This window comes from Streptomyces sp. YJ-C3, from assembly GCF_053891275.1.
Window position 1 is genome coordinate 6527100 of record NZ_CM132685.1, and the last position, 54013, is coordinate 6581112.

Below are 54013 nucleotides of genomic sequence, written 5' to 3' on the forward strand. Positions count from 1 at the left end.
GCGTGCACCGTCGCCCCGTCCGCCCGCAGCGCCTCGGCCGCGCTCTCCAGGGCGCCCTTCTCCACGTCCGCGAGCACGACCTTCAGGCCGTCCGCCGCGAACCGCCGGGCCAGGGCGAGCCCGATGCCGCTCGCCGCGCCGGTGACGACGGCGACCTGCCCCGCCTCCAGCCGCATCAGGCGCTCCCCTCGGGCGGCCCGTCGAGGATCTGCTGCGGGTCGTCGTAGCGCTGATGGATGTACGGCAGCAGGGCCTGGCCGCTGACCCGCTCGACGACCCGGCCCTTCTGGTCGGTGGTCTTCTCGCCGATGGTGATCTCCACGAGCGTGCGTACGGGAAGGTCGGCGATCGGGTCGTACATGGACTCGCGGAGCACGATGTCCCCGGTGATCCGCTCCAGCTTCCTGACCTTCTCGTTGCGTACGCAGTGCACGAGGACCGGGTCCGCGTCGAACCCCGAACCGTCCACCGCGGGCAGGAACTTGAAGTAGAAGTCCGTCTTCTGCGTCGGCTCCGGCAGCGGCAGGCTCTCGCTGACCGCGCCGCGCACCTCCACGAACTCGATGCCGTGCCGGGCCAGGGCCGCCCGCACCACGAGCCCGTCGCGCTCCACCGTGACGTCGCCGAGCTTCTTCGGTTCGCCGAAGACCTCACGGCCGCCGATCAGGGCGCGCTCGTGCGTCATCGGCATGACGAGCGGATACCAGCCCTCCACTCCCCCGTGCTCGGCGGCGACGGCGACCGAGCCCGCGCCCAGCGGATAGCCCGGCAGGTCGACCTTGCTGATGTTGACCCGCACCAGCGGCCGCGCGGTGGGCTTCAGCGGCGGCGGGAGCACCGCCGCCACCGTGTCCGGGTCGGACTCCCACACGGCGACCACGCCGGTGGACCAGATGTCGGGAAGCTTGCTGCTCGCGGTGCGCGCGGCGGCGATCTCCGCCTCGGTGCGCGCTCCGTACCGTACGCGTGCCATGTCGTACCGCCCTTCCTGAAGCCAGAGGTGACTTTCCGGGGGTCGTTCGCGAGGCGCCTGTAACACAGTTACACCGACGCCGATGAAGGGTAAAGACACGTGCACCGGCCGGAACGGGAACACCGGAAGAGGGGGGCGATCCATGACGCGCGCGCCGCTCACCCGCGACGAGGTGCTCGCCGCCGCCGCGGCCCTGGTCAAGCAGGACGGCCCGCAGGCGCTGACCATGCGCAAGCTCGCGGCCGAGCTGGGCACGGCGGTCACCTCGATCTACTGGCACGTCGGCAACCGCGAGTCGCTGCTGGACGCCCTCGTGGAGCGCACGGTCGCCGACCTCGGCGAGATCCGGCCGCGCGGCGGCACCCCGCAGGAGCGGGTCGTCTCGGTCGCGCGGACGCTCCGCCGCCAGCTGCGCGCGCATCCGCATCTGGTGGCGATGGTCCACGAGCGCGGCCTCACCGAGCGGATGTTCCTGCCCGCGCAGCAGGCCCTGGTGCACGAGGTGCACGCGGCGGGGCTGCGCGGGGCCCGCGCCGCCGAGGCCGTGCGTGTGGTGCAGTTCCAGGTCGTCGGGCACGTCCTGGTCGAGCGGAACCGCGAGCGGGCGCCCGTGCAGCGCCCCGGCGAGGAGGATCTGTGGGCGGGCACGGCCGCCGCCGAGGACGACCGGGCCCTCGTCCGGGCGCTCGCCGCGCCGGTGGATCCGGAGCGGCTGTTCATCACCTCCGTCCGGGCGCTGGTGAAGTCCCTCCTGGAGACGGGCACTTGACGCCGGCGGCCGGTTTCGGGGCGGGCGGCGACCGGAGTGTCAGTGACGGCCCGTATCCTCAGGGACCATGCTCGAAGACCGCCCGACCGCTGCGTCCGCAGCCCCTTGGCCGACCGCGTACCCGAAGGGATACGCGGTCGTCGACGTGGAGACCACCGGCCTCTCCAGGGACGACCGGATAATCTCGGCCGCCGTCTACCGCCTCGACGCGCAGGGCGAGGTCGAGGACCACTGGTACACGCTGGTCAACCCGGAGCGCGATCCGGGTCCGGTGTGGATCCACGGTCTGACGACCGACGTCCTGGACGGCGCGCCGCTGTTCCCGGAGATCGCCGAGGAGTTCGCCGCCCGCCTGGACGGCCGTGTCCTGGTCGCGCACAACGCGGTGTTCGACTGGTCGATGATCGCCCGTGAGTACGCGCGCGCCCGGCGGACCGCCCCGGTGCGCCAGCGGCTGTGCACCATCGCGCTGTCCAAGGAGCTGGGCCTGCCGCTGCCCAACCACAAGCTGGAGTCGCTGGCCGCGCACTTCGGTGTCGTGCAGGAGCGCGCGCACCACGCGCTCGACGACGCGCGCGTGCTCGCGGAGGCGTTCCGGCCGAGCCTGCGGGCGGCCGCCGAGGGGAACGTGCGGCTGCCGCTCCTGGAGTGCCGCCCGCTCACGGAGTGGTCGGACTCGTCGTCGGTGCCGCGTCAGTCGGCGTCCTCCTACCGCGGCGGCGGTGGCGGCAGCTGGCGCCCCGCGCGCAAGCGGCCGGCCTGCCCGTACCCGAACCCCGGCCGGTACGAGCCGGGCAAACCGCTCAAGCAGGGCATGCGGGTCGCGTTCTCCGGGGACACCTCGACCGACCGGGAGCTGCTGGAGGACCGGGCGGTCGACGCGGGGCTGCATGTGGCGACGAGCCTGTCCCGGCTGACCAGCCTCCTGGTGACCAATGACCCGGACTCGTACACGTCGAAGGTCGTGAAGGCGAAGCAGTTCGGGACGCCCGTCGTGGACGAGGCCGCGTTCGGACAGCTGCTGCAGGACGTGGCGGACGCGGCGCCGGCGGGCGGGGCCCGAGCGACAGACGGGTGATTGCGGGGCGACTCGCCCCGCGCCCGCTCGCCTGGCGGAGCCCCGGCGCCCACCCTGTGGCGCATGGCACGTTGTGAGGTTTGCGGAAACGACTACGGCATGTCCTTCGAGGTGCACGCGCAGGGCGCGGTGCACGTCTTCGACTGCTTCTCCTGCGCCATCCACCGCATGGCACCGATCTGCGAGCACTGCCGGTGCCGCATCATCGGGCAGGGCGTCGAGGTCGACGGGCACTGGTTCTGCGGGGCGCACTGCTCCCGCGCGGAGGGGAAGGTGGGCATCGTCGACAAGGTCTGACGCCCCGGCGCAGCCGCCCTCCCCAACCGGGCGCACCCCGCTGAAATCACCCCATGGCCTAGCGGTACGGTCATGGGGTGTACCGCTTCCTGTTGACCCGGCAGTGGGTGATCCTCACCCTGCTCGCCCTCGTCCTCATCCCCACGATGATCCGGCTGGGCATCTGGCAGATGCACCGCTACGAGGAGCGCGCCGCCCGGAACCAGCTGGTCACGGACGCGCTGTCGGCGAAGCCGGTGCCCGTGGAGGGGCTGACGTCGCCGGGGCACACCGTCACCACCGGCCAGCGGTACCACGCCGTGACGGCGACGGGCCGTTTCGACACCGATGACGAGGTCGTCGTGCGGCGCCGCGTGAACTCCAACGACGAGGTCGGCTACCACGTGCTGACCCCGTTCGTGCTGAACGACGGCAAGGTGGTCCTGGTCAACCGGGGCTGGATCCCGGACGACGACACCGACCAGAGCACCTTCCCGAAGATCCCCGCGCCGCCCCGCGGCGAGGTCACCGTCACCGGGCGGCTGATGCCCGACGAGACGACCGCGGCGAGCGGCATCAAGAACCTCAAGGGGCTGCCCGACCGGCAGATCATGCTGGTCAACAGCGAGCAGGAGGCCAAGCGCCTCGACGCCCGGGTGCTCGGCGGCTACGTGGCGCAGACGGCCCCCGAACCCAAGGGCGACACCCCGGAGCTGATCGGCAAGCCCGGCAAGGAGGACTCCGCGCTGAACTACGCGTACGCGTACCAGTGGTGGCTGTTCTCCGCGGCCGTACCGGTCGGCTGGGTGGTCCTGGTCCGGCGCGAGCTGCGCGACCGACGCCGCAGGGCGGAGTCCGAGCAGGCCGCGCAGGAGTCCGCACCGGCCGCCGTGTAGCGCCCGGCCTGCCGCGCTGATCACCCGGCCGGTCCCGTCCTGGATTGCCGCGCACGGACGCCGGGAACCCGGACCGCGTGCACCCACATATCGAGGACTACGCCCTCATCGGCGACGAACAGACCGCGGCCCTGGTCGGCCGGGACGGCTCTGTCGACTGGCTCTGTCTGCCCCGCTTCGACTCACCGGCCTGTTTCACCGCGCTGCTCGGCGACGAGGAGAACGGCCACTGGCGCCTGGCCCCCAAGGGCGCCGGCGCCTGTACGCGCCGTGCCTACCGGCCGGGTTCGCTGGTCCTGGACACGGAGTGGGAGACCGACGAGGGCCACGTCCGGATCACCGACTTCATGCCGCAGCGCGACAAGGCACCCGATCTCGTCCGGATCGTCGAGGGGATCAGCGGCCGCGTCACCGTGCGCGGCACCCTGCGGCTGCGGTTCGACTACGGCAACGTCGTGCCGTGGGTGCGCCGCAGCGACGGGCACCGGGTGGCCGTGGCGGGCCCCGACTCGGCGTGGCTGCGCAGCGAACCCGAGGTGCACACCTGGGGCGAGTCCTTCGGCACCCACTCCGAGTTCACCGTCGAGGCGGGCGAGACGGTCGCCTTCGTCCTGACCTGGCACCCCTCGCACGAGCCGCGCCCGGACCTCGTCGACCCGCACGAGTCGCTGCGGCACAGCCTGGCGGACTGGCAGGCGTGGTCCGAGCGGTGCCACTACGAGGGCCCGCACCGCGACGCCGTGCTCCGCTCCCTGCTGACTCTCAAGGCGCTCACGTACGCGCCGACGGGCGGCATGGTCGCCGCGCCCACCACCTCGCTGCCGGAGGAGATCGGCGGTGTACGGAACTGGGACTACCGCTACTGCTGGCTGCGCGACTCCACGCTCACCCTGAACGCGCTGGTCTCGGCCGGATATCTGGACGAGGCCGAGGCCTGGCGCGACTGGCTGCTGCGGGCGGCCGCCGGCGACCCGGCGAAGCTGCAGATCATGTACGGCCTGTCGGGCGAGCGGCGGCTGCCCGAGCAGGAGCTGTCCTGGCTGGACGGGTTCCGTGACTCGCGTCCCGTACGCAGCGGGAACGACGCCGTGCACCAGTTGCAGCTCGATGTGTACGGCGAGGTCGTCGACTCGCTGGCGCTGGCCCGCCGCGCGGGACTGCCCGACCAGCCCCACGCCTGGCGGCTGCAACTGGCGCTCCTGGACTTCCTGCACGACGCGTGGCGCGAGCCCGACGAGGGGTTGTGGGAGGTGCGCGGGCCGCGCCGTCACTTCGTGCACTCGAAGGTCATGGCGTGGGTCGCCGCCGACCGCACCGTGCGCGCCCTGGAGGACGACCCGCGACTGCCCGGCGATCCCGACCGGCTGCGCAAGCTGCGCGACGCCATCCACCAGGACGTGTGCGAGCACGGCTACGACACCGAACGGGGCACCTTCACCCAGTACTACGGCTCCACGGAGCTGGACGCGGCGACGCTGCTCATCCCCCGCGTGGGCTTTCTGCCGGCGGACGACCCGCGCGTGATCGGCACCGTCGACGCGGTGCGCGACGAACTGGGGGCGGACGGCTTCGTCCGCCGCTACACCCTCGACCACCACACCGTCGACGGCCTGCCGGGGCAGGAGGGCACCTTCCTCGTCTGCTCGTTCTGGCTGGCGGACGCGCTGCACATGACGGGGCGCACGAAGGAGGCGCGCGAGCTGTTCGAGCGGCTGGTGGCGCTCCGCAACGACGTGGGGCTGCTCGCCGAGGAGTACGACCCCGAGGCGGGTCACCTGCTCGGCAACTTCCCGCAGGCGTTCAGCCACATCGGCCTGGTGACCACCGCGCTGACCCTGTTCGGCGGCGCCGGGAGCGGAGAGGCAGGATAGGAGCCATGGATCTTGGACTGAAGGACCGTGTCTACGTAGTCACCGGCGCCACCCGTGGCCTCGGCAACGCCGCCGCGCGTGAGCTCGTCGCCGACGGCGCGAAGGTCGTCATCACCGGACGGGACGAGCAGAAGGTCAAGGACGCGGCGGCGGCGCTCGGCCCGAACGCGCTGGGGGTCGCCGCCGACAACGCCGATCCGCAGGTCGCGGAGCGGCTGATCGGCGCCGCGCGCGAGCAGTTCGGCGGGTTCGACGGGATTCTGGTCAGCGTGGGCGGGCCCGCGCCCGGGTTCGTCGCGGACAACACGGACGAGCAGTGGCAGACCGCGTTCGAGTCGGTGTTCCTCGGCGCGGTGCGGCTCGCGCGGGCGGCGGCGGCCGAGCTCGGCGAGGGCGGTGTCATCGGGTTCGTGCTCTCCGGCTCCGTGCACGAGCCGATCCCGGGGCTGACCATCTCGAACGGGCTGCGGCCCGGTCTCGCCGGGTTCGCCAAGTCCCTCGCGGACGAGCTGGGGCCGCGCGGGATCCGGGTCGTGGGGCTGCTTCCGGCGCGCATCGACACGGATCGCGTCCGCGAGCTGGACGGGATGTCGGCGGATCCGGAGGCGACCCGGAAGGCCAACGAGTCGCGGATTCCGCTGCGGCGGTACGGGACCCCGGACGAGTTCGGCAAGGCCGCCGCGTTCTTCCTGTCCCCCGCGGCCTCGTATCTGACCGGGGTCATGCTGCCCGTCGACGGTGGGTACCGGCACGGGTTCTGACCGGTCTCGTTCCTGGGCACGGGGCTGTGCCCCGTCGATCGCCCTTCGGGCTCGTCCTCGAACGCCGGACGGGCTGATGGCCACGAGCCCGAAGGGAGCGGTCAGCTCACCCGCTCGGCGCGGTGCTTGACCGCCTTCAGACGGACCTCCGCCGGCAGCGCCGCCAGGCCCGCCGAGTCCCTCGCCTGCGCCAGCGACTCCTCGCCGAGCAGGTGCAGGGCCCGGCCGGGGGCGGCGTGCGGTTCCAGGGTGAGGCCGACGCGGGCCTGCGGTGTCGAGCGGCGGCCGGTCAGGACGACGCCCGCCCGGTCCACTCCGTCCAGCGACTCGGCGCCGCTGACCAGCACGCTCTCCAGGGCCCGGCCGCGCAGCAGCGCGCCCTCGCCGTCCCCGGTGTCGACGAGCACCTCGGTGAGCCGGCGGCGCCGGAACTGCGCCACCAGCCACCACAGCGCGAGCAGCACGACGACGCCGAGCACGGCGATCACCGTCGGCCACCACCAGCCCTCGTCGCGCCAGCGGTCCCGGTCGGCGACGCTGAGCAGGACGTCCTTGCGGCCGTCGTGGATCCACCAGGACGGCGGCTTCGCGCCGAGGCCGACGGCGAGCACCGAGCCGCCGCCGAGCAGCAGGACGAGGCCGAGCAGACCGAGCAGGATCCGGTTCACGGTTCTGAGCACGCCACTCATCCCTTCCTGCCGGGGCGCGCCACGTGCACCGAGAGCCCGGGCGCGCTGCCGAGCCCCAGCTCTCTGATGCCGTCGCCCAGCGAGGCGTCGAGGTCGGCCCGTACGTCGTCGAGTTCACGGAAGTGCGAGACCGCCCGGACATCCACTTTGGACCGCTTCATCCGGACGCGTACGGACTGCACGCCCGATACCTCCATGGCCCGGTCGCGCAGCACCATGGCGGCGGCGTCCCGGTGCAGTCCGGCCCGTACGTCGGGATGGGTGCGGCGCATCGGCAGGACTCCGCGCAGCCCGGGGGTCACCGCGAGGACGAGGAGCCAGAGGCCGAGCGCGGCGGCGACGCCCGCGCCGACCAGGACGGCGGTGTCGTCCAGCGGCCGCTCGGCGAGCTCGCGGGCCAGGGTGCGCCGCCACTGCATGGCGGGACGGCCGGCCCGTACCGCCGCGATGTCGTAGAGCAGGACGCCGAGGCCGCCGAGGAGCACGAGCGCGGCCAGCGCCGACGGGACGCGGCGGGCCGACCAGAACCGGCCGGGTTTCTCGTCGCCCTCCAGGGTCGGGTGCGGTGCGTAGGCCGCCGCGGACGCCGACTGGTCGCCGAGGTCCGCGCCGGCCCGCTCGACGACGGGCAGTTGCTGGGTGGGGTCGCTCACCGGATCCTCCCCCGGTCCGTTCCGCGCGTCTGTGCCGAGTGCAGCCGTTCCACCTGGACGGCCACCTCCGGCACCTCCATTCCCGCCAACGCCCTTACCCGTTCGGTGACTTGTCGACGCACGGCACCGCACTGCGCGCCGATGTCGGACGGGTAGTCCAGTTCCAGGCTGATGCGGACGCGGGCCGTCTCGTGGTGCACGCTCACGGTGGCGTGCGGCGGCGCCCCGTCGTCCGGGACGGCGTCCAGTGCCTCACGTGCCGCGTACGCGGCGATCTTCGCGACGACCCGGTCGGCGATCCGGGTCGCGCCGCGCTCCGCGGGCGCGACCTGTGTCGCCACGGGTCACCGCCGCCGGTCGCCGCGCGTACGGAAGAACTCGCCGGGTTCCAGGTCCCCTTCGAGGAACCGGCCGGCGACGAAGCCGATGGCGCCGAGCGCCGCCACCAGCAGAAAGGCCCCGAAGCCGCCGAAATATCCGGCGAAACCGAGAGCCATGCCGGCGATCATGCCGATCACGGCCAGATTCATCGTGCGTTCCTCCTACGTGACCTGGTTGCGGACCCGGATGTCATTGGAGCCGTGACTCCGGCTCTTCGTCCTCCTCGTCCGGCAGCTTCACGTCGCTGACGGCGATGTTCACCTCGACGACCTCGAGGCCGGTCATGCGCTCGACGGCTGCGATGACGTTCTCCCGCACGTCGCGCGCGGTGTCCGCGATCGACACGCCGTACTCGACGACGATCTCCAGGTCGAGGGCGGTCTGCACCTCGCCGACCTCGGCCTTCACGCCGCGCGACACGGACTTGGTGCCGCCGGGGACCCGGTCGCGCACCGCGCCGAAGGTCCGCGACAGGCCGCTGCCCATCGCGTGGACGCCGACGACGTCGCGCGCCGCGAGTCCGGCGATCTTCTCCACGACGCCGTCGGCGATGGTGGTCCGTCCCCTGCTCGCGGGGTCGCCACCGCCCCGCTTGGTCACGCTGGTCTTGCCTGCGGGGGCCGCGGGCGTCTCGCCCGGCTTCTGCGCGGTGTCGCTCATCGGGCCATCCCCTCTGTGAGGTGATCTAGGTCAAGTGCTGCCTTCTTTTGCCCACATTAAGTGCGGTTACCCGGACCCGCGCCCGGGATGGGGCAGCCTGGGGCGATGACGGTAGACCGATGGGCACAGGCGGTACGGCAACAGCTAGGCATCGGCAGGTTGCTGCCGTTGGGCGGACCGGGTGACGGGGCGTGGATCGCGGAGCCGGCGGCGCAGGGAGTGCTGCGGCGGGCTGCGGTCGAGGTGCGGGGCGTGCGGCTCGGTTCCGTACGCCTGTCGCCGGCCGATCCCGACGGGACGTACGAGGCGGCGGTGCCTGCCCCGCCGAGCGCGCTGCCGCCGGGGCCGCTGCGGATCGTGGCCCAGTGCGCGGCGACGTCCGACGAGCCGCTGCCGCTGGCCGCCGGCCGGCTGCGCGAGGCGCTCTCGCAGGCGGCGAAGGGACGTCTGGGCCTGCTGGTGACGGAGGTGGATCTCCAGGTCACGGCGTTGCTGGACGCCGATCCGGAGACGGAAGCGGCCCCGGCGGAGCCGGAGGCCGCGGCGAAGCCGACGTCGCTGTCCGGCGACGAGGGGCGCGTGGCGCAGGCGGCGCTCGACGTGCCCGGGGTGCTCCGGCTGACGGGCGTGCTGGGCGGCATGGGCCGTGCGGTCCACATCGAGGAGCAGGCGGGAGCCGCGTCGCTGCCGCGGCGTCATGTACGGGTGGAGCTGGCGGTGTCCGCCGGGGCCCGCGCCCTCGATGTGGCGCGGGCCGTCCGGCAGGCCGTGTCGGCGGCGCTGCCGGACGCGCCGACCGTCGCGGCGCTGGTCACGCACATCGCGCCGGCCGAGCGGCAGGAGTAGGTCAGTCGCCGAGGCCGGCCAGGTCCCGCAGCCGCCGGCCCTGCGCGGCACGCTCGGCCGTGCGCTGCTCGTCCAGCGTGCGGCCGCTCACGCCCTGCAGCAGCGCCTTGGTCTCGATCACGGCGTCCCGCGGGGCGGCGAGCAGCGCGCCGACCAGATCCTGTACGGCGGCGTCCACCTGGTCCGCGGGCACGGCGACATTGGCCAGGCCGCTGGCCACGGCCTCGTCGGCGTGGACGTAGCGTCCGGTGACACAGATCTCCAGAGCCCGCGCGTACCCGACCAGCGAGACGAGCGGGTGCGTGCCCGTGAGATCCGGTACGAGACCGAGGCTGGTCTCGCGCATGGAGAACTGCACGTCGTCGGCGACGACGCGCAGGTCGCAGGAGAGGGCGAGCTGGAATCCGGCTCCGATCGCATGGCCCTGGACAGCGGCGACGGACAGGATGTCGCTGCGCCGCAGCCAGGTGAAAGCGTCCTGGTACTCGGCGATCGTGGCGTCGAGGAACTCCTCGCCGCCGCGTGCCATGTCGATGAAGGACGGCTCGCCGTCGAAACCCTCGGGCGTGAACGCCTGACGGTCCAGGCCGGCGGAGAAGGACTTGCCCTCACCGCGCACCACGACGACCCGCACGGACCCCGGCAGGGCACGCCCGGCTGCGGTCAACGCCCGCCACAGAGCGGGAGATTGGGCGTTGCGCTTGTCCGGGTTGGCCAGGGTCACCGTGGCGATCGCGTCGTCGACGGTGAGCCGCACCCCGTCCTGGTCGAGCAGCGGTGCGAGCTTGGTCATCTGGGCCTCCGAGTCTGCGCGGTCATAAGTGACTGCACAGTAACCACCCGGCCGATCAGCCGACCGACCGGGTGGTCACCAAAGGAACCAGTGAGCCGAACGAGTCCTTGCTGACCCGCGAGAGCAGGCCGGTCGCGTCAGTTCGCCGCGGCCTTCTTGCCTCGCGTGGCCCCGCCGCGACCTCGCAGCGTGACCCCGGATTCGCTCAGCATCCGGTGCACGAAGCCATACGAGCGGCCGGTCTCCTCGGCCAGTGCTCGGATGCTCGCACCGGAGTCGTACTTCTTCTTCAGGTCTGCCGCGAGCTTGTCGCGCGCGGCGCCGGTTACCCGGCTGCCCTTCTTCAGAGTCTCGGCCACCCGTGCCTCCTCATGGGAAGTGCGCTCTGGAATTCCCATGATCACCCCTTGCGGCGTTCCTGGCCACCCATTCGGCAAGGTCCGTAGCCGCCCAATTCCGGAACGGAAGGCGATCCACACGAGTGGAATTCATGGTTCCGGACCCCTTCCACGGTGTCCGGAACCACCCGTACCGAAGAACCGGCAGGTCAGCGACATCCCAAGCGCCGCAAGGGCTCCGAGTCCCAGACGGCGGGAAAATCCGTGTAGGACGCACCGCAGTACGAGGCGATCTCACTCAGATGAAGGATCACGGATCGGCCGAATGATCCATATGGAGTGGATCAGTCATTCGATCACGCCGCGCCGACGGGTGCGAAGCGCGTCAGGCGAGGGCGACGAGGTCCGCGTAGCCCTGGCCCCAGAGGTCCTCGACACCGTCCGGGAGCAGGATGATGCGCTCCGGCTGGAGCGCCTCGACGGCGCCCTCGTCGTGCGTGACGAGGACGACCGCGCCCTTGTAGGTGCGCAGCGCGCCGAGGATCTCCTCGCGGCTGGCGGGGTCGAGGTTGTTCGTGGGCTCGTCGAGGAGCAGCACGTTGGCCGCCGAGACCACGAGGGTCGCCAGGGCCAGACGGGTCTTCTCGCCGCCGGAGAGGACCCCGGCCGGCTTGTCGACGTCGTCGCCGGAGAACAGGAACGAGCCGAGCACCTTGCGGACCTCGACGAGATCGAGGTCGGGGGCCGAGGAGCGCATGTTCTCCAGGACCGAGCGCTCGGGGTCGAGGGTCTCGTGCTCCTGCGCGTAGTAGCCGAGCTTGAGGCCGTGGCCCTCGACGACCTGGCCGGTGTCGGGCTTCTCGGTGCCGGCGAGGAGACGGAGCAGGGTGGTCTTGCCCGCGCCGTTGAGGCCGAGGATGACGACGCGGGAGCCCTTGTCGATGGCCAGGTCGACGTCGGTGAAGATCTCCAGGGAGCCGTACGACTTCGACAGGCCCTCGGCCATCAGCGGCGTCTTGCCGCAGGGCGCGGGCTCGGGGAAGCGGAGCTTGGCGACCTTGTCGGACTGGCGGACGGCCTCCAGGCCGGCGAGCAGCTTGTCGGCGCGCTTGGCCATGTTCTGCGCGGCGACCGTCTTGGTGGCCTTGGCGCGCATCTTGTCGGCCTGCGCGTTCAGGGAGGCGGCCTTCTTCTCGGCGTTCTGCCGCTCGCGCTTGCGGCGCTTCTCGTCGGCCTCGCGCTGCTGCTGGTAGAGCTTCCAGCCCATGTTGTAGACGTCGATCTGGGAGCGGTTGGCGTCCAGGTAGAAGACCTTGTTGACGACCGTCTCGACCAGGTCGACGTCGTGGGAGATCACGATGAAGCCGCCGCTGTACGTCTTGAGGTAGTCGCGCAGCCAGACGATCGAGTCCGCGTCCAGGTGGTTGGTGGGCTCGTCGAGGAGCAGCGTGTCCGCGTCCGAGAAGAGGATGCGGGCCAGCTCGATACGGCGCCGCTGACCACCGGAGAGCGTGTGCAGGGGCTGGCCGAGCACGCGGTCCGGGAGGTTGAGCGCGGCGGCGATGGTGGCGGCCTCGGCCTCGGCGGCGTACCCGCCCTTGGTGAGGAACTCCGTCTCCTGGCGCTCGTACTGCTTGAGGGCCTTGGCCTGGGTGGCGCCGGAGCCGGTCGCGATCCGCTGCTCGTTCTCGCGCATCTTGCGCATCAGGACGTCGAGGCCGCGGGCGGACAGGATGCGGTCGCGGGCCAGGACGTCGAGGTCGCCGGTGCGCGGGTCCTGCGGGAGATAGCCGACCTCGCCGGAGCGGGAGATGGTCCCGCCGGCCGGGATGCCCTCACCGGCGAGGCACTTGGTGAGGGTGGTCTTGCCCGCGCCGTTGCGGCCGACGAGGCCGATGCGGTCGCCCTTGGCGACACGGAAGGTGGCGTTCTCGATGAGGATGCGGGCGCCGGCGCGCAGTTCGATACCGGATGCGGTGATCACGGGAGTGCTCCAGGACAGGGTTAACGGCTGGTTGACAAGGCGAGGGCCGGTCGGCGCCGCTAAACCACCCAGAGAAGAAACGTCATGCGAGCCAGTTTAACGGTGGGATGCAAGCGGATTTCCCGGGGCTTCGGACCGGCTCCGGCCGGGCAGCTCGTTGCCCAGGGGCGTGCGGCGGGGAACGATCCTGCCGAGGCTGTCGACGGCCACGATCCGCTCGCTCCAGGCGACCTTGTCGTCCGCGCAGGGCTGGGCGATCAGCAGGGCGGTCCGGCGCCGCAGGTGGGCGGCCGGCGCGAAGACGCAGCCCGCGCGCGCGGGCAGCACCCAGCGCAGGTCGCCGTCCGCGGTGCGGTACGCGGCGATGCGCCGCGGCGTGACGACGGCGAGCATCCGGACCTCGGGGTCGAGCGGCTGCAGGACCCCGGCGCCGCCGCGCGCTCCCGGCGTGCGCAGCCAGGCCGCGGCGTCCGGGATCGCCCGGTGCCAGCGCACGGACCGGCCCCCGGCGCTCTCGGTGTCGGTGACCATGCCGTCGCTCCACAGCGCGAACGCCTGGCCGGGCGCGGCCAGCACGGCGAGCGGGCGGCGCCCTTCGCGGGTGTGCCGCCAGCGCACGGCGGTGTCGTACGCCTCGACCGCCGCGCCTCGCGTCCGCAGCCGGGGAGCGCTCTCACCGGGATCCGCGGCCACGCGCGCGTAGCGGGTGAGGTGGTCCCCGTAGGGGGCGGGGCGGGCCTGGTGGGCGGCGGTGATCAGGGGCAGCGCGAGGAGGGCGGCGGCGAGCGCCAGGAGGAGGCCCGGGCGCGGGCGGCGGGGCGTGGGCTCCGGGGGCGGCAGCGGCGGCCGGACGGTCTGCCGCGCGGGGCCTGCCTCTGTCGTCACGTCGAGCGGTACGACCGCCATCACACGCCCCCCTACCTCACCATCAGCCACGGAACAGGCGCAGAGCGTAGTCGTGGGGTGAGGCGGCGGGGTCCGCGGGCGGAGGCGACACGGCGGCCGCGAGGGCGCCTGTCCCCCGTTCGGACGCCGGATCAGGGCCCGGCGACGGGGTGTGTCACAGGATGAAGTGGTCGATTCCTCCTCCGGACTTCGGCTCTCGGCGACTAGGCGGTGCGGGCATGCAGTTCGACGACGACGCCAATCTGGACACGTCTGAGGTCCAGGACGTGCGCGGCAGCCGGGTCCCCGGCGGGAAGGCGACGATCGGCGGCGGTCTCGCCGGGCTGATCGCGCTGTTCTTCGGACTCTTCTTCGGCACGAACGAGTTCGGGCTCTCGTCGGACGACACCGGCACCCCGGCCACGACGGTCTCCAGCGCCGCGCAGGTGCAGCAGCACTGCCGTACGGGACAGGACGCGAACGCCAAGGACGACTGCCGCATCGTGGCGGTGGTCAACAGCGTGCAGGACTACTGGCGCCCGGAGTTCCAGCGCCGGCAGGGCCGCTACACCGACGCGTCCACCGTGTTCTTCACCAACCGGGTGCCCACCGCCTGCGGCCAGGCGACCTCGGCGGTCGGGCCGTTCTACTGCCCCGGCGACCGGAAGGTCTATCTGGACCTGGGGTTCTTCGACGAGCTGCGCACCAAGTTCGGTTCGAGCGGCGGTCCCTTCGCGCAGGCGTACGTCGTGGCCCACGAGTACGGGCACCACGTGCAGAACCTGATGGGCACCCTGAAGCGGTCGCAGGACGGGCGCACGGGCGAGAACAGCAACGCGGTCAAGGTCGAGCTGCAGGCGGACTGCTACGCGGGCGTGTGGGCCCGCCACGCGACGACGACGCCCGACGACAAGACCGGCAAGCCGCTCATCACGAGCCTGACCGACGCCGACATCCGGGACGGTCTGGACGCGGCCGCCGCGGTCGGCGACGACCGGATCCAGGAGAAGTTCCAGGGCCGGGTGACGCCCGAGTCGTGGACGCACGGCTCGGCCCAGCAGCGCCAGCAGTGGTTCTACCAGGGCTTCAAGAGCGGCGACATGGCGCAGTGCAACACCTTCCGGTGAGCCCCGCGGGGCGTCACGCCCCGCCCGTGTGGACCTGGAACGCGGCCCGGCGCACCGCCTTCGCGAGCGCCGGGTCGGGGTGCGCGGCGGCCAGGGCGACCAGGACCTGGACGGTGCGCGGGTGGCCGACGGCGCGGACCTCCTCGATCAGCGCGGGCACGGTCGGCTGCACCGCGGCCTCCAAGTGCCGTACGAGCAGGGGGGCTTCGCCGTGGTCGGCGACCGCCGCGGCCGTGTCGACCCACAGCCAGGTGGCCTCTTCGCGGGTGAGCACGGTGTGCACGTCCTCGGGGTCGGCGCCCTCGTACTCGGCGAGCCACAGCAGGGCGTAGGCGCGCAGCCCCGGCTCGTCGGCGGCGCGGCGCACCTCGGGCTCGGCCGGCGCCCCGACGACGCGCAGCGCCTCGAAGGCGAGGCCGCGCAGCAGGGCGTCCTCGCCCCGGGCGGCGTCGAGGAGTTCGACGACGGCGCTGCCGGTGTCGCGGGCGGCGAGCCAGGCGCGGTACTCGGAGCGGGCCGCGTTCGGGCGCAGGCGGGCGCAGCCGCGCAGCATGTCCTCGGCGGACACCTCGATGTTCCCGGCCGGGGACTGGGCGGCGACGCAGATCTGCTCCAGCTTGACCCAGACCGCCCAACTGCCCAGCGGGGTGAGGACGGCGTGCCCGTCGGCGTACGTCAGCGCGCCGACGGAGGCGAGTCCCGCGAGGGCCCAGTCGAGCAGGGGCAGCAGCGGGGTGTCCTCCGGCGGGACCGGCTCGGGCTGCGGCCCGTAGGGGATCTCGCAGCGCTCGGTGCGCAGTTCGACGACGCGCTGGTCGAGCAGGTCGAGGAGCTGGGCGGCCGGGACAGGGCCCGCCATCAGCTGGCAGAAGGAGAGCAACTGCGGTACGGCCTCGACGACTTCGGCCACCGCGGCGGGCTCCAGGGAGTCCGGCGCCGGGTGGACCAGCGACCAGGCGTCGAACAGGGCGACCCAGCCGCGCAGCACGGCGGTGTCGTCGCGGTCCCAGGCCCGCAGCCGCCAGCCGGGCCGGGCGATGTCGCCGTGCACCTCGACGAGGCCGGCGAGGCGTGCGGTGTCCCAGTCGGCGCGGACCTGGCCGACGGTGAGGCCGAGGTCGTCGGCGGCGCGGCGCGCGGTGGCGTCCGAGAGGGTGCCCTTGCCGTCGCGCGCGCCGGTGCCGTTCCCGGGGCTCAGCGTGGCGTCCGCCCAGCGCGCCACGCGTACGGCGGCGGCCAGGCCCTGCCGGGCGGTGCGGGCGAGTTCGGCGGGGGGCGGGGTGCCCTCCGGGGGGCGCGGCGCGGGCCGCCGGACCGCTGCGCGTGGGGCGGCGGCGGCCAGGGGCTGGCGGCGCGGGCTGACGAGTCGGAGCCTGGAGTCGCGCGGGGTACGGGACGTCACTGGAGCAGTCTCCAGGGTGACCCCACGAATTCCCAAACGGGAGCTGTTGTTCGGGGTTCGGCTCGTGGTTCGTCAGGAGCCTTCCGCCGTCCGCCGCGTGCCGGGCGGGCGCCGGCGGGCGGTCACGTCGGCGGGGTCACATCAGTGGGGTCAGGAAGCGCCGCAGCGCCTCCTCGTAGCCCTTGCGGTCCGCGTTCCACATCGCGTTGTGCGGGGCGTCGTCGACCGTGTGCAGGGTGACCAGGTCGGGCCGGCGGTCGGCCAGCCGACGGGAGAGGGCCCAGGGGGCCACCTCGTCGGCGGGGCCGTGCAGGACGAGCGTGGGGACCTTGAGGGCGGCCGGGTCGGCGGTCTCGGCGAGGCGGTCGCCGCTCAGGCCCGTGCGGCCCTGCGCGGCCCGGACCGCGAGCGGGAGCAGCGGGCCCGGCGTGCGCCGGGCGCCGGCCAGGGCGCGCAGCGTCGCCTCCCAGCTGAGCACCGGGGAGTCGAGGACCAGGCCTCTGACGCGGTCGCGCAGCGCCGAGTGGGCGGCGGCGTGCAGGGCCATGGTGGCGCCGGTGGACCAGCCGTGCAGGATGACGTGCCGGGCTCCGTAGCGCACGGCGTAGCGGATCGCGGCGTCCAGGTCGCGCCACTCCGTCTCGCCGAGGTGGCCGAGCCCGTCCGGCGAGCGGGGCGCGCCGAGGTCGCCGCGGTAGGCGAGGTCGAGCACCGGGAAGCGGTGGTGGTGCAGGAACTCCATGAGGTTCATGGGGTGTTCGCGGGTGGTGCCGAGGCCGTGCACCGTGATGACCCAGGTGTCGCGGACGCCGGGCACGAACCAGGCGGGCAGTGCGCCGAGTTCGCCGGGAATGTCGATGTCGGCGTGGTCGAGGCCGAGCGCGGACTTGGGGTCGCCGATGTGCACCTGCGGGGTGAGCCAGACCTTCGCGCCGGGTCCGAGGGTGCCGTGGGTGACGCGCTCCAGGCGGCGTACGACGGTGTCCGCGGCGTGCGGCGCCGACTCGATGACGGGCCCGACGACCGCGTGGCAGCCGTCGCCCGCGAGTCCGTACGTGCCCGGGCGCAGTGAGGCCAGGTCGCGGGTGAGGGTGATCTGGCCCGCCGCGGTGGCGTGGACGGTGAGCCGGGGCTCGGTGGGCAGGGGGCGTCCCGCGGGCGCCTTGAGCGCGGCGTCGCTGGCCAGACGGCCGGCGGCGATCGCGGCGGCGGAGGCCCCGAGCACGGCGGTGACGGCAGCGGCCGTCGCTTTGGCGGTACGCACCCGTCCAGTGTCGGCTGGCGGGCCCGCCCCGGCCAGTGGGACGGCGGGCGGGGGTGACGTCCGTCGGCCTCCGTGCCGGGTGGGGCCGGGTTTTCCCGCGCGAGGGCGGACTATCCCTGGGCGGGCCGCTGCCCGTACCCGCTGAGCCGCTCCCCCGCCTCGCGCAGCTGTTCGTCGCTGAGGAGGGACGGGGTGCGGCCGGGGACGGAGTGGGCGGTGAGCCAGAGGCGGCACATCCACTCCAGTTGCGCGGTGCGGTCGTAGGCGCGGTCGAGACTGTCTCCGTATGTGAGGGTGCCGTGGTTCTGCAGGAGGCACCCGGTGCGGCCGGTCAGGGCGGCGAGCATGTTCTCGGCCAACTCTTCGGTGCCGTACGTCGCGTAGGGGGCGACACGCACGGGACCGCCGAGGGCCGCCGTCATGTAGTGGACGGACGGGAGTTCGGGCACGAGCGTGGAGACGGCGGTCGCGTGCACGGCATGGGTGTGCACGACGGCCCGTGCGTCGGTGTGCCGGTAGACCGCGAGGTGCATCGGAAGTTCGCTGGTGGGGACGAGCGTGCCGGTGTGCTGCGTGCCGTCGAGGCCGACGGCGACGAGGTCGTGCGGCGTGAGGCGGTCGTAGGGGACGCCGCTCGGGGTGACCAGAACGCGGCTGTCGCCGCCCTCGCCGACGCGTACCGAGACGTTGCCCGACGTCCCGACGACCAGCCCGTCGGCCACCGTCCTGCGGGCCGTCGCCACCAGCTCTTCCCACGCCTGCTCGAGTTCCGCCATGGCGCGCATCCTGCCAGCCGCGCCGCCGCGGCGGGGTCCGCGCAGATTAGCCCGGAGGTGGGGCGTCCGTAAGGCCGCGTTTGGGCAGGGATGCCCCGCAGATGACGATTGGCTGGGGTTCGACGGGCAAGACGGGATCATCCGGTAATCTCTGGGAGATTTGTCATGCACGTCGCCATCCGGGGGGAAATATGGCTCGTGACCACAAACCGTCCCGTCACCGTGTCCGCATCGTCGCGGCGACTTCGGTGGCGGCTCTGACACTGGGGGGAACCGCACTCGCCGAGCTGCCCGCACACGCCGCCGCCGGGCCGAGGGGGCACGACGTCTCGTCGCACCAGAAGCACGTCAACTGGCGGAAGGCGAAGAACGAAGGGGCCCGGTTCGCCTACGTCAAGGCGACCGAGTCGACCACCTACAAGAATCCCTACTTCACACAGCAGTACAACGGCGCCCGCAACGCCGGCATCGTCCGGGGCGCCTACCACTTCGCCCTGCCCGACGAGTCGTCGGGCCGGACGCAGGCCGCGTACTTCGTGCGCAACGGCGGGGCCTGGTCGCGGGACGGATGGACGCTGCCGCCCGCGCTCGACATCGAGTACAACCCGTACAGCAAGAAGAAGTGCTACGGCATGAGCAAGGCGCGACTGGTCGCCTGGGTCGCGTCCTTCAGCGACGAGATCAAGCGCAGCACCGGGCGCCGCCCGGTGATCTACACCAACTACCACTGGTGGAAGAGGTGCACCGGCAACAGCGGTGCCTTCGCCGCCAACCACGCCCTGTGGCTCGCGCGCTACGACGCGAGCTGGGGCACGCTGCCCGCCGGGTGGTCCTACTGGACGTTCTGGCAGTACGACAACCACGGCAGCCTGCCGGGTGACCAGAATCTCTTCAACGGCTCGATGGCCCAGTTGAAGAGGTTCGCCCAGGGGTAGTCGGGGCAGGGTCGAAAGTCCCGCGGAACCCTTGATTCCGGGGCTGCGACGAGGTCGATACGGAATCCGCGCCGCCGTCCCGTGCCAAGCGGAGCGGCGGCGCTCCGGATCGGGTCACCACAAAGCCCGACCCAGTTCATCTTCCGTTCACCCGGCTTGCCTACGTTCACCGTGCCACTGACGTCCGAACGAAGCCTGGGTAAATGGAACACATCACGCTGCTCCTTGCGATCGTGATCGTTACCGCGCTGGTCTTTGATTTCACCAACGGTTTCCACGACACCGCCAACGCGATGGCGACGACCATCTCGACAGGCGCCCTCAAGCCGAAGACGGCGGTGGCCATGTCCGCCGTGCTGAACCTGGTCGGAGCGTTTCTCTCCGTCGAGGTCGCGAAGACCATCTCCGGCGGCATCATCAACGAGGACGGCCTCAAGACCGAGGTCATATTCGCGGCGCTCGTCGGCGCCATCCTCTGGAACCTGCTGACCTGGCTGGTCGGCCTGCCGTCCAGCTCCTCGCACGCACTGTTCGGCGGCCTCATCGGCGCCGCGGTCATGTCGATGGGCTGGTCGTCGGTGAACGGCGGCACCGTCGTCACCAAGGTGCTGCTGCCCGCGGTCGCCGCGCCGATCGTCGCCGGCCTCGCCGCGATGCTCGCCACGCGCCTGACCTACCGCATCAGCAAGCACACCGACGAGAAGGCCACCTCCAAGGGCTACCGCGCCGGGCAGATCGCCTCGGCCGGCCTCGTCTCCCTCGCGCACGGCACGAACGACGCCCAGAAGACGATGGGCATCATCACCCTCGCCCTGATCACCGGCGGCGTGCTCGCGCCGGACGCCGACCCGCCGCTGTGGGTCATCGTGTCGGCCGGTCTGGCCATCGCGATGGGCACGTACCTGGGCGGCTGGCGGATCATCCGCACCATGGGCAAGGGCCTGACCGATCTGGCGCCGCAGCAGGGCTTCGCCGCGCAGACGTCCGCCGCGACGGCGATCCTCGCCTCCTCGCACATCGGCTTCTCGCTCTCCACCACCCAGGTCTGCTCCGGCGCCGTCATGGGCTCCGGTCTCGGCCGCAAGGGCGGTGTCGTCCGCTGGTCGACCGCCACCCGGATGTTCGTCGCGTGGGGTCTGACCCTGCCGGCCGCGGGTCTGGTCGGCGCGGGCGCCGAGTTCCTCACCAAGCAGGGCCCGTGGGGCATCGGCCTCACCGCCGCTCTCCTGGTCGGCGGCTCCGCGGTCATCTGGAAGCTGTCCCGCCGCGACTCCGTCGACCACACGAACGTCACCGACGACGCGATCGACTCCACCGAGGAGCCCGCGGGCGTCGTGACCACGGCCATCGCCGCGGTCACCCCGCCGCCGATCGGCGCGGTCGCGGAGGCCGGGGCGTCGGCCGACATCAAGTCCACGATCCCCGCTCCGGCTCCCGCCGTGGCCGACCCCGCGCGCCCCGCCGGCGCCACGCTGTAAGGAAGCAGGACCAGCTATGAAGATCGACTGGGCGGCTCTCGGCTCCGTCTTCGGGGTCAGCCTCGTGGTCACCGTGGCCCTGGTGGGCCTGTTCACCCTCGGCATCGTCGGCCTCTCCAAGCGGGAGTCGGCGGCGCGGCAGGGCGGTTCGGCGACGGTTGCCACGTCCGGCGCGTACCTGTGCTTCGCGCTGTGCGCGGCGGCCGTGGCGTACGGGATCTTTCTGATCGTGGCCTGACGACACGCCTGTGCCGCGTTCACCTTCTGAACGCGACAGAGGCCCAGCAGCACCCGAGCGGGGTGCGGGACGTACGGCGTCCCGCACCCCGCTTTCACGTTCGACTTGTCACCGGAACGGGTGTGACGCTGCCAAATGTCGCGACCCTGCGAGGACGGCCCATCGAGCCCTGTTCTCCAGGCCACAGCGGACATGCCATATGGCAGACTGACATGAGCCACCCCGCCAGCACTCCATCCGCCACCAGCCATTCGCCACCAGCTGTCTGCTAGCTTCCGTTCACTATTTGGCTAGCTCTCACCTGGTGCATCGAGACCTGGCACACGGTCGGCAAGGAGACAGAGATGATGGCCCGCGACATCGACCCCAGCCTCAATCGGCGCAGGCTGCGCATCGAACTGCGCAAGGCCCGTGAAGCAACCGGGCAGACGCAGACCGACGCGGCACAGGCGCTCGACTGGTCGTTGTCCAAGATCATGCGCATCGAGGCCGGGACGGTGAGCGTCTCGGTGACCGACCTCCGGGCCCTGCTCCAGCACTACGAGGTCAGGGACGAGCACCTGCGGAACGAACTGGAGGAGGCCGCGCGCGGGTCGCGCGGGCTGAGCTGGTGGACGCAGTACAACGACGTGCTCAACCCCGGCTTCCGCCAGTACCTGGGCTACGAGAGCGCCGCCGCGTCGATCCGCACGTACCACCCGATCGTGGTGCCCGGTCTGCTGCAGACCGAGGACTACGCGATGGCCATGCTGGCGCCGCACGTGGAGGAGGCCCGGGCGCGGCGGATCGTCGAGCTGCGGACCGAGCGGCAGGAGCGCGCCCTGGAGGGCGAGACCCCGCCCTGGACGTTCTTCATCCTGGACGAGGCGGCCCTGCACCGGCAGATCGGCGGTACGCGTGTGCTGCGCGGGCAGCTGCAGCACCTGCTCGACGTCGCGCAGCAGCCCCGGGTGTCGCTCCAGGTGCTGCCCTTCACGGCGGGCGCGCACTTCGCCACGCTCAACAGCTTCATCCTGCTCGGCTTCACGGACGACGACGACCTGCTGTACCGGGAGTCCGAGGGCAACCAGACGATCCGTGACGACCACGAACTGATCGTGCGACACCAGGAGTGCTTCGAATCGCTCCGCGAGATCGCGTACAGCGGCGACCTGGCCATCGATCTCATCAGCAAGACCAGGGACGGGCTCGACACCTCGTGAGGTGACAAGCGGGCCGAGCCCTGGAGAGCCCGTGTAGGAGGCGCACATGCCGGCCGCAGGCGACGAGTGGTGGTGGCGGCTCCTCGCGGCCGCCGGTCCCCGGCTCGACGGCACCGATGGTGGCGGTGATGCGCGTGGTGCGGCCGGTACGAACGCCCCGGCGGCCACGGGCACTCCGGACAGCGGGGAGCCGCCCGCCGGCCCGGACACCGCCTCCGACACCGTCGTCGGTGTCGTGGCACAGCTTCCCGGCGAGCGGCCGTCGTTCGGTGCCGTGGTCATCCACGTCGTGTCCAGCGACGACCTGACCCGGCGGGCCGGCTGGATGTACGCCCAGATCATGCTGGACAACCGTCGCCACACGAGACTTCTGCTGCTGGCCTCGTTGTCCGGCGGGCTGGTCCTGCTGGGCGGGCTGGCGGGGCTCGTGGTGCTGATCCAGGCGTGTGGCCTGACCTCGCCCTGGGCGGTGGGTTCGGTCGTCGCCGCGGCGTCGTCCCCGGTGACCGCGATCGCCTACGGTTTCGCCCGGCTCCTCCTGCGCTGTGCGGAGGCCATCCGGTCGCCGCTCAGCGCCGACGCCCCGCCGTCCGACCCCGATCCGTCACCGGATCCCGGTGCTGCGAGCCGCCCCTGACGCTCCGTAGTCCCGCGCGGAAGCCGGTCGCGGCGGCGAACAGCGCGGCGACCAACACCCAGACCACGACGCGGGCCTGGCCGGACGGGACCAGTGCGGCGGCCAGCGCCCCGACGACGCTCGCCGCAACGCCACAGGCCAGACAGAACACCACGAGGCCACGTGGGGAGACGACTCCGCGCGCGGTGCGGCTCACCGCCCCGTGCGCCCGCTGCCGCGCCTCGGTCATGTGGTGACCGGTCATCGCGCCCTCCTCCCCCCGCGGTGGACTCAGCGGTCGGTCCTGCCCGGACCGGACCCGCCCAGAGCCCTCAGGAACGCCTGCCACCGGATGCGCCGGAAGACCAGATCCGCCGTATCCCGGTTCCCGGAGTCACGGACTCGGACCTCGGTCTCACCGAGCGCCACTTCCACGCAGTCCCCGCTCAGACCCGAGTAACTGCTCTTGCGCCACGGCCCGGTGACCTGTTCCTGCCATGACCGAGCGTGCTCTCTCCCATGGGACACACCGGCCTCCTCCTGCTCGAGAGCCGGCGTCCCCCGTCATTGCACGCCCGCGTGCAGGCACCATAGCGCCGCCGGGGCGACCCGCCCAGGTGTCCCGGACGGATCCGCCTCACCACGTCGCCAAGGCGCCCTCAACCACTCGTGGACCGCTCTCCGTCTGCCGTCTTCCAGTCTAGGTAGGCCTGTTTTCGACCCATAGAGGAATTCCGGCCCAGTGAACGGGTCCCACGCGGCGCTGTGGACCTCCCCACACTCCCCTCTCCCAGGTCAACGGCAAGTTGACGCACCTTCGCGCACCGTGGTGGACTTCCCGGGCCATATACGGCAGCAGTCCGAGGAAGCCGGTGCGAATCCGGCGCGGTCCCGCCACTGTGAGCCCTTCTCCGGGAGGGCGAGCCAGGAACTCTCGCTGCCGGTCTCGTCGAACCAGGGCGTGGACACCCTGAGTGAGGACAACTACCGCCATGTTCGCCCTGCGCGGCGCGGCGCGGGCCGAGCGCGTCTTCGCGTGCGGTGCCGCCGCCGGACTCTTCGCCGATCTGCTGCTCGGGGACCCGCGTCGAGGGCATCCCGTCGCCGGATTCGGCCGGGCCGCCGGGGCCGTGGAGCGGGTGCTGTGGCGGGATCACCGCGGCTGGGGCGCCCTGCACACCGCCGTCTGCGTGGGCGGGGCCACCGCCGTGGGCGCCCTCGCCGCCCGTGCCGTACGCCGCTCCCCCGCCGCCTCCGTCGCGCTGACCGCCGCCGCCACCTGGGCCGTGGTCGGCGGGACCTCGCTCGGCCGGGAGGCGCGCGCCGTCGGGGCCGCGCTGGAGGCCGGGGACGTGGAGCTGGCCCGGGAGTTGCTGCCGCGGCTGTGCGGACGGGATCCGCAGGGGCTGGACGCCGACGGGATCGCGCGGGGCGTCGTCGAGTCCGTCGCCGAGAACACCTCCGACGCCGTCGTGGGCGCATTGGTGTGGGGCGCCGTGGGCGGCGTGCCCGGGCTGCTCGCCTTCCGTGCCGTGAACACGCTCGACGCCATGGTCGGGCACAAGTCCGTGAAGTACCGCCGGTTCGGCTGGGCCTCGGCCCGGCTGGACGACGTCGCCGGGTGGCCGGGGGCCCGGCTGACCGGTGCGCTCGCCGTGCTGGCCGGCGGGCGTCCGCGCGACGCCGCCCGGGCCTGGCGCGAGGACGCGGGGCGCCATCCCAGTCCCAACGCGGGGCCCGTCGAGGCCTCGTTCGCGGGGGCGCTCGGGGTGCGGCTCGGCGGGACGTTGGCGTACGGGGGCAGGGTCGAGCACCGGCCCGTGCTGAACGCGCGAGGGCGCGCGGTGCGGGTGTCGGACGTGGAGCGGGCCGCGCGGTTGTCGCGGCGGGTCAGTGTGATGGCGTGGGGAGTCTGTGTGGCCGGGCGGTTGTTGCGAGGGCGTCGATGAGCGGGCGGGGCGGCGGGCTGCTCGTCGCCGGGACCACGTCGGACGCCGGGAAGAGCGTCGTGACCGCTGGGATCTGCCGGTGGCTCGTGCGGCAGGGGGTGAAGGTCGCGCCGTTCAAGGGGCAGAACATGTCCCTGAACTCGTTCGTGACGCGCGACGGCGCCGAGATCGGCCGGGCGCAGGCCATGCAGGCGCAGGCCGCCCGGGTCGAGCCGAGCGCGCTGATGAATCCGGTGCTGCTCAAGCCGGGCAGCGACCGCAGCAGCCAGGTCGTGCTGATGGGCAAGCCGGTGGGCGAGATGAGCGCGCGGGGCTATCACGGGGCGCGGCAGGGCGCGTTGCTCGACACCGTGGTCGGATGCCTGGAGGAGTTGCGGGGCAGTCATGACGCCGTGATCTGTGAAGGGGCCGGGTCTCCGGCCGAGATCAATCTGCGGCGTACCGACATCGTGAACATGGGGATCGCGCGGGCCGCGCGGCTGCCCGTGCTGGTGGTCGGGGACATCGACCGCGGTGGCGTCTTCGCGTCGTTCTTCGGTACGACGGCGCTGCTCGCGCCGGAGGACCAGGAGCTGCTCGCCGGGTATCTGGTGAACAAGTTCCGGGGGGACGTCAGTCTGCTGGAGCCGGGGCTCGACATGCTCAAGTCCCTCACCGGCAGGGCCACTTACGGGGTGCTGCCGTTCCAGCACGGGCTCGGCATCGACGAGGAGGACGGGCTGCGGGTGTCCCTGCGGGGCGCCGTGCGCGAGTCCGTCGTGGCCCCGCCGGTCGGCGAGGACGTGCTGCGGGTCGCCGTGTGCGCGGTGCCGCTGATGTCGAACTTCACGGATGTCGACGCGCTGGCCGCCGAGCCGGGCGTCGTCGTGCGGTTCGTGGACCGGGCCGAGGAACTGGTCGACGCCGATCTGGTCGTCGTGCCCGGGACGCGCGGGACCGTGAAGGCGCTGGAGTGGCTGCGCGAGCGCGGCCTCGCGGACGCGCTGGCGCGGCGGGCCGCCGAGGGACGCCCGGTGCTCGGCATCTGCGGCGGGTTCCAGCTGCTCGGCGAGCGCATCGAGGACGACGTCGAGTCGCGGGCCGGTGTCGTGGCCGGGCTCGGACTGCTGCCCGTGCAGGTGCGGTTCGCGCGGGAGAAGACGCTGGCGCGGCCGGTGGGCGAGGCGCTCGGCGAGTACGTCGAGGGGTACGAGATCCATCACGGCGTCGCGGACGTCCTCGGCGGGGATGCCTTTCTGGACGGGTGCCGGGTGGGGGCCGTCTGGGGGACGCACTGGCACGGGTCGCTGGAGTCGGACGGGTTCCGGCGGGCGTTTTTGCGGGCGGTCGCGGACGCGGCCGGGCGGCGGTTCGTGCCGGCGCCGGACACGTCGTTCGCGGCGCTGCGGGAGGAGCAGCTCGACCGGCTCGGTGACCTGGTGGAGCGCTATGCCGATACGGAGGGGTTGTGGCGGTTGATCGAGTCCGGGGCGCCGGACGGGCTGCCGTTCGTACCGCCGGGGGCGCCCGCGTGAGCGTCCCGGTTCCTGGCCTGTTCAATTCTCTGGAGGATCGATGACCACCCCGTATCCGTTCACGGCCGTCGTCGGCCAGGACGATCTGCGCCTCGCCCTGCTGCTGAACGCCGTGTCGCCCGCCGTCGGCGGTGTGCTGGTGCGCGGCGAGAAGGGCACCGCCAAGTCCACGGCCGTACGCGCCCTTTCGGCGCTGCTGCCCGATGTGGACGTCGTCGCCGGGTGCCGGTTCTCGTGCGCGCCGGGGGCGCCCGACCCGCAGTGCCCGGACGGGCCGCACGAGGTCGGCCCGGGTGCGCAACGGGCGGCGCGCATGGTCGAGTTGCCGGTCGGCGCCTCGGAGGACCGGCTGGTCGGGGCGCTCGACATCGAGCGGGCGCTCGCCGAGGGCGTGAAGGCCTTCGAGCCGGGCCTGCTCGCGGACGCGCACCGCGGCATCCTGTACGTCGACGAAGTGAACCTGCTGCACGACCATTTGGTGGATCTGCTGCTGGACGCCGCCGCGATGGGCGCCTCCTACGTCGAGCGCGAGGGCGTCTCCGTACGGCATGCCGCGCGTTTCCTGCTCGTGGGCACGATGAACCCCGAAGAGGGCGAGCTGCGCCCGCAGTTGCTCGACCGGTTCGGGCTGACCGTCGAGGTCGCCGCGTCCCGGGAGCCGGAGCAGCGGGTGCAGGTCGTCAAGCGGCGCCTCGCGTACGACGACGACCCCGAGGGCTTCACGGCGCAGTGGGCCGGCGAGGAGGCGGGCGTACGCGAGCGGATCGTCGCCGCGCGCGCCCTGCTGCCCCAGGTGCGGCTCGGCGACGGGGCGTTGACCCGGATCGCCGCGACCTGTGCCGCGTTCGAGGTGGACGGGATGCGGGCCGACATCGTGATGGCCCGCACCGCGACCGCGCTCGCCGCGTGGGCGGGACGCACCGAGGTGCTGGCACAGGACGTGCGTCAGGCCGCACTGCTCGCGCTCCCGCACCGGCGGCGCCGCAATCCCTTCGACGCGCCGGGCCTCGACGAGGACAAGCTGGACGAGACGCTGGACGAGTTCGGGCCCGACGACGAGGGTCCCGGGCCCGACGGCCCCGACGACCCGGGCCCCGGTGGCGGCGGTGGCGTGCCGCCGCAGGACGGCCCCGAGCCGGACGGTCCGGGCCGGCCGGAGTCCCCGCAGGAATCCCGGCAGGAGTCGCCTCAGGAGTCCCCGCGGGAGCCGGCGGGCGCGCCCGCGTCCGGTGGCGCCGGGGAGCAGCGGGCCGTCTCGGCCGGTGAGCCGTTCCGTACGAAGATGCTGAGCGTCCCGGGTCTGGGCGACGGGGCCGCCGGGCGGCGCTCGCGCGCGCGGACCGAGCACGGCAGGACGACCGGCGCCGTACGGCCCCGGGGCACCCTGACCAGGCTGCACCTGGCGGCGACGGTGCAGGCCGCCGCGCCGCATCAGCGGGCGCGCGGCCGGTCCGGGACCGGGCTCGTGGTGCGCCGCGACGATCTGCGGCAGGCGACCCGGGAGGGCCGCGAGGGCAATCTGGTCCTCTTCGTCGTGGACGCCTCGGGGTCGATGGCCGCCCGGCAGCGGATGGGCGCCGTGAAGGGCGCCGTGCTGTCCCTGCTGCTCGACGCGTATCAGCGGCGCGACAAGGTGGGGCTCGTGACCTTCCGCGGGACGGGCGCCGAGGTGGCGCTGCCGCCGACGTCGAGCGTGGACGCGGCCGCGGCGCGCCTGGAGTCGCTGCCGACCGGAGGGCGTACCCCGCTGGCCGCCGGGCTGCTCAAGGCGCACGAGGTACTGCGGGTGGAGCGGCTGCGGGACCCGGCGCGGCGACCGCTGATGGTCGTGGTGACGGACGGGCGGGCCACCGGTGGTCCTGAGCCGGTGAAGCTGGCCGGGCGGGCCGCCGGGCTGCACGCCGCCGAGGGCACGGCGTCCGTCGTCGTCGACTGCGAGACGGGCATGGTGCGGCTGGGGCTCGCGGCCCAGCTCGCCGGCCGGCTGGGCGGCAGCGCCGTCACGTTGGACGAGCTGCGGGCCGACGCCATCGCCGGGCTCGTCAAGGACGTACAGGGAACGAACCAGACCCGCAGGAGGGCCGCCTGATGCCGCAGGGACAGCCGAGTGTCGTACCGGACGACGGGCTGACGACACGTCAGCGACGTAACCGCCCGCTGGTGTTCGTGCACACGGGCATCGGCAAGGGCAAGTCGACGGCGGCCTTCGGGCTCGCGCTGCGGGCCTGGAACCAGGGCTGGCCGATCGGGGTGTTCCAGTTCGTCAAGTCGGCGAAGTGGAAGGTCGGCGAGGAGAACGCGCTCAAGGTGCTCGGCGCCTCCGGTGAGGGCGGCACCGTCGACTGGCACAAGATGGGAGAAGGCTGGTCCTGGGTCCAGCGAGACGACCAGGCCGACAACGAGGAGAAGGCCCGTGAGGGCTGGGAGCAGGTGAAGCGGGATCTGGCCGCCGAGACGTACAAGCTGTACGTGCTCGACGAGTTCGCGTACCCGCTGCACTGGGGCTGGATCGACGTGGACGAGGTCGTGCAGGTGCTGCGCGACCGTCCGGGCACCCAGCACGTCGTGATCACGGGCCGCAACGCCCCTGAGAAGCTGGTCGAGTTCGCGGATCTCGTGACCGACATGTCGAAGGTGAAGCACCCGATGGACGCGGGCCAGAAGGGCCAGCGGGGCATCGAGTGGTGACCATGGACGTACCGCGGCTGGTCGTCGCCGCGCCCGCCTCCGGGTCGGGCAAGACGACCGTGGCGACGGGCCTGATGGCCGCGTTCGCCGAGCGCGGCCTCGCCGTGTCGCCGCACAAGGTCGGACCCGACTACATCGACCCGGGCTACCACGCCCTGGCGACGGGACGCCCCGGCCGGAACCTGGACGCGTACATGTGCGGGCCCGACCTCGTCGGCCCGCTGTTCGCGCACGGCGCGCACGGCTGCGAACTCGCCGTCGTGGAAGGCGTGATGGGCCTGTTCGACGGGGCGTCCGGGGAGGGCGAACTGGCGTCGACGGCTCATGTCGCCAAGCTGCTCAAGGCGCCCGTGGTGCTCGTCGTCGACGCTTCGTCGCAGTCGCGGTCGGTGGCGGCGCTGGTGCACGGCTTCGCGTCCTTCGACCCGGAGGTGCGGCTCGCGGGCGTCATCCTCAACAAGGTCGGCTCGGAGCGGCACGAGCTGCTGCTGCGGGAGGCCATGGAGGAGGTCGGTGTCCCGGTGTACGGGGCGCTGCGCCGCGCTCCCCAGGTCGCCACCCCTTCACGGCACCTGGGCCTCGTCCCGGTGGCCGAGCGGAGTTCGGAGGCGGTGGACTCGGTGCGGGCGTCGGCCGCGATGGTCCGCGAGGGCTGCGACCTGGAGGGCCTGCTGGCCCTGGCCCGTACGGCCCCGCCACTGGCGACGGAGGCGTGGAGTGCAGCGCCGCCTGGGGCGCGGCCGGCCACGCACGACCCGCACGCGCCGACGAAGCCGGTCGTGGCAGTGGCAGGGGGCGCGGCCTTCACCTTCTCCTACGCCGAACACGCGGAACTGCTCACGGCGGCGGGCGCCCAGGTGGCCGCCTTCGATCCCCTCCACGACGAACAGCTCCCGGAGGGAACCGCGGGGATCGTCATAGGCGGCGGCTTCCCGGAGGTCTACGCCCCCGAGCTCTCGGCCAACGAACAGCTCCGCAAGGCCGTCTCCGAACTGGCCCGCACCGGCGCCCCCGTCCTGGCCGAGTGCGCGGGCCTGCTCTATCTGTCCCGTTCCCTCGACGGCCAGGAGATGTGCGGGGTGCTCGACGCCGACGCGCACATGTCGGGCCGGCTCACCCTCGGCTACCGGGACGCCGTCGCCGTGACCGACAGCGCGCTCGCCCCGGCCGGGGCCCGCCTGCGCGGCCACGAGTTCCACCGGACCGTGATGGAGCCGGGCGCGGGGCCCGCCCCGGCGTGGGGCATGCGGCTGCCGCAGCCGCGCGTCGAGGGCTTCGTGCAGCGGGGCGTGCACGCCAGTTATCTGCACACGCACTGGGCGGCCCGGCCGGACATCGCCCGGCGCCTCGTGGAGCGGTGCGCCGCGCCGTGACCGCTCGTTCAGCCGGCGATGCCCACCACGAGCCAGATGAACGCCGCGCCGGCGACCGTGCACAGCAGGGTCGAGCGGGCCGGGTGGTCGTGGTGGGCCTCGGGCAGGATCTCGGCGGCGGCCAGGTAGAGCAGCACGCCGCCGAAGAAGCCGAGATAGCCGCCGAGCAGTTGCTCCGGAATGGTGAACAGCAGCGTCGACGCCGCGCCCACCACCGGGGCCGCCGCGTCGGCGAACAGCATCATCATCGCCTTGCGGCGGGCGTTCCCGTACAGGCGCGTGATCGTGTACGTGTTGAAGCCGTCGGCGAAGTCGTGGGCGATCACCGCGAGCGCCACGGCGAGGCCCATACCGCCGCCGACCTGGAACGCGGCACCGATCGCGATGCCGTCCATCATGCTGTGCCCGACCATCGCCCCGGCCGCGGTGAGCCCGACCTCGGGGGCCCGGCCGTTCTCGTACGCGTCGGCGCCGTGGGCGGCCTGGCGCTGGGCGAGCAGGTGCTCCAGGACGTGCGCGGCGAGGAATCCCGCGACGAACAGCAGCAGCGCCGCGGGCACCCCGAACACCGGGCCGCCCGCCGCGTCGAGCGCTTCGGGCAGCAGGTCGAGTCCGACCACGCCCAGCATGAGCCCACCCGCGAGACCGAGCACCAGGTGCCGCCGGTCGGTGACCCGTCTCGCGGTCCAGCCGCCGACCAGGGTCATCACAAAGGCGCCGAGCGCCACGAACACCGCCATGGGCCCTTGCTAACCCATCCGGCACCCGCGGCGCACATCCGACACCGCCCGGACGCGGTGATCGTCGGGGTCGGTGCCCGCGCCGGGGTGGCGTCCGGGGAGGTGCTCGGGCTGGTCCGGGCCGCCTTGGCCGAGGCCGGGGCGGAGGTCGCCGATGTCGTGGCGCTCGCCACGGTCGAGGCGAAGGGCCGGGAGCCCGGGATCGTGGCGGCGGCCGCGGCGCTCGGGGTGCCGCTGCGCACGTACAGCGCCGGGCTGCTCTCCGCCGTGCCGGTGCCGCACCCGTCGCAGCGGGCGCGCGAAGCGGTGCGCACGCCGTCAGTCGCGGAGGCCGCCGCCCTCGCCGACGGGGGTGAGCTGCTCGTTCCCAAACGGACCTCGACGGGCGCGGGCGGCGGGTCCGGACGGGTGACGTGTGCGGTGGCCCGGGCCGGGTAGGGTCCGGTCCCTCTCGGCCTTCTCGTTCGGCCTGCTCGTTCGTCTCCGCCCGTACGTCCCGCAAGGAGCTCCTCCCGTGCACACTCCTCCCCCGGCTCTGCTCGCCGCCCTGGAGCAGCGGCTCGACGACGTCCTGGGCCATGGCGCCCGCACCCCGTACGACCGGGCCGACGTGACCGTGCTGCTCGTGGGACACGGCTCGGCCGATCCCGCGGCCAACGCCGAACTCGTCGCGGCGGCCCGGCTGTTGTGGGAGGGCAGCGGATACGCCGGGGTGGAGCCGGCGTTCGTGTCGGGCGCGGCGCCCGACGTGCCGTCCGGGCTCGACCGGTGTGCGGCGCTCGGCGCGCGGCGGGTGGTCGTGCTGCCGTACGGGCCGCTGCCGTCGGAGCGGTTCTGGGCGCAGGCCGAGGGCTGGGGCGCGGCGCACCCCGAGGTGGACGTGCGGCGCGCCGCGGCGGCCGAGGAGCCGCCGGAGGCGGGCGGCGGGCCGGATCTGCGGCATCACGGGGACGCCGAGGTCCGGGACGACGGCGAGAAGTTGACGGATCTCGCGGTGAACGTGCGCACCGGTACGCCGCCCGGCTGGCTGCGGGAGCGGATCGCCGGTGCGCTGGAGGGCCTCGCGGCGTATCCGGACGGGCGGGCGGCGCGGGCCGCGGTGGCGGCGCATCACGGGGTGCCGGTGGAGCGGGTGCTGCTCACGGCCGGGGCGGCGGAGGCGTTCGTGCTGCTGGCCCGGGCGCTGCGGGTGCGGCGGCCGGTGGTGGTGCATCCGCAGTTCACGGAGCCGGAGGCGGCGCTGGAGGACGCCGGGCACGCGGTGGGGCGGGTGCTGTTGCGGGAGGCTGACGGGTTCCGGCTCGATCCGGCGCTGGTGCCGCCCGAGGCGGATCTGGTGGTCGTGGGGAACCCGACGAATCCCACGTCCGTCCTGCATCCGGCGGACGCGGTGCGGCGGCTGGCGCGGCCCGGGCGGGTGCTGGTGGTCGACGAGGCGTTCATGGACGCGGTGCCGGGCGAGCGGGAGTCGCTGGCCGGGCGGACGGACGTGCCGGGCCTGGTCGTGCTGCGGAGCCTGACGAAGACGTGGGGGCTGGCCGGCCTGCGGGTCGGGTACGTGCTGGCGGAGCCGGAGGTGGTGGCGGCGCTGGAGCGGGCCCAGCCGTTGTGGCCGGTGTCGTCGCCCGCGCTGGTGGCGGCGCAGGCGTGTGTGTCGGCGCGGGGTGTCGCGGAGGCGGCCGACGCGGCGGCGGCCGTCACGGCGGACCGGGAGCATCTCGTGGGGCTGCTGGCGGAGTTGGGCTCGTCCGGGGTGTCGGTGGCCGGCCCCGCGCAGGGGCCGTTCGTGCTGGTCCGGGTGCCCGGCGCGGATGTCGTGCGGGAGCGGTTGCGGGAGGCCGGGTTCGCGGTGCGGCGGGGCGACACGTTTCCCGGCCTCGGGCGGGACTGGGTGCGGATCGCGGTGCGGGACCGGGGCACGAGCGAGCGGTTCACGACAGCGCTCAGGGACGTGCTGAAAGGCTGAACGAGCCTGTGAGGGCTGGGCGTCGGCGCGGACCGGCGCCCGCCCGTGCCGTTCCCGGTGACGCTTCCGGTGCTGCTTCCTGTGCTGCTTCTTGTGCTCAGTCCCCGGTCACGATGTCCGGCCTCAGCGGGGTCAGACGGTCCGCGATCACGGTGATGGTGCCCGCGGGGACGCCCGCCTCCGTGAGGGCCCCCGCCAAGTGGGACACCACACGGTCGAAGTCGGCTCCCGTCAGGGACAGCGGTGCATGGGCCGCGCGCAGCGAACGCCCCTGGTAGGCGCCGGGGCCGCCGAGCGCCGCGGCGATGAAGGCCCGCTGGTGGGCCTTGAGGGCGACGAGGTCGATGGAGCGGAAGTGCGGGGACAGCCGGTCGTCCGCCAGGACCTTGGCGTAGAAGAGGTCGACCACGGCCGTCACGGCGGGAGCGCCGCCGACGGCCGCGTAGAGGGACCCGGCTGCGTCACTCGTGTTGTCCATGAGAATCGAACGTATCCGCGGAACAGGGCATTCAGAACCCGGTGGTGGCCACGGACAGCGGTCGGGGGCGCCGCCCCCACGGCGGCACCCCCGACTCCCCCTCCCCCTGGGCCCCTCCCCGGGCCCCTCCCCCGAGGCGCTATGCGCGGGAGCGCCCCCGGCGGGCCATCCCCACGGCGCCGCCGCCGGCCACCAGCAGGACGATCGCGCCGCCCGCGATGTACGGCGTCATGGAGTTGCCGCCCGTCTCCGCCAGGTCGCTCTTCTCGGCGGCGGGCTCGGCCGCGACCGGCTTGTCCGCCTTGGCGCCCTGCGGCTGCACGTCGTCGGAGTCGTCCGCCGGCTTCGGCGAGGCCGGGGTCTCGGCCGCCTTCGGGGCCTCGCAGGTGGCGCCGGCCAGCGTGACCTCACCGTTGACCTCGGCGACGTTCAGCTTCAGCGGGTTGACGGAGACCTTGAGCTGGAGCGCGGAGGCAGCCGCCGTCGTCGAGGTGGTCGACGTGTTGGACAGGCCGAGCGAGACGTCGCCGACGCCCGGGACCTTGACCTCCGTGGTGCCGCCCGCGCTCAGCGTCACCTTCTTGCCGAGGACCGTGACGGAACCGAGCACGTTCGACTCGGCGACCGGCTTCTTGCCCGCCTCGCACAGGGCCTTCGAGGTGACCTGGTCGACCTCGATCAGGGAGAGCAGCGGCAGACCGGGGATGTGGATCTTCGCGTGGACGAGCTGGGTGAAGCCCTCCGCCTTCTTGTCGTCGACGGTCGCCCTCGCCTTCGCCACGTCCGCGCGCAGCACGCTGAACGGCTGGCCGCCGTCGACGCCGTCCAGCTGGGCGGTCAGCGCGGTCTTCTCGGCGCTGGCGGGGGCCTGCACCTCGTTCAGCGCGACCTTCAGCGGAACGTTGACGGTCTTGTTCAGGAGAGAGACGTCCAGGCCCGTGCGGAGTACGACCGCGCTGGACTTGCCTCCGTGGTCACCCGTCGCCGCGGCCGGGCCCGCGGTCGCGAGCGCGGCGGGCCCGGCGGCGAGCACGGTCGCGACGGCGGTCGCGGCGACGCGGCGGGCGGGCGTGCGCAGGGCGGTGGTGACAGTGGAGCTGGGCATGCTGGTGGGACCCCCAGGAAGAGGACAGGACAGGACAGTCCAGTACGTGGAATGAACAGAACAGCTGCCGTCGGGGCGTGGTGCATGGGGACATCACGCGGTGCCGCCGACGGCGTCGACCGGTCATCGATGAGGGAATCTTTACGCACTGAGAGTGAACAGGCAGCAACCTGACGTGAGTTCACCCCAAAGGGGGGTTTCCGCGCGTGTCTTCGAATCTTTGGGCTCGGTTGTTCCCTGCCGTCACCCTGATGTCACCCGGCCCGACGATCCGCCCCGCATGCGCCGGTTGACAGCGCGGGCGCGGACAAGTTGTGTGCAACGAGCAGCGACCTCCGCGGGTCACGCTGTGTCAACCCCTGTACCGGGCCGAGGAGTTCGATGCCGCGCAACGTCGTACTGATCACCGCCGACCAGTGGCGCGGCGACTGCCTCTCGGGCGCGGGGCATCCGGTGGTGCGTACGCCCTACCTGGATCAACTCGCGGGGCGCGGCGCCCGGTTCGACCGTGCGTACTCGGCGGTGCCGTCCTGCATACCGGCGCGGGCGGCCCTGCACACCGGCCTCGCGCAGACCTCGCACGGGCGCACCGGGTACCGGGACGGCGTGCCGTGGGAGTACCCGGTGACGCTGGCGGGCGAGTTCGGGCGGCACGGGTACCAGACCCGGGCGATCGGGAAGCTGCACGCGTTCCCGGAGCGCAACCGCATCGGTTTCGACGAGGTGACCCTGCACGACGGCTACCTGCACTTCGCCCGGGACCGGCGGACCGATCCCCGGTTCCACGACGACTACGCGGCCTGGCTGGAGCGGCAGCCCGGCGGCGGTGACCACACGGACCACGGGCTCGACTGCAACAGCGTGGTGGCGCGGCCGTGGGACCGGCCCGAGCGGCTGCACCCGACGAACTGGGTGGTGACGGAGGCGATCGACTTCCTGTACCGCCGGGATCCGACCGCCCCCTTCCTGCTGCACCTCTCCTTCCACCGCCCGCATCCGCCCTACGATCCGCCGCGCTGGGCGTTCGAGCAGTATCTGGACGCACCCGGGTACCGGCCGGCGGTGGGCGACTGGGCCGACGCCCTGGAGGGCTGGCGGGACGACACGCGCGCCGACGCGAACTACGCCTCGTACGACGCCCGTACGGTCCATCGCGCGCGGGCCGGCTACTACGGCCACATGTCCCACATCGACCAGCAGATCAACCGGTTCACGCAGGCGCTCGCCGAGTTCCGGCTCGCCGACGACACGTGGATCTGCTTCACGTCGGACCACGGCGAGATGCTGGGCGAGCACCGGCTGTGGCGGAAGGCGTATCCGTACGAGGGGTCGGCGCGGGTGCCGTTGATCCTGTCGGGGCCGCGGGGGTCGCTGCCCGCCGGGACCGTCGTCGGTCCCGAGGCGGTGGCCGAGCTCCGCGACATCATGCCCACGCTGCTGGAGTGCGCGCAGCTGCCGGTGCCCGAAGGGCTCGACGGGCACAGCCTGCTTCCGGCGGCGCGCGGCGAACGGCTCCCCGCGCCACGGCCGTACCTGCACGGGGAGCACGCCCTGTTCGGGGAGTCGATGCACTGGCTGACGGACGGGCACGCCAAGTACGTGTGGTTCTCGGGCGGCGGCCGCGAGCAGCTCTTCGACCTGGACGCCGATCCGCAGGAGCTGCACGATCTGGCGCCCTCGGCCGCCGGGGACGTAGCCGTGTGGCGGTCCCGGCTGGTCGCGGAGCTGACGGGGCGGCCCGAGGGGTACGTGGCGAACGGCGACCTGGTCACGGGCCGGGCCCCCCGGGACACCTTGCCGGTGGGGCGGCGGGGCTGAGCGCTCGGCGTCCGCCGGGTGCGCTTCGCGCCTGTGGGGTCGGTGTGCGTCTGCCGGGTCGGCGTGCGTGGCCGGCTGCGCGCCGGTGGTCCTGCTTCGCGCGGGGAACCGCGCGACCAGCCGCGACGGAACGCGCACCCGTCGACGGACAGCCACCTGGCAGACGAGTCGCCTACCCGACGACCCGCCCCCGCAGCACGATCCGCCGCGGCGCCGCGAGCACCTTCACGTCCGCCCGCGGATCCGCCCCGTAGACGACGAGGTCCGCGGGGGCGCCCTCCGCGAGGCCGGGGCGCCCCAGCCACTCCCGCGCACCCCACGCCGTCGCCGACACCGCCTCGACCGGAGGGATACCCGCGCGGACCAGTTCCGCGACCTCCCCGGCGACGAGACCGTGCGCGAGGGAGCCGCCCGCGTCCGTGCCCACGTACACCGGGACTCCGGCGTCGTAGGCGGCGCGGACCGTGTCGTAGCGGCGCTCGTACAGCCGCCGCATGTGCGCCGACCAGCGAGGGAACTTCTGCTCGCCGCCCGCCGCGAGGTCCGGGAACGTGGCGATGTTGACGAGGGTCGGCACGATCGCGACGCCCCGCTCGGCGAAGAGCGGGATGGTGTCCTCGGTCAGTCCGGTGGCGTGCTCGATGCAGTCGATGCCCGCCTCGACGAGGTCGCGCAGCGAGTCCTCGGCGAAGCAGTGGGCGGTGACCCGGGCGCCGAGCCGGTGGGCCTCGGCGATCGCCGCCTCGACGGCGTCGCGCGGCCAGCAGGCGCTGAGGTCGCCGGTGCCGCGGTCGATCCAGTCGCCGACCAGCTTGACCCAGCCGTCGCCGCGCCGGGCCTCCTGGGCGACGTACGCGACGAGGTCCTCGGGCTCGATCTCGTGCGCGTAGTTGCGGATGTAGCGGCGGGTGCGGGCGATGTGCCGGCCCGCGCGGATGATCCTCGGCAGGTCCTCGCGGTCGTCGATCCAGCGGGTGTCGGAGGGCGAGCCCGCGTCGCGCAGCAGCAGCGTGCCGTGGTCGCGGTCGGTCAGGGCCTGCTTCTCGGCGGTGTCGGCGGGGACCGGGCCGTGGGCGTCGAGGCCGACGTGGCAGTGCGCGTCGACCAGGCCGGGGAGCGTCCAGCCGTCGACGGTCGTCACGTCGAGGCCGGCCGAGACCGGGCGGTCGTAGGTGACGCGGCCGTCGATCACCCACAGTTCGTCACGGACGTCGTCGGGTCCGGCCAGGACCCGCCCCTTCACGTGCAGCACCCCACGGTCAGTCATGACCGAAGCCTACGAAAGGGGTGGGTACGCTCGACACCGGCATCCTGTCCGAACCCGTGAGCGAAGAGAGCACCACCGTGACGCATCCGTTTCTCGATCTGGCCCCCCTGAGCGCCGAGCACTTCGCCTCCATCGAGGACCGCGTCGCCCGGCTCCTGGACACCTCGCAGGACGTCGTGGTCATGCAGGGCGAGGCGCTGCTGCCGCTGGAGGGCGCCATCCGCGCCGCGGCCGGCCCGGGGACCGTGGCCCTGAACGTGATCACCGGCCCGTACGGGCAGACCTTCGGGGACTGGCTGCGGGACTGCGGGGCGACCGTGTACGACCTGGCGGTGCCGTTCCACACGGCGGTCACCGCGGAGCAGATCCGGCAGGCGTTCGCCGAGCAGCCCGACATCGACTTCGTGTCGCTGGTGCACGCGGAGGCGGCGACCGGCAACACCAACCCCGTCGCCGAGATCGGTGAGGTGGTGCGCGAGCACGGCGCGCTGTTCTACCTGGACGCGGTCGCGTCGATCGCCGCCGAGCCGGTGCTGCCGGACGCCTGGGGCGTGGACCTGTGCGTGATCGGCGCGCAGAAGGCGATGGGCGGCCCGGCCGGCGTCTCCGCCGTGTCGGTGAGCGCGCGGGCCTGGGAGCGGATGGCCGCCAACCCGCAGGCGCCGCGCCACTCGTACCTGTCGCTGCTCGACTGGAAGCAGCGCTGGATCGACGGGGGCCGCAAGGCGCTGCTGCACGCTCCGGCGCAGCTGGAGATGCTCGCCCTGGAGGCGTGCGTGGAGCGCATCGAGAGCGAGGGCCTGGAGTCGCTGATGGCGCGGCACGCGAGCGCCGCCGCCGCGACCAGGGCCGGGGCCCTCGCGCTGGGCGGCGGCCTCGAGCCGTACGTGCACGAGGCCCGGGACGCCGCTCCGGTCGCCACGACGCTGCGCGCGCCCGCCGGGACCGACGCCCGTGAGCTGGTGGCGAAGGCCCTCGCCGTCGACCCGGTGCTGCCGCTGGTCGCGGGCGGCGGGGCGCTGGCCGAGACGATGATCCGGGTCAACCACTACGGGCCGCAGGCCACCCGCGGTGTCGTGCAGTCCTCGCTCGCGGCGCTCGGCGGGGCGCTCGCGGAGGCCGGGCTCGAGGTGGACCTGGAACGTGCGCGGAAGGCGGTCGCGGCCACCTGGTCATAACCCCTCCGCACGCAGAATCGGCGCCGCCCTTTTTTGGGCGGCGCTTTTCTATATTCTTCTCTCAGGCATTTTTCAGGTAATTATCGGAGCAGCTTCCCGTATTGCTTCTGCCCGCTTTTCCTGGACGTAAACACTAAGGTTTCAACAACAGGAAGCGACGTAATTCCGGCGGGTGCCGAGGCAGTTACAACGTTGTGACGTACTCCACATGCGCAGCGTTTTGCCCCTTATGATCGCCTCAAATCGCCATATTCTGCGGACGGTTCGTGCGCGTGCCCACCCGCGCGCGATAACACACATCCTCCGAGTACGTAACCCCTCACCCGGATGCAATCCCAGAAATTGGTCGGTAAATTCAATTTCCATGACCGCCGCACAAGCGCAATTCCAGCTCGATCAGCCCGGCGTGGCCGACGGCGCCGCGATCTGGCGTATCGCACGTGACTCCAAGGTGCTCGACCTCAACTCCTCGTACAGCTATCTGCTCTGGTGTCGCGACTTCGCCGCCACCTCCGCGGTGGCCCGCGACGAGACCGGCGAGGTCGCCGGGTTCGTGACCGGCTACATCCGTCCGGACCGCCCGGAGACCCTGGTCGTGTGGCAGATCGCCGTGGACGACGCCCACCGCGGGCACGGACTGGCCGGAGAGCTCCTGGACGGCCTGACCGCCAAGGTCTCCGCCGAGCGGCAGGTCACCACTGTCGAGACGACCATCACGCCGGACAACGCGGCGTCCCAGGCTCTGTTCCTCTCGTACGCCCGCAGGCACGGGGCCGGAGTGGAGCGCCAGGTGCTGTTCGACGCCGGGCTGTTCCCCGACGACGGACATCTGCCCGAGGAGCTGTACCGCATCGGACCGCTCGCGCCGGCTGCCTAGCCGACGCACGCCCACACCGCCAACCCCCCTCAACTCCCCTTCCAAGAGGAGCATTTGCTGTGACCATCACCCAGCCTGACCTGAGCGTCTTCGAGACCCTTGAGTCGGAGGTGCGCAGCTACTGCCGAGGCTGGCCCACCGTCTTCGACCGGGCCCAGGGCAGCCGCATGTACGACGAGGACGGCCACGAGTACCTGGACTTCTTCGCGGGCGCCGGATCGCTCAACTACGGGCACAACAACCCCGTGCTGAAACGCGCCCTGATCGACTACCTGGAGCGCGATGGCGTCGTGCACGGCCTCGACATGTCGACGTCGGCCAAGCGCAACTTCCTGGAGTCCTTCCAGAACATCATCCTGCGCCCGCGTGACCTGCCCTACAAGGTCATGTTCCCGGGCCCGACGGGCACCAACGCCGTCGAGTCCGCGCTGAAGCTGGCCCGCAAGGTCAAGGGCCGTGAGTCGATCGTGTCGTTCACGAACGCCTTCCACGGCATGTCGCTCGGCTCGCTCGCCGTGACCGGCAACGCGTTCAAGCGGGCCGGCGCCGGCATCCCGCTGGTGCACGGCACGCCGATGCCGTTCGACAACTACCTCGACGGCCAGACGCCCGACTTCATCTGGTTCGAGCGGCTGCTCGAGGACTCCGGCTCGGGCCTGAACACCCCCGCGGCCGTGATCGTCGAGACGGTCCAGGGCGAGGGCGGCATCAACGTCGCCCGCGCCGAGTGGCTGCGCAAGCTCGCCGATGTGTGCGAGCGCTGGGACATGCTGCTCATCGTCGACGACATCCAGATGGGCTGCGGCCGCACCGGTGCCTTCTTCTCCTTCGAGGAGGCGGGCATCACACCGGACATCGTGACTGTTTCGAAGTCCATCAGCGGGTACGGGATGCCCATGTCCCTGTGCCTGTTCAAGCCGGAGCTGGACATCTGGGAGCCGGGCGAGCACAACGGCACGTTCCGCGGCAACAACCCCGCGTTCGTGACGGCCGCCGCGGCCCTGGAGACGTACTGGACCGACGGCGCCGCGATGGAGAAGCAGACCCTCGCCCGCGGCGAGCAGATCGACGAGGCCCTCGCCGCGCTGCGCGACGAGTTCCGCGACGACACCGTCGAGTACCGCGGCCGCGGCCTGGTGTGGGGCCTTGAGTTCCGCGACAAGGAGCGGGCGGGCAGGGTCGCCAAGCGCGCCTTCGAGCTCGGACTGCTCATCGAGACCTCCGGCCCCGAGAGCGAGGTCGTCAAGCTGCTTCCGGCGCTGACGATCACTCCCGAGGAGCTGGAAGAGGGGCTGCGCACGCTCACCAGGGCCGTGCGCGAGACCGCCTGACACCCCTCAGGAACGTAGAAGAGAGAGGCAGCAACTCACCGTGATTGTCCGTTCGTTCAAGGAGATCGAGAACACCGACCGGCACGTGAAGTCGGCGTCCGGCACCTGGGAGAGCAAGCGCATCGTCCTCGCCAAGGAGAAGGTCGGCTTCTCCCTGCACGAGACGATCCTCTACGCGGGCACGGAGACCGACATGTGGTACGCCAACCACATCGAGGCCGTACTCTGCGTGGAGGGCGAGGCGGAGCTCACCAACAAGGAGACCGGCGAGAAGCACTGGATCGAGCCGGGCACGATGTACCTCCTGAACGGCCACGAGCGCCACACGCTGCGCCCCAAGACCGACTTCCGCTGTGTGTGCGTGTTCAACCCGCCCGTGACCGGGCGGGAGGACCACGACGAGAACGGTGTCTACCCGCTGCTGACCGAACCCGAGGAGGTCTGATCCGATGACCGCGCTCTCCACGGACCCCGACATCACCGATCTGTACCCGACCCGCGGCACCTCCGAGGTGGCCACTCCGCGCGTCGACCCGGTCGTCTGGTCGCCGCCGGGGGCACGGGGCCCGATCCGTGAATCGGACCTCTCGGGTTTCGAACGGGACGGCTTCCTCGCGATCGACGAGCTGATCGGCCCGGACGAGATCGGCACGTACCAGGCCGAGTTGAACCGGCTGATCACGGACCCGGCGGTCAAGGCGGACGAGCGCTCGATCGTCGAGAAGAAGTCGCAGGACGTGCGCTCGGTCTTCGAGATCCACAAGATCAGCGAGGTGTTCGCGAACCTGGTGCGCGACGAGCGCATCGTGGGCCGCGCGCGCCAGATCCTCGGCTCGGACGTCTACGTCCACCAGTCGCGGATCAACGTCAAGCCCGGCTTCGGGGCGAGTGGCTTCTACTGGCACTCGGACTTCGAGACCTGGCACGCCGAGGACGGCCTGGCGAACATGCGCACGGTGTCGGTCTCCATCGCGCTGACGGAGAACTACGACACCAACGGCGGCCTCATGATCATGCCGGGGTCGCACAAGACGTTCCTCGGCTGCGCCGGTGAGACGCCGAAGGACAACTACAAGAAGTCGCTGCAGATGCAGGACGCGGGCATCCCCTCGGACGAGGCCCTCACCAAGTTCGCCGACAGCCACGGCATCCGGCTGTTCACCGGCAAGGCCGGCTCGGCGACCTGGTTCGACTGCAACGCCATGCACGGCTCCGGCGACAACATCACCCCGTACCCGCGCTCGAACGTGTTCATCGTGTTCAACAGCGTGGAGAACACGGCGGTGGAGCCGTTCGCGGCACCCGTGCGGCGCCCGGAGTTCATTGGGGCGCGGGACTTCACCCCGGTGAAGTGACGTACGTACGCGCATGAGGCGGGGCGGGACCGATTCGGTCCCGCCCCGCCTCATGTGTGTGCGGCTACAGCGCCGGATAGTCCGTGTAGCCCTTCGCGTCGCCGCCGAAGAAGCTGGCCGGGTCCGGGGTGTTGTACGGGCCCTCGGTCCGCAGCCGGGCGGGCAGGTCCGGGTTGGCGAGGAACAGGGCGCCGAAGGAGACCAGGTCGGCGAGACCCTCCTCGACGAACCGCAGGGCGGTGTGGTCGGTGGGGCCCTCGGTGAGCGCGTTGAGGACGAACGTGCCGCTGAACCGCTTGCGCAGGTCCACGGTCACCTCACGGATGTCGGTGGTCTCCAGGACGTGGAGGTAGGCGATGCCGAGCGGGTCGATCGCGTCGACCAGCGCCGCGTGCGTCTCGGCGAAGTCGCTCTCCTGCATCGAGTTGTACGGGTTGCCGGGCGACAGGCGCAGCGCGGTGCGCTCCGGGCCGATGGCCTCGGCGACCGCCCTGACGACCTCGACCGCGAACCGGATGCGGTTCTCCACGCTGCCGCCCCACTCGTCGGTGCGGTGGTTGGAGCCCGTACCGAGGAACTGGTGGATCAAGTAGCCGTTGGCGCCGTGCAGTTCGACGCCGTCGAAGCCGGCCTCGACGGCGCCGCGGGCGGCGGCGGCGAAGTCGGCGACGGTGGCGCGGATCTCGTCCGCGGTCAGCTCGCGCGGGGTGGTGAAGTCCTGGAAGCCCTCGTTCGTGAAGGCCTTGCCCTCGGGCGCCACCGCGGACGGGGCGACGGGGGCCTGTCCGTCGGGCAGCAGCGACGGGTGGCTGATCCGGCCCGCGTGCATGAGCTGGGCGAAGATCCGGCCACCGGCCGCGTGCACGGCGTCGGTGACCGTGCGCCAGGAGGCGATCTGCTCGGCGCTGTGCAGCCCCGGCGTCCAGGCGTATCCCTGACCCACGGCCGAGGGCTGGATCCCCTCGGTGATGATCAGGCCCGCGGAGGCGCGCTGCGTGTAGTACTCGGCGGTCAACTCGGTGGCGGTGCCTCCGGCGCCGGCCCGGCTGCGGGTCATGGGCGCCATGGCTATGCGGTTGGCGAGGCGGGTGCCGGAGAGGTCGAGCGGGTCGAAAGCGGTGGTCATGGCTACTCCGTTCCACAGAGCCCGGACGACGGCGTGGCGGCCGCCGACGGCATTATTTGGTCGGCCAAGCAATCGGGCTCGCCCACTGTAACGCATTCCTTGGCCGGCCAAGGTAATCTCTGGGAGAAGACCGGATTCAGGAGTGCCTCATGCCCGAGACCCCAGCGACCTCCGCGTCGGACCGGCCCTCCGGGCCGTCCGACGACCCCGCCTGTAGCGGCCACGCCGCCCTGGGAGGACCCGTCAGCCTGGCCCTGTCACGGGTCGCGCGACTGCACCGCACCGCCGCGGCCCGGCAACTGCGCGCGCTCGGCCTCTACCCGGGGCAGGAGTTCGTGATGATGCACCTGTGGGACCAGGGGCCCGTCCGGCAGTCCGAGCTGATCAAGGCCGTGGAGCTGGACCCGTCGACGGTGACCAAGATGCTGCAGCGCCTGGAGCAGGCCGGACACGTGCGCCGCTGCCCCGACCCGCACGACCGGCGCGCGGTGCTCGTCGAGGCCACCGAGCAGAGTTGCGGTCTGCTGAAGGACGTCTCCGGGGCGTGGGACGCGCTGGAGAGGCAGACGCTGGCGGGGTTGTCGGCGCGCGACCGGGACGAGTTCGTGCGGCTGCTGGCCCTGGTGGAGGGCAACCTCTGCACGGGTCCCGACGCCTGCCCCGAGTAGGGCGCGCGGCGGGCCCCGGCGGGGTCACAGCCAGGCGAGCCGGGCCGCCCGGTCGAGGACGGTGCGCACCGCCTCCTCGTCGCCGAGGGCGCCCCGGGGGACGGTCTGCGGGGTGTGCCGGCCGCCGACCAGCAGACAGAAGTCGACCGGATCCAGGGCGAGTTCGGCGCGGACGGGTTCGCCCTCGGCGCCGAGGATCCACTCCGTGCTGCGGGTGACGTCCGTGATGGTGAGGGCGACCGGCCCGGCGCCCCGGCCGAGCGCCAGACCGAGGACGCGGACGGCGAGCCGGACCAGGCGCCACAGGTGCGCGGCGGGCGGCGGGGGCACCGGGCGGTCCAGGGCCCGGCCGATGTCGTCGGCGTGGATCCAGGTCTCGAAGGCACGGATCAGGAAGTGCTCGGCGACGGGGAGCCGCACGCCGACCAGCGTGGCGGCCCGCGCGGCGCGTTCGGGGTCGCGGGCGTCCGGGGTGGCCAGCAGCGCGGCGGTCTGGGCGCGCCAGGTGGTGACGGTGGCCTGCGGGGAGCGGCCCCGCTCGTGGGCGATGACCTGGTGGGTGCGGGTGGTCCAGGCCGTGCGCCAGCCGGTGTCCCGCGGGTGCGGCGGGGCGGGCGGGGCGTTGGCCGGGAGGCCCAGGTGGGCGGCGAGGTGTTCGTCGGCGGCGATGAGGTGGGCGAGCGTGTCCTGCACGGTCCAGTCGTGGATCACGGGGGTGAGCCAGGGGGCGGCGTCCGCGGTGGCGTCCGGCCCCGGGGCGAGCTCGGTGAGCAGGGCCTGGAGCGCGGCCACGGCGGCGGCGTACGGCTCGGCGTGCGCGGCGGTGCGCGGCGCGGGCGGGCGGGCGGTGAGGGCCCGGGCCAGGATCTCGTCCCCGAGCGCGGGTCCGGGCGGCGGCACCTCCCCGTCCGGGCCGTCCAGCAGCCGCACCGGTTCGCGCAGCAGCTCCGCCTCCGCCGCGCACTGTTCGCAGTCGGCGAGGTGAGCCGGGACCAGCCGCTCTTCGGACGGGGGCAGGGCCCGCACGGCCCAGGCACCGAGGAGTTCACGGATCGCCGCGTGGTCGTCCGCGTCGGTCGTCATCACGCGCTCCTTTCCCTGGCCGGGTCGGGCGGTTCCGCCAGGGTCTCGGCCAGCCGGTGCAGGGCCGTACGCAGGCGGGTCTTCGCGGTGCCCTCGGGAATGCCGAGTTCCGCTGCCGCCTGACGGTACGTCCGGCCCGCGAAATACGCCAGGTGCACCACCTGCCGCTGGGGCAGCGGGAGTTCGGCGAGGGCAGAGTGGAGCAGGAGGGCGCGTTCGCGGTCCACGACCCGTTCGTCGGGGCCCGGGTCCGGCGCGGGAATCGCGTGCAGGGTCTCGTCGTCCGCGGCGGCCGCCTTGCGGTGGCGGGCCTCGCTGCGCACCCAGTCGACGGCGCGGCGGTGCGCCAGCATGCTCAGCCAGGTGCGCAGCGTGCCGCGGCGCGCGTCGTACGCGTAGGGGCGTGCCCACAGATGGGCGAAGACCTCCTGCGCGACGTCGTCGGCGGCTCCGGCCTGGCCGGTCACCCGGACGGCGACGCCACGGACGAGGCCGCCGTAGGTGGCGTACACCTCGGAGAGCGCGGCCTCGTCGCCGTAGACCAGTCGCTGATGCAGCGCGACGTCCGCTGTCGGTCCTGTCCCGTCCGTCCGGGCCACCGGCACCACCACCTCGTAGTGCCTTCCTAGCGTCCGGACCCACCGGACGCCAGGGCCTGCCCGGCCTCAGCGGGCCAGGACCTCCAGGAGGCGGTCGACGTCCTCGGGCGTGTTGTAGAGGTGGAAGGAGGCCCTCAAGTTGCCCGCCCTGTTGGCGAGTTCGATACCGGCGGCCTGCAACTCGGGCTGCCGTCCGCCGAGTCCGGGGACCGACACGATCGGGGAGCCGGGCGCGGGGAGCGCCTTGCGGCCCAGCTCCGCCAGGCCCGCGCGGAAGCGCTCGGCGAGCGCCAGGTCGTGGGCGCGGACGGCGTCCGGGCCGAGCTCCTCGATCAGGGCGAGGGACCGGCGCGCGCCGGTGTACGCGACGAGGCCCGGCGACTGGTCGAACCGGCGGGCGGAGCGGGCGAGCTCGGTGACGGGGCCGTAGCAGCTGTCCCACGGCCGCTCCCCCGCGACCCAGCCGCCGAAGACGGGGGTCAGCTCGTCCGGGTCCTCGGGGCCGACGAAGAAGACCGCGCCGCGGGGGCAGGTGAGCCATTTGAACGCGACGGAGGCGACGTAGTCGGCGGCCGCGGCGTGCGCGGCGAGCGGGAACCAGCCGGCGGCCTGCGAGACGTCGACGTAGAGACGGGCGCCGTGGGCGCGGGTGACGGCCCGCAGCTCGGCCTGATCCGCCACTCGGCCGTCCGCGGACTGGACCGCGCTCACGGCGACCAGGGCGGTGCCGGGCCGGACGGACTCGGCGAGCGCGTCCAGCGGGACGGTGCGGACCTTGAGGTCCCCGCGCGCGTGGAAGGGGTGGACCGTGGAGCTGAACTCGCCCTCGGCCGTGAGCACCTCGGCGCCCTCGGGCAGCGAAGCGGCGATCAGTCCGGTGTACAGGGCGACGGACGCGCCCGTCGCCACCCTGGCCACCGGGACCCCGGCGATCCGTGCGAACGCGGCGCGGGCCTCCTCGACGTCGGCGAACAGGGAGTCGGTGGGACGGCCCTCGGCCATGCCGGCGATCGCGTCGCGCATGGCGTCCGCGGCCCGCGCGGGCAGCAGACCGGAGCCGGCGGTGTTCAGGAAGGTGCCGGCCGGGGCGTACTGGGCGCGGACGAGGTCGAGGTTCAGGGCGGGGGCGACGGGCGGGTGCTCATCGATGGGCTCCATGGCACCACTGTCCCCCGCCGCCAACTGCCCGTCCATTGCGCATTTTTGAGCAGTACCTGTAAGGAACGCTTGTCCGCGCGGCAGGGCGGGGTCAGGCGCCCGGGACCGCGCAGCCGTCGGGGCCGCAGGCGTCGGCGCCGTCGGCGCTGTCGATCACGGTGAGCGGGGAGCGGTTGTCCCAGGCCTGGGTGAGCGCCTGGGTGAAGACCTCGGCGGGCTGGGCGCCGGAGACGCCGTACTTGCGGTCGAGGACGAAGAACGGCACTCCGGTCGCGCCCAGCTCGGCCGCCTCGCGCTCGTCGGCGCGGACCTCGTCGGCGTACGCGTCCGGGTCGGCGAGGACGGCGCGCACCTCGGTCTCGTCCAGGCCCGCCTCGACGGCGAGCCGGACGACGTGCTCGTCGTCGGCGAAGACGGAGCCCTGCTCGGCGAAGTTGCCGCGGTAGAGCGCGTCGATCATGGCGTCCTGCAGGCCCTTGTCGTGGGCGAGGTGGAGCAGACGGTGCAGGTCGAAGCTGTTGCCGTAGTCGCGGCCCTCGGTGAGGTAGGGCAGGCCGAGGGCCTGCGCCTGCTGTCCGAGGCCCTGCTCGTTGGCGGCGGCCTGCTCCTCGCTGATGCCGTACTTCTGGGCGATGTGCGGGACGACGAGACCGGTGTCGCCCTTCGCGATCGTGGGGTCGAGCTCGAAGGAGCGGTGCACGACCTCGACCTCGCCCTTGTGCGGGAAGGCGTCGAGGGCCTGCTCGAACCGGGACTTGCCGATGTAGCAGAACGGGCAGTTGATGTCGGTCCAGATCTCGACGCGCATGGGGTTTCTCGCTCCAGTTTCGTACGGCGCAGGGATTGCCCTGCGCCCTACGTCAACCGGATGGTCCCTCCGCTCATTCCCCGGGCGTCAGGAACCGTCCTTCAGGCCCCGCGGCCAGTTCGGGCGGAACTCGATGCGGTCGTAGCGGACCGTGCACCCCTCGCCCACCGGTGACTGCGCGAGGAAGCCGACGAGGGCCGCCCCCGCGGACTTCTCGTCGCCGAGGGAGAAGATCCGTACGAAGGTCCACTTCTCGCCGTCGGTCGAGGCGTGGAACGCGAAGGCCGAGCCGGTGCGGCTGATCCGCAGCCACACCGTCGTCCCGGGCACCACGAAGGAGTTCGCGTCGTCGGAGTGGCCGCGTGTGACGACCGTGCAGATGGTCGGCTCGTCCGGGGAGCGCTCGTAGCAGAGCTTGGCCCACTCCCGGTCGCCCACGTGGACGTAGAGGACGCCCGCGTCGAAGGCCGCCTCGAAGCCGACGGTGAGCCGGGCGATCAGCTGGAAGTCGCCCTCGGGCGCGCCGAGCAGCCGGGGCGCGTCGGAGGCGGGGTCGAGGGCGTGGCCCGTCGGCGGCACGAAGCGGTCCTGCCGGGCGCCCGCCCGGCCGGTGAGCACCCCGTCCTGGTAGGACCAGTCCCCGTCGGGTCCGTAGGAGCGCAACGGAAAGGGGAGTTCGGGCAGCTGGAGTTCCATGGGCCTCAGTTTTCCAGGCGGCCGTTGTAGCGCCGCGGCAGGCCCAGCGGGTTGTCGTCGCGCAGCTCCGGGGGCAGCAGCGCCTCGGGAGTCGTCTGGTACGAGACCGGGCGCAGCCAGCGCTCGATCGCCGTGCCGCCGACCGAGGTGGAGGTGGACGTCGTCGCCGGGTACGGGCCGCCGTGGTGCTGGGCGGGGGCGACCGCGACGCCGGTCGGCCAGCCGTTGACCAGGACGCGGCCGGCGAGCGGGGTCAGCTCGGCGAGGAGTTCGGTGCCCCGGCCCTCGCCCGCGGTCTCCTCGGCGGACAGCTGGACGGTGGCCGTGAGGTTGCCGGGCAGCCGGGACAGCACGGAGGTGATCTCGTCCGCCGACTCGTAGCGGGCGACGACGGTCACCGGGCCGAAGCACTCCTCCAGGAGCAGGTCGTGCGGCCCGCCCTCGACGGCGAGGCGGGTGGCCGGAACGGTCAGGAAGCCGGGGCTGACGGTGTGCTCGCCGCCCGCGCCGGGGGTCACCGGGGCGTCCACATCCGGGAGCCCGGCCCGCTCGGCGACGCCCGCGACGAAGTTGTCCCGCATGCGGTGGTCGAGCAGGACGCCGGCGGCGGTGTCGCTGACGGCGGCCGTGAGGGACTTGACGAGGCTGTCGCCCGCCTCGCCGGCCGGCGCGAAGACCAGACCCGGCTTCACGCAGAACTGGCCGACGCCCAGCGTCATGGAGCCCGCGAGGCCGGTGCCGATCGCCTCGGAACGCTCCGCGGCCGCCGCCTCGGTGATCACGACGGGGTTGAGGGAGCCCAGCTCGCCGTGGAACGGGATCGGCACCGGGCGGGCCGCGGCCGCGTCGAAGAGCGCGCGTCCGCCGCGGACGGAACCGGTGAAGCCGGCCGCCGCGACCAGCGGGTGCTTGACGAGCTCGACGCCCGCCTCGAAGCCGTGCACGAGGCCGAGCACGCCCTCCGGGATGCCGTGCCGCTCGGCGGCCCGGCGGATGACCGAGGCGACCAGCTCGGAGGTGGCCGGGTGGTCGGGGTGGGCCTTGACGACCACGGGGCAGCCCGCGGCGAGCGCGCTCGCGGTGTCGCCGCCGGGCACGGAGAAGGCGAAGGGGAAGTTCGACGCCGAGTAGACGGCGACGACGCCCAGCGGGATCTTGTAGCGGCGCAGGTCCGGGATCGGCGGCGTCGCCGTGTCGTCGGGGTGGTCGATGACGACGCCGAGGAAGGCGCCCTCCTCGACGACGCCGGCGAACGCCCGCAGCTGGAAGCAGGTGCGGGCGAGTTCGCCGGTGAGCCGGACCGGGCCGAGCGCGGTCTCCGCGTCGGCGGCCTCGACCAGGTGGTCCTTGGCCTCGTCGAGCAGGTCGGCCGCGGTGCGCAGGAAGGCGGCGCGCACGGTGCGGTCGGCGAGGGCGGAGCGGGCTTCCTGGGCGGCGCGGACCGCCTGGTCCACCTCCTGGGCCGTGGCCTCGACCGCGACCTGCTCCCGCTGCTTCCCGGTTCGGGGGTCGACACTCCAGACTGGTGCTGCTGCCACGGCGCACTCCTCCTGCTCTTCCCGCAGCGCGCCGGGCGAGCCGCGAGGGTCGTTCGATATACTGAACGCTGTCTCTGGTGATGAACTCTACGGAGACTATTTCTCGTCGAACGAAGGGGTCAAGGGCGATGTCGGCAGGCGAGACGGGGGCCGTTGCGGGCGCCGGAGCGGGTGGCGCGCAGGTCAAGTCGGCGGTGCGCACGGTCGAACTGCTCGAATACTTCGCCGGGCGCCCCGGCATGCACTCCCTGGCCGCCGTCCAGGAAGCAGTCGGGTATCCGAAGTCGAGCCTGTACATGCTGCTGCGCACGCTCGTCGAGCTCGGCTGGGTGGAGACGGACGCGACCGGGACGCGGTACGGCATCGGGGTGCGGGCGCTGCTGGTGGGCACCTCGTACATCGACGGCGACGAGGTCGTGGCCGCGGCGCGGCCCACGCTCGACCGGCTCTCGGACGACACCACGGAGACCATCCACCTGGCGCGCCTCGACGGCACGAACGTGGTGTACCTGGCCACGCGCCAGTCGCAGCACTATCTGCGGCCCTTCACGCGCGTGGGGCGACGGCTGCCCGCGCACTCCACGTCGCTGGGCAAGGCGCTGCTCGCCACGCACACCGACGAGCAGGTCCGCAAGATGCTCCCGGAGACGCTGCCCGCGCTGACCGAGCACACGATCACCGACCGCGAGAAGCTCATCGAGGAGCTGCACGCGGTGCGCGAGCAGGGGTTCGCGGTGGACCGCGAGGAGAACACGCTGGGGCTGCGCTGCTTCGGTGTCGCCGTCCCGTACCGGACCCCGGCCCGGGACGCGATCTCCTGCTCGGTGCCGGTGGCGCGGCTGACGCCCGCGCACGAGCAGATGGTGAAGGACGCGCTGTTCGACGCCAGGGACCGGCTGACCCTCGCCACGCGCCGGCTCTGATCCCTGTCGGGGCCGGTCCGCGCCGGGCGAGGGGCGTTCCGTTCGTGAGAGGTTTCTGAGAAAAGCGCGTTTATCGGAACGATTCGCTCGGGGTCGTTCGTCTTTCCTGCGGGATGAACAAGACGATCAGGCACGCCGCCGTCTTCAGTCTGCTCCTCGTGCTCGCTCTGCTGGTCAGGGCGACCTGGGTGCAGTTCTACGACGGTCAGGCCCTCGCGGACAACGACAAGAACCGGCGGAAGATGATCGCGCAGTACGCGTATCCGCTGGGCGACATCATCGTGGGCGGAGAGGCGGTGACGGGCTCCGAGAAGACAGGTGGCGGCAGCGACCTGAAGTACAAGCGGACCTACAAGGACGGCTCCCTGTACTCGGCGGTGACCGGCTTCACGTCGCAGGTGTACGGCTCGACCCAGCTCGAGGCCCTCTACCAGGACGTGCTCGACGGCTCCGACACCCAGCTGAAGAACCCCGTCGACACGCTCACCGGCAAGCACGCCGATCCCGGTGACGTGATCACGACGATCGACCCGTCCGTGCAGAAGGCCGCGTACAAGGCGCTCGGCGACAAGAAGGGCGCCGCCGTCGCGATCGACCCGAAGACGGGGAAGATCCTCGGCATGGTATCGACGCCGTCGTACGACGCGTCGGAGATCAGCGGCTCGGGGGCGTCGGACGCGCGGGCGTGGAAGAAGCTGTCCGACGACAAGGACGTGCCCACCATGAACCGGGCCCTGAAGCAGGCGCTGCCGCCGGGCTCGACGTTCAAGCTGGTGGTCGCCGCGGCCGCGCTGGAGAACGGGCTGTACTCGTCCGTCGACACGAAGACCGACTCCCCGAACCCGTATCCGCTGCCGGGCACCAGCAAGGATCTGAAGAACGAGAGCGCGAGCGCGCCGTGCGAGGACGCCTCCATCCGCACCGCTCTCCAGTACTCCTGCAACAACGTCTTCGGCAAGATGGCCGTCGAGCTGGGGCAGGACAAGGTGAAGGCGATGGCCGAGAAGCTCGGCTTCAACGACGAGAAGCGGGACGTACCGGTCCGCGCGGCCGAGAGCATCTACCCCTCCGGCATGGACAAGGCACAGACCGCGCTGTCCGGCATCGGGCAGTTCGACGTGACGGCCACGCCGCTGCAGATGGCGATGGTCTCCGCGACGATCGCCAACGGCGGCGAGCAGGCCTCGCCGCACATGGTGTCCGAGGTGACGAACGCCGACGGGGACGCGCTCAAGAGCTACCCGGACTCCGACGGCGAGCGGGTCCTCAGCGAGTCGACCGCCTCGCAACTGCAGTCGGCGATGGAGACCGTCGTGACGAAGGGCACCGGCACGAACGCGCGGATCGCCGGGGCCACCGTGGGCGGCAAGACCGGTACGGCGCAGCACGGCGAGAACAACAGCAAGACGCCGTACGCCTGGTTCACGTCGTACGCGAAGGACGACTCGACCGGGAAGGAGGTCGCCGTGGCGGTGCTCGTGGAGCAGTCCGACGCGGCGCGTTCGGAGGTCAGCGGCAACGGCCTGGCCGCTCCGATCGCCAGGTCCATGATGGCGGCGGCTCTGAAGAGCTAGCGCCGCGTCACGGTGCTCCCCCTCCCTGGCGGCGGCGCTTCCACGCCAGGAACGCCCAGGCCGCCAGGAGGGGCACCGCCGCGCCGGTCAGCGCTCCCGTGACGAAGCCCGCCCCGGTGATCGCCGCGCCGTCGGAGACGGCCGACGCGACCGCGGCGGCGATCAGCACGAGGGCCGCCACCGCCGGAGCGGCAAGGAAGCGGCGGCTGCGGGAGGTGCGGCGGGCGGGGGCCGCCGGGGGCGGGGCCGTGACGTCCGCGGCCGGGCCCGGCGCGGCCGCTTTCGGGCGCTTGTACCAGCCGTGGACGACCCAGGTGCCGCACGGCTGCCAGCCGTCGGCCGCGAGCTGCGCGTCCGGCGCCGCGCGGCCCCGGGTCACCAGCTCTCTGCGGTACTCCCAGCGCCGCGGCCGCTCGGGGTCGCGGTGGCTGACGAAGCGGCCGTCGGCGTCGATGCGCTCGACCTCCCAGCCCTCGTCGCCGAAGCGGTCCAGGAGCGCCTCGTCGGCGTAGGTGTCGGCCGTCCAGCGCCACGTCTCCACGATGCCGTCGGGGGCCTCGGCGTCCCCGGCCGCGGACTGCGGTGCCAGCCGACGGGCGAAGTCCTGGACCGGGCCGAACTCCTCGACCGGATGGGCCGGTGCGCACCCGGCCAGGTGCGCCGCGAGGCCGGCGACCGTCGCCGTGACATGGTCCGGCGGCAGCCCGCGGGCGAGCAGGGCGCGGGTCAGCTCGGTCATGTAGGCGGTGGCACCGGGTGGGTCCGCGGAGTCCGGCAGGTCCGTCATCGCACTCCCAGGCGTCGGTCCGGTACGGGTCGAGCAGAGGTCGGGGTCCAGTACAGGTCGAGTACAGGTCGAGTACGGGGAAATCTATCTCCCACCCGCGCGCTTCCACCGCAGGAAGCCCGGCCGACGCCCCTTGCTCCCCCGTGTCCGATATCCCGCACACCCTTCGAACCGCCGTACGGAACGCTGGTACGCTCTCGCCTCCTGTCGGGCCCCACAGTGAGGGGAGGGATCCGCGTGAGCACCGTCGTGGACGACGACGCCTCCGCCGAGTTCCGGGCCTTCTTCGAACGGCATCATGCCGAACTCGCCCGGCTCGCCCACCTGTTGACGGGCGAGCCGGACGCCGCCGACGATCTCGCGGCGGACGCGCTGCTCGCGCTCTGGCACCGCTGGGACCGGGTCAGGAACGCCGATCACCCGGTGGCGTACGCGCGTGGTGTCGTCGCCAACCTGGCCCGCACCCGGATCCGCAGCGCGGTCCGTGAGCGGCGGCGCGTGGCGCTGTTCTGGTCGGGCAGGT

At 72.7% G+C, this 54013-nt stretch carries 58 protein-coding genes, 1 pseudogene and 1 riboswitch (2 of these 60 only partly in view); of the genes and pseudogenes, 31 read left to right on the plus strand and 28 right to left on the minus strand.

Features of this window, described 5'->3' with window-relative positions:
* On the minus strand, positions 1 to 176 hold the 5' end (the start) of the coding sequence (locus ACVHNB_RS29265; protein ID WP_428955538.1) for an SDR family NAD(P)-dependent oxidoreductase. Its footprint begins 709 nt before the window's first position; only the first 176 of its 885 coding nucleotides appear in the window; its start codon is at positions 174 to 176; its stop codon lies beyond the left edge, outside the window.
* A complete protein-coding gene (locus ACVHNB_RS29270; protein WP_428955537.1) occupies positions 176 to 973 on the minus strand; it encodes an acetoacetate decarboxylase family protein in 798 nt (265 codons plus the stop codon). Before ACVHNB_RS29270 ends, ACVHNB_RS29265 begins: the two co-directional genes overlap by 1 nt.
* A gap of 142 nt (positions 974 to 1115) precedes the next feature.
* On the opposite strand from ACVHNB_RS29270, the gene ACVHNB_RS29275 reads away from it, so the two are divergent.
* The 6 genes from ACVHNB_RS29275 to ACVHNB_RS29300 all read left to right on the plus strand — a co-directional run bounded on the left by ACVHNB_RS29275 (position 1116) and on the right by ACVHNB_RS29300 (position 6624).
* Positions 1116 to 1742, plus strand: coding sequence for a TetR/AcrR family transcriptional regulator (locus tag ACVHNB_RS29275; protein WP_428955536.1), 627 nt, complete (start codon positions 1116 to 1118; stop codon positions 1740 to 1742).
* Between the two features lie 67 nt (positions 1743 to 1809).
* Positions 1810 to 2820 (plus strand): DEDDh family exonuclease, encoded by a 1011-nt coding sequence (locus tag ACVHNB_RS29280; RefSeq protein WP_428955535.1) that lies wholly within the window; start codon positions 1810 to 1812, stop codon positions 2818 to 2820.
* Between the two features lie 63 nt (positions 2821 to 2883).
* Positions 2884 to 3117 (plus strand): hypothetical protein, encoded by a 234-nt coding sequence (locus ACVHNB_RS29285; RefSeq protein ID WP_255966985.1) that lies wholly within the window; start codon positions 2884 to 2886, stop codon positions 3115 to 3117.
* Between the two features lie 77 nt (positions 3118 to 3194).
* A complete protein-coding gene (locus ACVHNB_RS29290) occupies positions 3195 to 3992 on the plus strand; it encodes an SURF1 family cytochrome oxidase biogenesis protein (protein WP_428955534.1) in 798 nt (265 codons plus the stop codon).
* 77 nt (positions 3993 to 4069) lie between these two features.
* A complete protein-coding gene (locus ACVHNB_RS29295; RefSeq protein ID WP_428955533.1) occupies positions 4070 to 5863 on the plus strand; it encodes a glycoside hydrolase family 15 protein in 1794 nt (597 codons plus the stop codon).
* 5 nt (positions 5864 to 5868) lie between these two features.
* A complete protein-coding gene (locus ACVHNB_RS29300) occupies positions 5869 to 6624 on the plus strand; it encodes an SDR family oxidoreductase (RefSeq protein WP_428955532.1) in 756 nt (251 codons plus the stop codon).
* Between the two features lie 101 nt (positions 6625 to 6725).
* On the opposite strand, the gene amaP is transcribed toward ACVHNB_RS29300, so the two are convergent.
* The 5 genes from amaP to ACVHNB_RS29325 are packed head-to-tail and all read right to left on the minus strand — an operon-like array spanning position 6726 to position 9007.
* Positions 6726 to 7313, minus strand: a complete 588-nt coding sequence (amaP, locus tag ACVHNB_RS29305; protein WP_428955531.1) for an alkaline shock response membrane anchor protein AmaP — start codon at positions 7311 to 7313, stop codon at positions 6726 to 6728.
* Complete coding sequence (locus tag ACVHNB_RS29310) at positions 7310 to 7966, minus strand: DUF6286 domain-containing protein (protein WP_428955530.1); 657 nt, start codon at positions 7964 to 7966, stop codon at positions 7310 to 7312. The genes amaP and ACVHNB_RS29310 overlap by 4 nt, the downstream gene beginning before the upstream one ends.
* Entirely contained in the window at positions 7963 to 8307 is a 345-nt protein-coding gene (locus tag ACVHNB_RS29315) for an Asp23/Gls24 family envelope stress response protein (RefSeq protein WP_428955529.1), read from the minus strand. Before ACVHNB_RS29315 ends, ACVHNB_RS29310 begins: the two co-directional genes overlap by 4 nt.
* Before the next feature lie 3 nt (positions 8308 to 8310).
* Positions 8311 to 8496 carry a hypothetical protein gene (locus tag ACVHNB_RS29320; RefSeq protein ID WP_127830364.1) on the minus strand — a complete coding sequence of 62 codons (186 nt, stop codon included), beginning with the start codon at positions 8494 to 8496 and terminating at the stop codon, positions 8311 to 8313.
* A 40-nt stretch (positions 8497 to 8536) separates the two neighbouring features.
* The gene (locus tag ACVHNB_RS29325; RefSeq protein WP_428955528.1) at positions 8537 to 9007 is read right to left on the minus strand and encodes an Asp23/Gls24 family envelope stress response protein; all 471 of its coding nucleotides are present in this window, start codon (positions 9005 to 9007) and stop codon (positions 8537 to 8539) included.
* 105 nt (positions 9008 to 9112) lie between these two features.
* Between ACVHNB_RS29325 and ACVHNB_RS29330 the strand changes: the two genes are divergently transcribed.
* A complete protein-coding gene (locus ACVHNB_RS29330; protein WP_456226258.1) occupies positions 9113 to 9853 on the plus strand; it encodes a nucleopolyhedrovirus P10 family protein in 741 nt (246 codons plus the stop codon).
* Position 9854: 1 nt separating this feature from the next.
* Here ACVHNB_RS29330 and ACVHNB_RS29335 read toward each other — a convergent pair whose 3' ends face one another.
* From ACVHNB_RS29335 to ACVHNB_RS29350, 4 genes are all read right to left on the minus strand, one after another.
* Entirely contained in the window at positions 9855 to 10646 is a 792-nt protein-coding gene (locus ACVHNB_RS29335) for an enoyl-CoA hydratase/isomerase family protein (protein ID WP_428955526.1), read from the minus strand.
* A 137-nt stretch (positions 10647 to 10783) separates the two neighbouring features.
* Positions 10784 to 11005, minus strand: a complete 222-nt coding sequence (locus tag ACVHNB_RS29340; RefSeq protein ID WP_324772334.1) for a helix-turn-helix domain-containing protein — start codon at positions 11003 to 11005, stop codon at positions 10784 to 10786.
* A 364-nt stretch (positions 11006 to 11369) separates the two neighbouring features.
* Complete coding sequence (gene abc-f, locus ACVHNB_RS29345; RefSeq protein WP_428955525.1) at positions 11370 to 12968, minus strand: ribosomal protection-like ABC-F family protein; 1599 nt, start codon at positions 12966 to 12968, stop codon at positions 11370 to 11372.
* A 96-nt stretch (positions 12969 to 13064) separates the two neighbouring features.
* Positions 13065 to 13874: a hypothetical protein gene (locus ACVHNB_RS29350; protein WP_428955524.1), complete on the minus strand. Its 810-nt coding sequence runs from the start codon at positions 13872 to 13874 to the stop codon at positions 13065 to 13067.
* Positions 13875 to 14092: 218 nt separating this feature from the next.
* Here ACVHNB_RS29350 and ypfJ point away from each other — a divergent pair, with 218 nt between their 5' ends.
* Positions 14093 to 14980 carry a KPN_02809 family neutral zinc metallopeptidase gene (gene ypfJ / locus ACVHNB_RS29355; protein ID WP_428955523.1) on the plus strand — a complete coding sequence of 296 codons (888 nt, stop codon included), beginning with the start codon at positions 14093 to 14095 and terminating at the stop codon, positions 14978 to 14980.
* A gap of 13 nt (positions 14981 to 14993) precedes the next feature.
* Here ypfJ and ACVHNB_RS29360 read toward each other — a convergent pair whose 3' ends face one another.
* The 3 genes from ACVHNB_RS29360 to ACVHNB_RS29370 form a co-directional block, all read right to left on the minus strand.
* The gene (locus tag ACVHNB_RS29360) at positions 14994 to 16382 is read right to left on the minus strand and encodes a hypothetical protein (protein ID WP_428955522.1); all 1389 of its coding nucleotides are present in this window, start codon (positions 16380 to 16382) and stop codon (positions 14994 to 14996) included.
* Positions 16383 to 16518: 136 nt separating this feature from the next.
* Positions 16519 to 17646 (minus strand): alpha/beta hydrolase, encoded by a 1128-nt coding sequence (locus tag ACVHNB_RS29365; protein ID WP_428955521.1) that lies wholly within the window; start codon positions 17644 to 17646, stop codon positions 16519 to 16521.
* A gap of 110 nt (positions 17647 to 17756) precedes the next feature.
* Positions 17757 to 18431 carry a class II aldolase/adducin family protein gene (locus ACVHNB_RS29370; protein ID WP_456226259.1) on the minus strand — a complete coding sequence of 225 codons (675 nt, stop codon included), beginning with the start codon at positions 18429 to 18431 and terminating at the stop codon, positions 17757 to 17759.
* Between the two features lie 182 nt (positions 18432 to 18613).
* On the opposite strand from ACVHNB_RS29370, the gene ACVHNB_RS29375 reads away from it, so the two are divergent.
* The 5 genes from ACVHNB_RS29375 to ACVHNB_RS29395 all read left to right on the plus strand — a co-directional run bounded on the left by ACVHNB_RS29375 (position 18614) and on the right by ACVHNB_RS29395 (position 22912).
* Positions 18614 to 19357, plus strand: a complete 744-nt coding sequence (locus ACVHNB_RS29375; protein WP_428955519.1) for a lysozyme — start codon at positions 18614 to 18616, stop codon at positions 19355 to 19357.
* Positions 19358 to 19560: 203 nt separating this feature from the next.
* On the plus strand, positions 19561 to 20835 hold the full coding sequence (locus ACVHNB_RS29380; RefSeq protein ID WP_456226260.1) for an anion permease: 1275 nt from the start codon (positions 19561 to 19563) through the stop codon (positions 20833 to 20835).
* 16 nt (positions 20836 to 20851) lie between these two features.
* Entirely contained in the window at positions 20852 to 21073 is a 222-nt protein-coding gene (locus tag ACVHNB_RS29385; RefSeq protein ID WP_428955517.1) for a hypothetical protein, read from the plus strand.
* Between the two features lie 347 nt (positions 21074 to 21420).
* Positions 21421 to 22275 carry a helix-turn-helix domain-containing protein gene (locus ACVHNB_RS29390; RefSeq protein ID WP_428957708.1) on the plus strand — a complete coding sequence of 285 codons (855 nt, stop codon included), beginning with the start codon at positions 21421 to 21423 and terminating at the stop codon, positions 22273 to 22275.
* A 46-nt stretch (positions 22276 to 22321) separates the two neighbouring features.
* On the plus strand, positions 22322 to 22912 hold the full coding sequence (locus ACVHNB_RS29395) for a hypothetical protein (protein WP_456226261.1): 591 nt from the start codon (positions 22322 to 22324) through the stop codon (positions 22910 to 22912).
* Here the strand turns inward: ACVHNB_RS29395 and ACVHNB_RS29400 are convergent.
* The gene (locus tag ACVHNB_RS29400) at positions 22845 to 23156 is read right to left on the minus strand and encodes a hypothetical protein (RefSeq protein WP_428955515.1); all 312 of its coding nucleotides are present in this window, start codon (positions 23154 to 23156) and stop codon (positions 22845 to 22847) included. The two genes, ACVHNB_RS29395 and ACVHNB_RS29400, sit on opposite strands and share 68 nt — an antisense overlap.
* Before the next feature lie 26 nt (positions 23157 to 23182).
* Entirely contained in the window at positions 23183 to 23419 is a 237-nt protein-coding gene (locus ACVHNB_RS29405) for a DUF397 domain-containing protein (RefSeq protein WP_428955514.1), read from the minus strand.
* 282 nt (positions 23420 to 23701) lie between these two features.
* Positions 23702 to 23847, plus strand: a riboswitch (cobalamin riboswitch).
* 36 nt (positions 23848 to 23883) lie between these two features.
* On the opposite strand from ACVHNB_RS29405, the gene ACVHNB_RS29410 reads away from it, so the two are divergent.
* From ACVHNB_RS29410 to ACVHNB_RS29430, 5 genes are read left to right on the plus strand one after another with little or no spacing between them, the layout of a single operon-like run.
* Positions 23884 to 24840, plus strand: a complete 957-nt coding sequence (locus tag ACVHNB_RS29410) for a cobalamin biosynthesis protein (protein WP_456228961.1) — start codon at positions 23884 to 23886, stop codon at positions 24838 to 24840.
* Complete coding sequence (locus tag ACVHNB_RS29415; protein WP_456226262.1) at positions 24837 to 26354, plus strand: cobyric acid synthase; 1518 nt, start codon at positions 24837 to 24839, stop codon at positions 26352 to 26354. Before ACVHNB_RS29410 ends, ACVHNB_RS29415 begins: the two co-directional genes overlap by 4 nt.
* 40 nt (positions 26355 to 26394) lie before the next feature.
* Entirely contained in the window at positions 26395 to 28443 is a 2049-nt protein-coding gene (locus tag ACVHNB_RS29420; protein ID WP_428955511.1) for a putative cobaltochelatase, read from the plus strand.
* Positions 28443 to 29042 carry a cob(I)yrinic acid a,c-diamide adenosyltransferase gene (gene cobO, locus ACVHNB_RS29425; RefSeq protein ID WP_351458788.1) on the plus strand — a complete coding sequence of 200 codons (600 nt, stop codon included), beginning with the start codon at positions 28443 to 28445 and terminating at the stop codon, positions 29040 to 29042. The genes ACVHNB_RS29420 and cobO overlap by 1 nt, the downstream gene beginning before the upstream one ends.
* A 2-nt stretch (positions 29043 to 29044) precedes the next feature.
* Positions 29045 to 30415, plus strand: a complete 1371-nt coding sequence (locus ACVHNB_RS29430) for a cobyrinate a,c-diamide synthase (RefSeq protein WP_456226263.1) — start codon at positions 29045 to 29047, stop codon at positions 30413 to 30415.
* An 8-nt stretch (positions 30416 to 30423) separates the two neighbouring features.
* On the opposite strand, the gene ACVHNB_RS29435 is transcribed toward ACVHNB_RS29430, so the two are convergent.
* Positions 30424 to 31155 carry a ZIP family metal transporter gene (locus ACVHNB_RS29435; protein ID WP_428955509.1) on the minus strand — a complete coding sequence of 244 codons (732 nt, stop codon included), beginning with the start codon at positions 31153 to 31155 and terminating at the stop codon, positions 30424 to 30426.
* Between the two features lie 57 nt (positions 31156 to 31212).
* Here ACVHNB_RS29435 and ACVHNB_RS29440 point away from each other — a divergent pair, with 57 nt between their 5' ends.
* From ACVHNB_RS29440 to cobC, 3 genes and pseudogenes are all read left to right on the plus strand, one after another.
* The gene (locus ACVHNB_RS29440; RefSeq protein WP_456226264.1) at positions 31213 to 31593 is read left to right on the plus strand and encodes a cobalamin biosynthesis protein; all 381 of its coding nucleotides are present in this window, start codon (positions 31213 to 31215) and stop codon (positions 31591 to 31593) included.
* A gap of 187 nt (positions 31594 to 31780) precedes the next feature.
* Positions 31781 to 31906 (plus strand): annotated as a pseudogene (locus ACVHNB_RS29445) (CbiX/SirB N-terminal domain-containing protein); the annotation flags it as partial.
* A gap of 123 nt (positions 31907 to 32029) precedes the next feature.
* On the plus strand, positions 32030 to 33121 hold the full coding sequence (gene cobC, locus ACVHNB_RS29450) for an Rv2231c family pyridoxal phosphate-dependent protein CobC (RefSeq protein ID WP_456228962.1): 1092 nt from the start codon (positions 32030 to 32032) through the stop codon (positions 33119 to 33121).
* A gap of 97 nt (positions 33122 to 33218) precedes the next feature.
* Here the strand turns inward: cobC and ACVHNB_RS29455 are convergent, their stop codons facing one another.
* Positions 33219 to 33599: a group I truncated hemoglobin gene (locus ACVHNB_RS29455; protein WP_428955507.1), complete on the minus strand. Its 381-nt coding sequence runs from the start codon at positions 33597 to 33599 to the stop codon at positions 33219 to 33221.
* Between the two features lie 139 nt (positions 33600 to 33738).
* On the minus strand, positions 33739 to 34704 hold the full coding sequence (locus ACVHNB_RS29460) for an SCO1860 family LAETG-anchored protein (RefSeq protein WP_456226265.1): 966 nt from the start codon (positions 34702 to 34704) through the stop codon (positions 33739 to 33741).
* Positions 34705 to 35085: 381 nt separating this feature from the next.
* Between ACVHNB_RS29460 and ACVHNB_RS29465 the strand changes: the two genes are divergently transcribed.
* Positions 35086 to 36522, plus strand: coding sequence for an arylsulfatase (locus ACVHNB_RS29465; protein ID WP_428955505.1), 1437 nt, complete (start codon positions 35086 to 35088; stop codon positions 36520 to 36522).
* A 172-nt stretch (positions 36523 to 36694) separates the two neighbouring features.
* Here ACVHNB_RS29465 and ACVHNB_RS29470 read toward each other — a convergent pair whose 3' ends face one another.
* A complete protein-coding gene (locus ACVHNB_RS29470; protein WP_428955504.1) occupies positions 36695 to 37789 on the minus strand; it encodes an amidohydrolase family protein in 1095 nt (364 codons plus the stop codon).
* A 77-nt stretch (positions 37790 to 37866) separates the two neighbouring features.
* Here ACVHNB_RS29470 and ACVHNB_RS29475 point away from each other — a divergent pair, with 77 nt between their 5' ends.
* The 5 genes from ACVHNB_RS29475 to thpD all read left to right on the plus strand — a co-directional run bounded on the left by ACVHNB_RS29475 (position 37867) and on the right by thpD (position 42530).
* Complete coding sequence (locus ACVHNB_RS29475; protein ID WP_456228963.1) at positions 37867 to 38967, plus strand: pyridoxal-phosphate-dependent aminotransferase family protein; 1101 nt, start codon at positions 37867 to 37869, stop codon at positions 38965 to 38967.
* 364 nt (positions 38968 to 39331) lie between these two features.
* Entirely contained in the window at positions 39332 to 39844 is a 513-nt protein-coding gene (gene ectA / locus ACVHNB_RS29480; RefSeq protein ID WP_428955503.1) for a diaminobutyrate acetyltransferase, read from the plus strand.
* A 59-nt stretch (positions 39845 to 39903) separates the two neighbouring features.
* The gene (ectB, locus tag ACVHNB_RS29485) at positions 39904 to 41175 is read left to right on the plus strand and encodes a diaminobutyrate--2-oxoglutarate transaminase (RefSeq protein ID WP_428955502.1); all 1272 of its coding nucleotides are present in this window, start codon (positions 39904 to 39906) and stop codon (positions 41173 to 41175) included.
* Between the two features lie 40 nt (positions 41176 to 41215).
* Complete coding sequence (locus ACVHNB_RS29490; protein WP_428955501.1) at positions 41216 to 41620, plus strand: ectoine synthase; 405 nt, start codon at positions 41216 to 41218, stop codon at positions 41618 to 41620.
* A gap of 4 nt (positions 41621 to 41624) precedes the next feature.
* Positions 41625 to 42530: an ectoine hydroxylase gene (gene thpD, locus ACVHNB_RS29495; protein ID WP_428955500.1), complete on the plus strand. Its 906-nt coding sequence runs from the start codon at positions 41625 to 41627 to the stop codon at positions 42528 to 42530.
* Between the two features lie 64 nt (positions 42531 to 42594).
* On the opposite strand, the gene ACVHNB_RS29500 is transcribed toward thpD, so the two are convergent.
* Entirely contained in the window at positions 42595 to 43656 is a 1062-nt protein-coding gene (locus tag ACVHNB_RS29500) for an alkene reductase (RefSeq protein ID WP_428955499.1), read from the minus strand.
* A 149-nt stretch (positions 43657 to 43805) separates the two neighbouring features.
* Here ACVHNB_RS29500 and ACVHNB_RS29505 point away from each other — a divergent pair, with 149 nt between their 5' ends.
* Entirely contained in the window at positions 43806 to 44324 is a 519-nt protein-coding gene (locus tag ACVHNB_RS29505; RefSeq protein WP_428955498.1) for a MarR family winged helix-turn-helix transcriptional regulator, read from the plus strand.
* A 24-nt stretch (positions 44325 to 44348) separates the two neighbouring features.
* Here the strand turns inward: ACVHNB_RS29505 and ACVHNB_RS29510 are convergent, their stop codons facing one another.
* The 6 genes from ACVHNB_RS29510 to ACVHNB_RS29535 all read right to left on the minus strand — a co-directional run bounded on the left by ACVHNB_RS29510 (position 44349) and on the right by ACVHNB_RS29535 (position 50206).
* Complete coding sequence (locus tag ACVHNB_RS29510) at positions 44349 to 45407, minus strand: maleylpyruvate isomerase family mycothiol-dependent enzyme (protein ID WP_456226266.1); 1059 nt, start codon at positions 45405 to 45407, stop codon at positions 44349 to 44351.
* Complete coding sequence (locus ACVHNB_RS29515) at positions 45407 to 46018, minus strand: sigma-70 family RNA polymerase sigma factor (RefSeq protein WP_428955496.1); 612 nt, start codon at positions 46016 to 46018, stop codon at positions 45407 to 45409. The genes ACVHNB_RS29510 and ACVHNB_RS29515 overlap by 1 nt, the downstream gene beginning before the upstream one ends.
* 54 nt (positions 46019 to 46072) lie before the next feature.
* A complete protein-coding gene (locus tag ACVHNB_RS29520; protein ID WP_428955495.1) occupies positions 46073 to 47164 on the minus strand; it encodes an aminotransferase class V-fold PLP-dependent enzyme in 1092 nt (363 codons plus the stop codon).
* Between the two features lie 91 nt (positions 47165 to 47255).
* A complete protein-coding gene (locus ACVHNB_RS29525) occupies positions 47256 to 47972 on the minus strand; it encodes a DsbA family oxidoreductase (RefSeq protein WP_428955494.1) in 717 nt (238 codons plus the stop codon).
* 87 nt (positions 47973 to 48059) lie between these two features.
* The gene (locus ACVHNB_RS29530; RefSeq protein ID WP_428955493.1) at positions 48060 to 48668 is read right to left on the minus strand and encodes a DUF1349 domain-containing protein; all 609 of its coding nucleotides are present in this window, start codon (positions 48666 to 48668) and stop codon (positions 48060 to 48062) included.
* A gap of 5 nt (positions 48669 to 48673) precedes the next feature.
* Positions 48674 to 50206 (minus strand): aldehyde dehydrogenase (NADP(+)), encoded by a 1533-nt coding sequence (locus tag ACVHNB_RS29535; protein WP_456226267.1) that lies wholly within the window; start codon positions 50204 to 50206, stop codon positions 48674 to 48676.
* 128 nt (positions 50207 to 50334) lie between these two features.
* On the opposite strand from ACVHNB_RS29535, the gene ACVHNB_RS29540 reads away from it, so the two are divergent.
* Positions 50335 to 51129 carry an IclR family transcriptional regulator gene (locus ACVHNB_RS29540; protein ID WP_428955491.1) on the plus strand — a complete coding sequence of 265 codons (795 nt, stop codon included), beginning with the start codon at positions 50335 to 50337 and terminating at the stop codon, positions 51127 to 51129.
* A 113-nt stretch (positions 51130 to 51242) separates the two neighbouring features.
* On the plus strand, positions 51243 to 52703 hold the full coding sequence (locus tag ACVHNB_RS29545) for a peptidoglycan D,D-transpeptidase FtsI family protein (protein ID WP_456226268.1): 1461 nt from the start codon (positions 51243 to 51245) through the stop codon (positions 52701 to 52703).
* 7 nt (positions 52704 to 52710) lie between these two features.
* Here ACVHNB_RS29545 and ACVHNB_RS29550 read toward each other — a convergent pair whose 3' ends face one another.
* Complete coding sequence (locus ACVHNB_RS29550) at positions 52711 to 53490, minus strand: hypothetical protein (RefSeq protein WP_456226269.1); 780 nt, start codon at positions 53488 to 53490, stop codon at positions 52711 to 52713.
* Between the two features lie 237 nt (positions 53491 to 53727).
* Between ACVHNB_RS29550 and ACVHNB_RS29555 the strand changes: the two genes are divergently transcribed.
* Positions 53728 to 54013 carry the 5' portion of a SigE family RNA polymerase sigma factor gene (locus ACVHNB_RS29555; RefSeq protein WP_428955488.1) on the plus strand. Its footprint extends 284 nt past the window's final position, so only the first 286 of its 570 coding nucleotides appear in the window; the start codon lies at positions 53728 to 53730; its stop codon lies off the right edge, out of view.

Bases quoted from the DNA above. Each gene is read 5' to 3' on its own strand.
- ACVHNB_RS29270 (WP_428955537.1), bottom strand. From the start codon at position 973: ATGGCACGCGTACGGTACGGAGCGCGCACCGAGGCGGAGATCGCCGCC.
- ACVHNB_RS29275 (WP_428955536.1), top strand. From the start codon at position 1,116: ATGACGCGCGCGCCGCTCACCCGCGACGAGGTGCTCGCCGCCGCCGCG.
- ACVHNB_RS29280 (WP_428955535.1), top strand. From the start codon at position 1,810: ATGCTCGAAGACCGCCCGACCGCTGCGTCCGCAGCCCCTTGGCCGACC.
- ACVHNB_RS29285 (WP_255966985.1), top strand. From the start codon at position 2,884: ATGGCACGTTGTGAGGTTTGCGGAAACGACTACGGCATGTCCTTCGAG.
- ACVHNB_RS29300 (WP_428955532.1), top strand. From the start codon at position 5,869: ATGGATCTTGGACTGAAGGACCGTGTCTACGTAGTCACCGGCGCCACC.
- amaP (WP_428955531.1), bottom strand. From the start codon at position 7,313: ATGAGTGGCGTGCTCAGAACCGTGAACCGGATCCTGCTCGGTCTGCTC.
- ACVHNB_RS29320 (WP_127830364.1), bottom strand. From the start codon at position 8,496: ATGAATCTGGCCGTGATCGGCATGATCGCCGGCATGGCTCTCGGTTTC.
- ACVHNB_RS29325 (WP_428955528.1), bottom strand. From the start codon at position 9,007: ATGAGCGACACCGCGCAGAAGCCGGGCGAGACGCCCGCGGCCCCCGCA.
- ACVHNB_RS29330 (WP_456226258.1), top strand. From the start codon at position 9,113: ATGACGGTAGACCGATGGGCACAGGCGGTACGGCAACAGCTAGGCATC.
- ACVHNB_RS29335 (WP_428955526.1), bottom strand. From the start codon at position 10,646: ATGACCAAGCTCGCACCGCTGCTCGACCAGGACGGGGTGCGGCTCACC.
- ACVHNB_RS29350 (WP_428955524.1), bottom strand. From the start codon at position 13,874: ATGGCGGTCGTACCGCTCGACGTGACGACAGAGGCAGGCCCCGCGCGG.
- ypfJ (WP_428955523.1), top strand. From the start codon at position 14,093: ATGCAGTTCGACGACGACGCCAATCTGGACACGTCTGAGGTCCAGGAC.
- ACVHNB_RS29370 (WP_456226259.1), bottom strand. From the start codon at position 18,431: ATGCGCGCCATGGCGGAACTCGAGCAGGCGTGGGAAGAGCTGGTGGCG.
- ACVHNB_RS29375 (WP_428955519.1), top strand. From the start codon at position 18,614: ATGGCTCGTGACCACAAACCGTCCCGTCACCGTGTCCGCATCGTCGCG.
- ACVHNB_RS29380 (WP_456226260.1), top strand. From the start codon at position 19,561: ATGGAACACATCACGCTGCTCCTTGCGATCGTGATCGTTACCGCGCTG.
- ACVHNB_RS29385 (WP_428955517.1), top strand. From the start codon at position 20,852: ATGAAGATCGACTGGGCGGCTCTCGGCTCCGTCTTCGGGGTCAGCCTC.
- ACVHNB_RS29390 (WP_428957708.1), top strand. From the start codon at position 21,421: ATGGCCCGCGACATCGACCCCAGCCTCAATCGGCGCAGGCTGCGCATC.
- ACVHNB_RS29395 (WP_456226261.1), top strand. From the start codon at position 22,322: ATGCCGGCCGCAGGCGACGAGTGGTGGTGGCGGCTCCTCGCGGCCGCC.
- ACVHNB_RS29400 (WP_428955515.1), bottom strand. From the start codon at position 23,156: ATGACCGGTCACCACATGACCGAGGCGCGGCAGCGGGCGCACGGGGCG.
- ACVHNB_RS29410 (WP_456228961.1), top strand. From the start codon at position 23,884: ATGTTCGCCCTGCGCGGCGCGGCGCGGGCCGAGCGCGTCTTCGCGTGC.
- ACVHNB_RS29415 (WP_456226262.1), top strand. From the start codon at position 24,837: ATGAGCGGGCGGGGCGGCGGGCTGCTCGTCGCCGGGACCACGTCGGAC.
- ACVHNB_RS29420 (WP_428955511.1), top strand. From the start codon at position 26,395: ATGACCACCCCGTATCCGTTCACGGCCGTCGTCGGCCAGGACGATCTG.
- cobO (WP_351458788.1), top strand. From the start codon at position 28,443: ATGCCGCAGGGACAGCCGAGTGTCGTACCGGACGACGGGCTGACGACA.
- ACVHNB_RS29430 (WP_456226263.1), top strand. From the start codon at position 29,045: ATGGACGTACCGCGGCTGGTCGTCGCCGCGCCCGCCTCCGGGTCGGGC.
- ACVHNB_RS29435 (WP_428955509.1), bottom strand. From the start codon at position 31,155: ATGGCGGTGTTCGTGGCGCTCGGCGCCTTTGTGATGACCCTGGTCGGC.
- ACVHNB_RS29455 (WP_428955507.1), bottom strand. From the start codon at position 33,599: ATGGACAACACGAGTGACGCAGCCGGGTCCCTCTACGCGGCCGTCGGC.
- ACVHNB_RS29460 (WP_456226265.1), bottom strand. From the start codon at position 34,704: ATGCCCAGCTCCACTGTCACCACCGCCCTGCGCACGCCCGCCCGCCGC.
- ACVHNB_RS29465 (WP_428955505.1), top strand. From the start codon at position 35,086: ATGCCGCGCAACGTCGTACTGATCACCGCCGACCAGTGGCGCGGCGAC.
- ACVHNB_RS29470 (WP_428955504.1), bottom strand. From the start codon at position 37,789: ATGACTGACCGTGGGGTGCTGCACGTGAAGGGGCGGGTCCTGGCCGGA.
- ectA (WP_428955503.1), top strand. From the start codon at position 39,332: ATGACCGCCGCACAAGCGCAATTCCAGCTCGATCAGCCCGGCGTGGCC.
- thpD (WP_428955500.1), top strand. From the start codon at position 41,625: ATGACCGCGCTCTCCACGGACCCCGACATCACCGATCTGTACCCGACC.
- ACVHNB_RS29500 (WP_428955499.1), bottom strand. From the start codon at position 43,656: ATGACCACCGCTTTCGACCCGCTCGACCTCTCCGGCACCCGCCTCGCC.
- ACVHNB_RS29505 (WP_428955498.1), top strand. From the start codon at position 43,806: ATGCCCGAGACCCCAGCGACCTCCGCGTCGGACCGGCCCTCCGGGCCG.
- ACVHNB_RS29510 (WP_456226266.1), bottom strand. From the start codon at position 45,407: ATGACGACCGACGCGGACGACCACGCGGCGATCCGTGAACTCCTCGGT.
- ACVHNB_RS29520 (WP_428955495.1), bottom strand. From the start codon at position 47,164: ATGGAGCCCATCGATGAGCACCCGCCCGTCGCCCCCGCCCTGAACCTC.
- ACVHNB_RS29525 (WP_428955494.1), bottom strand. From the start codon at position 47,972: ATGCGCGTCGAGATCTGGACCGACATCAACTGCCCGTTCTGCTACATC.
- ACVHNB_RS29530 (WP_428955493.1), bottom strand. From the start codon at position 48,668: ATGGAACTCCAGCTGCCCGAACTCCCCTTTCCGTTGCGCTCCTACGGA.
- ACVHNB_RS29540 (WP_428955491.1), top strand. From the start codon at position 50,335: ATGTCGGCAGGCGAGACGGGGGCCGTTGCGGGCGCCGGAGCGGGTGGC.
- ACVHNB_RS29545 (WP_456226268.1), top strand. From the start codon at position 51,243: ATGAACAAGACGATCAGGCACGCCGCCGTCTTCAGTCTGCTCCTCGTG.
- ACVHNB_RS29550 (WP_456226269.1), bottom strand. From the start codon at position 53,490: ATGACGGACCTGCCGGACTCCGCGGACCCACCCGGTGCCACCGCCTAC.